The organism is Streptomyces sp. NPDC005566, assembly GCF_040605575.1.
In the GTDB taxonomy this organism is placed as follows: domain Bacteria; phylum Actinomycetota; class Actinomycetes; order Streptomycetales; family Streptomycetaceae; genus Streptomyces.
Window position 1 is genome coordinate 113,738 of record NZ_JBEXDB010000006.1, and the last position, 56,599, is coordinate 170,336.

At 68.1% G+C, this 56,599-nt stretch carries 53 protein-coding genes, 3 pseudogenes and 1 riboswitch (2 of these 57 cut by a window edge); of the genes and pseudogenes, 19 read left to right on the top strand and 37 right to left on the bottom strand.

The window, feature by feature from the left end; genetic code table 11:
- Positions 1-872 carry the 5' portion of an ATP-grasp domain-containing protein gene (locus tag ABZS61_RS11380; protein ID WP_356417983.1) on the bottom strand. It extends 226 nt beyond the left edge of the window, so 872 of the gene's 1,098 nt are visible here — the first part of the coding sequence; it begins with the start codon at positions 870-872; its stop codon lies off the left edge, out of view.
- 379 nt (positions 873-1,251) lie between these two features.
- On the opposite strand from ABZS61_RS11380, the gene ABZS61_RS11385 reads away from it, so the two are divergent.
- Complete coding sequence (locus ABZS61_RS11385) at positions 1,252-2,328, top strand: alpha/beta hydrolase (protein ID WP_356417985.1); 1,077 nt, start codon at positions 1,252-1,254, stop codon at positions 2,326-2,328.
- 49 nt (positions 2,329-2,377) lie between these two features.
- On the opposite strand, the gene ABZS61_RS11390 is transcribed toward ABZS61_RS11385, so the two are convergent.
- From ABZS61_RS11390 to ABZS61_RS11410, 5 genes are read right to left on the bottom strand one after another with little or no spacing between them, the layout of a single operon-like run.
- A complete protein-coding gene (locus tag ABZS61_RS11390) occupies positions 2,378-3,805 on the bottom strand; it encodes an NAD(P)/FAD-dependent oxidoreductase (protein WP_356417987.1) in 1,428 nt (475 codons plus the stop codon).
- Positions 3,805-4,095, bottom strand: a complete 291-nt coding sequence (locus tag ABZS61_RS11395; protein WP_356417989.1) for a (2Fe-2S)-binding protein — start codon at positions 4,093-4,095, stop codon at positions 3,805-3,807. The genes ABZS61_RS11390 and ABZS61_RS11395 overlap by 1 nt, the downstream gene beginning before the upstream one ends.
- Positions 4,092-5,294, bottom strand: a complete 1,203-nt coding sequence (locus ABZS61_RS11400) for an FAD-binding oxidoreductase (RefSeq protein ID WP_356417991.1) — start codon at positions 5,292-5,294, stop codon at positions 4,092-4,094. Before ABZS61_RS11400 ends, ABZS61_RS11395 begins: the two co-directional genes overlap by 4 nt.
- Positions 5,287-6,225 (bottom strand): dihydrodipicolinate synthase family protein, encoded by a 939-nt coding sequence (locus ABZS61_RS11405; RefSeq protein WP_356417993.1) that lies wholly within the window; start codon positions 6,223-6,225, stop codon positions 5,287-5,289. Before ABZS61_RS11405 ends, ABZS61_RS11400 begins: the two co-directional genes overlap by 8 nt.
- Before the next feature lie 52 nt (positions 6,226-6,277).
- The gene (locus tag ABZS61_RS11410) at positions 6,278-7,735 is read right to left on the bottom strand and encodes a Na+/H+ antiporter NhaC family protein (RefSeq protein ID WP_356417995.1); all 1,458 of its coding nucleotides are present in this window, start codon (positions 7,733-7,735) and stop codon (positions 6,278-6,280) included.
- Between the two features lie 198 nt (positions 7,736-7,933).
- Between ABZS61_RS11410 and ABZS61_RS11415 the strand changes: the two genes are divergently transcribed.
- Positions 7,934-8,467: an XRE family transcriptional regulator gene (locus ABZS61_RS11415; RefSeq protein ID WP_356417997.1), complete on the top strand. Its 534-nt coding sequence runs from the start codon at positions 7,934-7,936 to the stop codon at positions 8,465-8,467.
- A 201-nt stretch (positions 8,468-8,668) separates the two neighbouring features.
- Here the strand turns inward: ABZS61_RS11415 and ABZS61_RS11420 are convergent.
- Positions 8,669-8,782 (bottom strand): annotated as a pseudogene (locus ABZS61_RS11420) (IS630 family transposase); the annotation flags it as partial.
- Positions 8,783-8,849: 67 nt separating this feature from the next.
- On the opposite strand from ABZS61_RS11420, the gene ABZS61_RS11425 reads away from it, so the two are divergent.
- Positions 8,850-8,972 (top strand): hypothetical protein, encoded by a 123-nt coding sequence (locus tag ABZS61_RS11425; protein WP_356418000.1) that lies wholly within the window; start codon positions 8,850-8,852, stop codon positions 8,970-8,972.
- A 2-nt stretch (positions 8,973-8,974) separates the two neighbouring features.
- On the top strand, positions 8,975-9,142 hold the full coding sequence (locus ABZS61_RS11430) for a hypothetical protein (protein ID WP_356418002.1): 168 nt from the start codon (positions 8,975-8,977) through the stop codon (positions 9,140-9,142).
- A 176-nt stretch (positions 9,143-9,318) separates the two neighbouring features.
- Here the strand turns inward: ABZS61_RS11430 and ABZS61_RS11435 are convergent, their stop codons facing one another.
- On the bottom strand, positions 9,319-10,194 hold the full coding sequence (locus ABZS61_RS11435; protein ID WP_356418004.1) for a septum formation family protein: 876 nt from the start codon (positions 10,192-10,194) through the stop codon (positions 9,319-9,321).
- Positions 10,195-10,358: 164 nt separating this feature from the next.
- Here ABZS61_RS11435 and ABZS61_RS11440 point away from each other — a divergent pair, with 164 nt between their 5' ends.
- From ABZS61_RS11440 to ABZS61_RS11450, 3 genes are all read left to right on the top strand, one after another.
- Positions 10,359-10,988, top strand: a complete 630-nt coding sequence (locus ABZS61_RS11440) for an ankyrin repeat domain-containing protein (protein WP_356418006.1) — start codon at positions 10,359-10,361, stop codon at positions 10,986-10,988.
- Between the two features lie 87 nt (positions 10,989-11,075).
- Positions 11,076-12,449, top strand: a complete 1,374-nt coding sequence (locus ABZS61_RS11445; protein ID WP_356418008.1) for an FAD-dependent oxidoreductase — start codon at positions 11,076-11,078, stop codon at positions 12,447-12,449.
- Between the two features lie 900 nt (positions 12,450-13,349).
- Complete coding sequence (locus ABZS61_RS11450) at positions 13,350-14,231, top strand: TIGR04222 domain-containing membrane protein (RefSeq protein WP_356418010.1); 882 nt, start codon at positions 13,350-13,352, stop codon at positions 14,229-14,231.
- A 67-nt stretch (positions 14,232-14,298) separates the two neighbouring features.
- On the opposite strand, the gene ABZS61_RS11455 is transcribed toward ABZS61_RS11450, so the two are convergent.
- The 6 genes from ABZS61_RS11455 to ABZS61_RS11480 all read right to left on the bottom strand — a co-directional run bounded on the left by ABZS61_RS11455 (position 14,299) and on the right by ABZS61_RS11480 (position 19,974).
- Entirely contained in the window at positions 14,299-16,713 is a 2,415-nt protein-coding gene (locus ABZS61_RS11455; RefSeq protein WP_356418012.1) for a HEAT repeat domain-containing protein, read from the bottom strand.
- A gap of 21 nt (positions 16,714-16,734) precedes the next feature.
- A complete protein-coding gene (locus ABZS61_RS11460) occupies positions 16,735-17,178 on the bottom strand; it encodes a hypothetical protein (protein ID WP_356418014.1) in 444 nt (147 codons plus the stop codon).
- Positions 17,175-17,681, bottom strand: a complete 507-nt coding sequence (locus ABZS61_RS11465) for a DUF6301 family protein (protein WP_356418016.1) — start codon at positions 17,679-17,681, stop codon at positions 17,175-17,177. The genes ABZS61_RS11460 and ABZS61_RS11465 overlap by 4 nt, the downstream gene beginning before the upstream one ends.
- 399 nt (positions 17,682-18,080) lie before the next feature.
- A complete protein-coding gene (locus ABZS61_RS11470; RefSeq protein ID WP_356418019.1) occupies positions 18,081-18,386 on the bottom strand; it encodes a hypothetical protein in 306 nt (101 codons plus the stop codon).
- Positions 18,387-18,861: 475 nt separating this feature from the next.
- A complete protein-coding gene (locus ABZS61_RS11475) occupies positions 18,862-19,413 on the bottom strand; it encodes a DinB family protein (protein WP_356418021.1) in 552 nt (183 codons plus the stop codon).
- A gap of 66 nt (positions 19,414-19,479) precedes the next feature.
- Entirely contained in the window at positions 19,480-19,974 is a 495-nt protein-coding gene (locus tag ABZS61_RS11480; RefSeq protein WP_356418023.1) for a cupin domain-containing protein, read from the bottom strand.
- Between the two features lie 534 nt (positions 19,975-20,508).
- Between ABZS61_RS11480 and ABZS61_RS11485 the strand changes: the two genes are divergently transcribed.
- Positions 20,509-20,955: a DUF6234 family protein gene (locus tag ABZS61_RS11485; RefSeq protein ID WP_356418442.1), complete on the top strand. Its 447-nt coding sequence runs from the start codon at positions 20,509-20,511 to the stop codon at positions 20,953-20,955.
- Between the two features lie 20 nt (positions 20,956-20,975).
- On the opposite strand, the gene ABZS61_RS11490 is transcribed toward ABZS61_RS11485, so the two are convergent.
- From ABZS61_RS11490 to ABZS61_RS11505, 4 genes are all read right to left on the bottom strand, one after another.
- Positions 20,976-21,647, bottom strand: coding sequence for a hypothetical protein (locus ABZS61_RS11490; RefSeq protein ID WP_356418025.1), 672 nt, complete (start codon positions 21,645-21,647; stop codon positions 20,976-20,978).
- Positions 21,648-21,838: 191 nt separating this feature from the next.
- A complete protein-coding gene (locus ABZS61_RS11495) occupies positions 21,839-22,654 on the bottom strand; it encodes an SAM-dependent methyltransferase (protein WP_356418027.1) in 816 nt (271 codons plus the stop codon).
- Between the two features lie 176 nt (positions 22,655-22,830).
- Positions 22,831-25,359: an FtsX-like permease family protein gene (locus tag ABZS61_RS11500; protein ID WP_356418029.1), complete on the bottom strand. Its 2,529-nt coding sequence runs from the start codon at positions 25,357-25,359 to the stop codon at positions 22,831-22,833.
- Entirely contained in the window at positions 25,356-26,063 is a 708-nt protein-coding gene (locus ABZS61_RS11505; RefSeq protein WP_356418031.1) for a helix-turn-helix domain-containing protein, read from the bottom strand. Before ABZS61_RS11505 ends, ABZS61_RS11500 begins: the two co-directional genes overlap by 4 nt.
- 173 nt (positions 26,064-26,236) lie before the next feature.
- Here ABZS61_RS11505 and ABZS61_RS11510 point away from each other — a divergent pair, with 173 nt between their 5' ends.
- The gene (locus ABZS61_RS11510; RefSeq protein WP_356418033.1) at positions 26,237-26,881 is read left to right on the top strand and encodes an NAD(P)-binding domain-containing protein; all 645 of its coding nucleotides are present in this window, start codon (positions 26,237-26,239) and stop codon (positions 26,879-26,881) included.
- A gap of 104 nt (positions 26,882-26,985) precedes the next feature.
- Here ABZS61_RS11510 and ABZS61_RS11515 read toward each other — a convergent pair whose 3' ends face one another.
- Entirely contained in the window at positions 26,986-27,738 is a 753-nt protein-coding gene (locus ABZS61_RS11515) for a methyltransferase domain-containing protein (RefSeq protein ID WP_356418035.1), read from the bottom strand.
- A 27-nt stretch (positions 27,739-27,765) separates the two neighbouring features.
- Between ABZS61_RS11515 and ABZS61_RS11520 the strand changes: the two genes are divergently transcribed.
- The gene (locus ABZS61_RS11520; RefSeq protein ID WP_356418037.1) at positions 27,766-28,170 is read left to right on the top strand and encodes a MerR family transcriptional regulator; all 405 of its coding nucleotides are present in this window, start codon (positions 27,766-27,768) and stop codon (positions 28,168-28,170) included.
- Between the two features lie 118 nt (positions 28,171-28,288).
- On the opposite strand, the gene ABZS61_RS11525 is transcribed toward ABZS61_RS11520, so the two are convergent.
- Together ABZS61_RS11525 and ABZS61_RS11530 are read right to left on the bottom strand one after the other, a co-directional pair.
- Positions 28,289-28,699 carry a VOC family protein gene (locus tag ABZS61_RS11525; protein ID WP_356418039.1) on the bottom strand — a complete coding sequence of 137 codons (411 nt, stop codon included), beginning with the start codon at positions 28,697-28,699 and terminating at the stop codon, positions 28,289-28,291.
- 84 nt (positions 28,700-28,783) lie between these two features.
- Positions 28,784-29,176, bottom strand: a complete 393-nt coding sequence (locus tag ABZS61_RS11530) for an AraC family transcriptional regulator (protein ID WP_356418041.1) — start codon at positions 29,174-29,176, stop codon at positions 28,784-28,786.
- A 148-nt stretch (positions 29,177-29,324) separates the two neighbouring features.
- On the opposite strand from ABZS61_RS11530, the gene ABZS61_RS11535 reads away from it, so the two are divergent.
- Entirely contained in the window at positions 29,325-29,705 is a 381-nt protein-coding gene (locus ABZS61_RS11535; protein WP_356418043.1) for a hypothetical protein, read from the top strand.
- 190 nt (positions 29,706-29,895) lie between these two features.
- On the opposite strand, the pseudogene ABZS61_RS11540 reads toward ABZS61_RS11535, so the two are convergent.
- The 12 genes and pseudogenes from ABZS61_RS11540 to ABZS61_RS11595 all read right to left on the bottom strand — a co-directional run.
- Positions 29,896-30,840 (bottom strand): annotated as a pseudogene (locus ABZS61_RS11540) (3'-5' exonuclease); the annotation flags it as partial.
- Positions 30,753-31,010, bottom strand: coding sequence for a hypothetical protein (locus tag ABZS61_RS11545; protein ID WP_356418478.1), 258 nt, complete (start codon positions 31,008-31,010; stop codon positions 30,753-30,755). The gene ABZS61_RS11545 and the pseudogene ABZS61_RS11540, both read right to left, overlap by 88 nt.
- Before the next feature lie 45 nt (positions 31,011-31,055).
- A complete protein-coding gene (locus ABZS61_RS11550; protein WP_356418045.1) occupies positions 31,056-32,645 on the bottom strand; it encodes a serine/threonine-protein kinase in 1,590 nt (529 codons plus the stop codon).
- Between the two features lie 217 nt (positions 32,646-32,862).
- Positions 32,863-33,489 (bottom strand): hypothetical protein, encoded by a 627-nt coding sequence (locus ABZS61_RS11555; RefSeq protein WP_356418047.1) that lies wholly within the window; start codon positions 33,487-33,489, stop codon positions 32,863-32,865.
- A gap of 49 nt (positions 33,490-33,538) precedes the next feature.
- Complete coding sequence (locus tag ABZS61_RS11560; RefSeq protein WP_356418049.1) at positions 33,539-34,000, bottom strand: hypothetical protein; 462 nt, start codon at positions 33,998-34,000, stop codon at positions 33,539-33,541.
- A 150-nt stretch (positions 34,001-34,150) separates the two neighbouring features.
- Complete coding sequence (locus tag ABZS61_RS11565) at positions 34,151-34,645, bottom strand: hypothetical protein (protein ID WP_356418051.1); 495 nt, start codon at positions 34,643-34,645, stop codon at positions 34,151-34,153.
- Positions 34,646-34,649: 4 nt separating this feature from the next.
- The gene (locus ABZS61_RS11570) at positions 34,650-39,248 is read right to left on the bottom strand and encodes a putative T7SS-secreted protein (RefSeq protein ID WP_356418053.1); all 4,599 of its coding nucleotides are present in this window, start codon (positions 39,246-39,248) and stop codon (positions 34,650-34,652) included.
- Positions 39,248-39,895 carry a hypothetical protein gene (locus ABZS61_RS11575; RefSeq protein WP_356418055.1) on the bottom strand — a complete coding sequence of 216 codons (648 nt, stop codon included), beginning with the start codon at positions 39,893-39,895 and terminating at the stop codon, positions 39,248-39,250. The genes ABZS61_RS11570 and ABZS61_RS11575 overlap by 1 nt, the downstream gene beginning before the upstream one ends.
- Positions 39,892-40,398, bottom strand: coding sequence for an SseB family protein (locus ABZS61_RS11580; RefSeq protein WP_356418057.1), 507 nt, complete (start codon positions 40,396-40,398; stop codon positions 39,892-39,894). Before ABZS61_RS11580 ends, ABZS61_RS11575 begins: the two co-directional genes overlap by 4 nt.
- On the bottom strand, positions 40,395-40,847 hold the full coding sequence (locus ABZS61_RS11585) for an ATP-binding protein (protein WP_356418059.1): 453 nt from the start codon (positions 40,845-40,847) through the stop codon (positions 40,395-40,397). Before ABZS61_RS11585 ends, ABZS61_RS11580 begins: the two co-directional genes overlap by 4 nt.
- Before the next feature lie 211 nt (positions 40,848-41,058).
- Positions 41,059-42,828: a hypothetical protein gene (locus ABZS61_RS11590; protein WP_356418061.1), complete on the bottom strand. Its 1,770-nt coding sequence runs from the start codon at positions 42,826-42,828 to the stop codon at positions 41,059-41,061.
- 115 nt (positions 42,829-42,943) lie between these two features.
- Positions 42,944-43,978, bottom strand: coding sequence for a MarR family transcriptional regulator (locus ABZS61_RS11595; RefSeq protein WP_356418063.1), 1,035 nt, complete (start codon positions 43,976-43,978; stop codon positions 42,944-42,946).
- Between the two features lie 551 nt (positions 43,979-44,529).
- Between ABZS61_RS11595 and ABZS61_RS11600 the strand changes: the two are divergent.
- Positions 44,530-45,381: pseudogene (locus ABZS61_RS11600) on the top strand (helix-turn-helix transcriptional regulator); the annotation flags it as partial.
- 730 nt (positions 45,382-46,111) lie between these two features.
- On the opposite strand, the gene ABZS61_RS11605 reads toward ABZS61_RS11600, so the two are convergent.
- From ABZS61_RS11605 to ABZS61_RS11620, 4 genes are all read right to left on the bottom strand, one after another.
- Positions 46,112-47,782 carry a DUF262 domain-containing protein gene (locus ABZS61_RS11605; protein WP_356418065.1) on the bottom strand — a complete coding sequence of 557 codons (1,671 nt, stop codon included), beginning with the start codon at positions 47,780-47,782 and terminating at the stop codon, positions 46,112-46,114.
- Between the two features lie 440 nt (positions 47,783-48,222).
- Complete coding sequence (locus ABZS61_RS11610) at positions 48,223-48,492, bottom strand: hypothetical protein (RefSeq protein WP_356418067.1); 270 nt, start codon at positions 48,490-48,492, stop codon at positions 48,223-48,225.
- Between the two features lie 6 nt (positions 48,493-48,498).
- Positions 48,499-48,636 carry a hypothetical protein gene (locus ABZS61_RS11615; RefSeq protein WP_356418069.1) on the bottom strand — a complete coding sequence of 46 codons (138 nt, stop codon included), beginning with the start codon at positions 48,634-48,636 and terminating at the stop codon, positions 48,499-48,501.
- Positions 48,637-48,836: 200 nt separating this feature from the next.
- A complete protein-coding gene (locus ABZS61_RS11620) occupies positions 48,837-49,481 on the bottom strand; it encodes a YceI family protein (RefSeq protein ID WP_356418071.1) in 645 nt (214 codons plus the stop codon).
- Positions 49,482-49,965: 484 nt separating this feature from the next.
- Between ABZS61_RS11620 and ABZS61_RS11625 the strand changes: the two genes are divergently transcribed.
- The 7 genes from ABZS61_RS11625 to ABZS61_RS11655 form a co-directional block, all read left to right on the top strand.
- Positions 49,966-50,535 (top strand): hypothetical protein, encoded by a 570-nt coding sequence (locus tag ABZS61_RS11625; protein WP_356418073.1) that lies wholly within the window; start codon positions 49,966-49,968, stop codon positions 50,533-50,535.
- Between the two features lie 50 nt (positions 50,536-50,585).
- Positions 50,586-50,963 (top strand): hypothetical protein, encoded by a 378-nt coding sequence (locus tag ABZS61_RS11630; RefSeq protein ID WP_356418075.1) that lies wholly within the window; start codon positions 50,586-50,588, stop codon positions 50,961-50,963.
- Positions 50,964-51,465: 502 nt separating this feature from the next.
- Positions 51,466-52,755, top strand: coding sequence for a cytochrome P450 (locus ABZS61_RS11635; RefSeq protein WP_356418077.1), 1,290 nt, complete (start codon positions 51,466-51,468; stop codon positions 52,753-52,755).
- A 32-nt stretch (positions 52,756-52,787) separates the two neighbouring features.
- Positions 52,788-53,975 (top strand): cytochrome P450, encoded by a 1,188-nt coding sequence (locus ABZS61_RS11640; protein ID WP_356418444.1) that lies wholly within the window; start codon positions 52,788-52,790, stop codon positions 53,973-53,975.
- Between the two features lie 124 nt (positions 53,976-54,099).
- Positions 54,100-54,210, top strand: a riboswitch (SAM riboswitch).
- Between the two features lie 49 nt (positions 54,211-54,259).
- Positions 54,260-54,670 (top strand): hypothetical protein, encoded by a 411-nt coding sequence (locus tag ABZS61_RS11645; protein WP_356418079.1) that lies wholly within the window; start codon positions 54,260-54,262, stop codon positions 54,668-54,670.
- Between the two features lie 338 nt (positions 54,671-55,008).
- Positions 55,009-55,992: an arabinan endo-1,5-alpha-L-arabinosidase gene (locus tag ABZS61_RS11650; RefSeq protein WP_356418081.1), complete on the top strand. Its 984-nt coding sequence runs from the start codon at positions 55,009-55,011 to the stop codon at positions 55,990-55,992.
- Positions 55,974-56,599: the 5' portion of a family 43 glycosylhydrolase gene (locus ABZS61_RS11655; protein ID WP_356418083.1), read on the top strand. Its footprint extends 859 nt past the window's final position; 626 of the gene's 1,485 nt are visible here — the first part of the coding sequence; the start codon lies at positions 55,974-55,976; the stop codon falls past the right edge of the window. The genes ABZS61_RS11650 and ABZS61_RS11655 overlap by 19 nt, the downstream gene beginning before the upstream one ends.

The following is a 56,599-nucleotide window of genomic DNA, read 5'->3' on the forward strand; positions in this document are numbered from 1 at the left end:
GCCGGGCGCGTGTTCACGTCCATCAGGACGGGCCGGCCGTCGTACACACGGAACTGGATGTTCGTCAGCCAGTGCAGCCCGAACGTGTGGGCGATCAGCCGAGCGGGTTCGATCCACGAGGGGCGGAGCGTGAACCCGCGACGGCGCCCGTTCTTCGTACGCCCCACAGCCATTCGCACCCCGCCGTCCGGCCCGGTGAGACAGTCGACGGACACCTCCGGCTCGTCCAGGCGCGGCATCACGAGCCAGTCCACGGACCGTTCGCTGCGGCGCAGGGCCTCGACGATCAGGTCCAGCGGTACGTACGGGCTCGGGAAGCCACCCAGGTGGAGCAGGGAGAACGGGGCCCGGGTGACGATACGGAATCCGACCCCGCCGGCACCGGCAGCCGGCTTGAAGCAGGCCTTGCCGCCATCGGCCTCGATCGCCTCGACCGCTGCGAGCAGCTCGTCCTCGGTGCGTACCCGCCACCACGGAGGCACGGGTATTCCGGCCGCCGCGACCGTCTCGTACGCGGTCGCCTTGTCCTGGAAGAGTGCGGACGCTTCGGCGGGCGGGGCGATCAGCGTGGTACCGAGTGCGGCGAACTCCGCACGGTGCGCGGCGATCGCCGCCTGGTGAAGGACGGGAACGAAGACGTCGACGGCACGCCTGGCGCACTGGTCCAGTGCGAACTCGACATAGCCGGCGGGCGAGAGCCCCTCGGGTTCGGGCGCGGCGGTGTCGGCGGCCGCGAGAACGGGGGAGTCGGGATCCCCGTGGGTGGCATGAACCGTGACCGGCCGCTGCTCCGGATTATCTCGGAGCTGATCGATGAAGAAGACGTTCTCCGCGTACGTGCGGTTGAGCCAGATACGTACGGGAGAGACCATTCAGGCCGCCTTCCAGGGGTCGCGGACAGGGCGGCGCGTCCGGCCGTACCCGTTCGGGGAGAGGGAGACACACGGCACCACGGCCGACGAGGAGAAGTCGTCGGCGGAGGGCGTGCTGGGGCGATCATAGGGTGCACCGGCGCCCGCAACTGCTACGCGCGTGTTACGGCTTCCCGCCCCGGCCACCGACGCCGCTCCCGCACGCGCCCGCCACTTCGACCGCTGCCTGAAACGTCCCGGAAACCGCCTGGGATCCGGAGCTTTCTACGCTCGCTCAGGAATCGTCCGAGCAGAAGACCGTCTGATGAAGACCGGGACTTGTCAGAGAAGCGACCGCCCGATCCGGACACTGTCCGATCGGAGGAACCGGAGGCGATCCATGGCCGGCGCACCCCACCCCGAACCAAGAATGTCCCTGGCCCCGCCCCCCGTCCCCGTGAGCCGTCTGCACCCCGTCGCGGAACGGGGCGAACAGGACAGTCCGCTGCACCACCGCGTGATTCACGGGTACCGCCGCGCGTACCGGATGGCGGGTTCGGGCCCCGCGATCCTGCTCATCCACGGCATCGGCGACTCCTCGGCGACCTGGGCCGACCTGATCCCCGACCTGGCCCGCAACCACACGGTGATCGCCCCGGACCTCCTCGGCCACGGCGCCTCGGACAAGCCCAGGGCGGACTACTCGGTGGCCGCCTACGCGAACGGGATCAGGGACCTCCTGGGCGTCCTCGGCATCGAACGCGCCACCCTGGTCGGCCACTCCCTCGGCGGGGGTGTGGCCATGCAGTTCGCGTACCAGTACCCCGAGCGCACCGACCGCCTGATCCTCGTGAGTGCCGGCGGGGTGGGACGCGAGGTCAACCCGGCCTTGCGGGCGGTGTCCCTGCCGGGCGCCGACCTGCTCCTGTCCACGCTGCGCCTGCCCGGCATGCGCGGCCAGGTCGGCCTCTTCACCCGGCTGATCAGACTGCTCGACACCGACCTGGGCCAGGACGCCGAAGAGCTGCTCCACCTCGTGGACGCACTCCCCGACGCCACGTCCCGCAGCGCCTTCATCAGCACGCTGCGGGCGGTGGTCGACTGGCGGGGCCAGGCGGTCACCATGCTGGACCGCTGCTACCTGACCCAGGGCATGCCCACCCTGCTGCTGTGGGGATCCCGGGACAGCGTGGTCCCCGTCGAGCATGCCTACGGAGCCCACGCGGCCATGCCCGGCAGCCGCCTGGAGATCTTCGAGGGCGCGGGCCACTTCCCGTTCCACGCCGACCCGGTCCGCTTCCGCACCCTGGTCGAGGACTTCATGCGCACCACGGCCGCCGCGGACTGGAGCCAGGAACGCTGGCGTGAACTCCTGCGCAGCGGCCGCCCGGGCAGCCCGGACGGTCCACCGGACGCGGCGTACGACCGTGCGGTGGACCGTACCCTGCGCGAGGCGAGCGAGCGGAGCGCCACCTGAGGCGGGTGGGGTTCGTGTGACTACCGGGTCGGTCCCACACCGATGCGGACTACTCGGCGGCCGAGTCGAGGCCTCGGAGGTCCCCGACGGGCACAGGTTTGATCGGCAGGTGGGCGGAGAAGCGTCCGCCGAGCCCGATCGGCTGCTCGCGCGCCGATGCAAGGACCGTGCCGACGCTGCTTTCGCAGTAGCGTCCCTGGCAGGGGCCCATGCCTGTGCGGCAGGAGAGCTTGATCGCGTTGATGTTGCTGACGAACGGTGACGATTCGAGGAAGTCGTCGATGGTGCCGCGCGTGACCATTTCGCATCGGCAGATCGTGGTCTCCGGCTTCGCGAGGTCTCCGAGTGCCTCGCGGACCGGTTCGAAGACGCGTTGCACCACGGTGGAGAACCGTGTGGCTTTACGGACGGTGCGTTCCGCTTCGGCGAACGCCGCGGGGGGCACGGGGCGGCCGAGGTCGGCGGCGATCCCGAGACCCGCCAGCGCGCCCTCGGCGCAGGACCGGTCGGCGCCGGCGACGCCCGTGGGCTCGCCCGCGACGAACACTCCGGGGACGGATGTCTGCCGGCGTTCGTCGTGTGCGACCACCCAGCCGCCCCGTGGCGAGTCGAAAGCGAGCTCGCATCCGATCTGGCGGGCGAGCTCCGTCGACGCGGAGAAGCCGTACCCGAGCACGAGGTGCGATGCCGCGACCTCGCGGGGCGCGCCCGTCACCCTCCACTGCCGGTCGACCCGGGCGAGTTCGACGCCGGAGACGTGTTCCGTGCCGTGGGCGGCCGTCACGATGGTCCGGGGGGAGACCCGGACGCCCTTGCGCACCAGGCGCGCCAGGATCGCGCCCGTCTCCGCGAGCATCCGGAGATGGCCGGGTACGGCGCCGAGGGCGAGGAGCATCTCCGCCGGCGTCGGCAAGCTCTGCGCGAATGCGACCTCACGCACCGGAACGCCGTTGCGGACGAGCAGGTCGGCCACGAGCAGCAGCAGCGGATGTGCCCCGGCCAGCACGACGTCGCCGACGGGGGCGATCCTCTGCGACTTGACGAGGGTCTGGACACCGCCGGCGGTCATGACGCCCGGCAGCGTCCAGCCGGGGAAGGCGACGGGGAGGTCGTAGGCGCCGGTGGCGATCAGCAGCCGCCGCGCGCCGATCATGCGAGTGCCGTGTTCCGGGTGGTTGATCGCCACCCGCAGATCGCCCGGCCCTTCGTCGTCGTGCAGCACACCGATCGCCGACCAGCCGAACTCCGTCGTCAGTCGCGGGTCTTCCTCGAACCGCCGGATGAGCTCGGTGGCCCATCCGTAGCCGGCGGTGGGGTGCAGGACGCTTCCGGTGAAGGCCTCGGGCGGCTGACGGAAGATCTGCCCGCCCGCTCGCTGCTGCTCGTCGATGACGACGACCGTCAGACCATGATCGGCTGCGGTGAGAGCCGCCGACATGCCCGCCGGACCCGCTCCGATGATCGCGACATCGAACATCACAGCCTCCCTGACGTCTCGATGACCATGCCCTCGCGCACGGGGACCAGGCAGGTGCGGGTCAGTGGCCGGCCGTCGACGGTGGCGGCGCACTCGAAGCACGTCCCCATGTTGCACAGCGGCGCCCGGGGCGCTCCGCTGCGGTCCCGTTCGAACGGGACCCCTTCGGCGAGCATGGCGCCGGCCACCGTCTCGCCCGTACAGGCGCGAACCGGTTCGCCGTCCACACCGATCGTCACGATGTCGCCACGTTCCTTCGTGGTGCGACGCCAGGCGTCGTCCGTGGTCATGAGGTGCTCCCTTCCGCAAAGCGGGCCGGGTCGTACGGTGCGAGGTCGATATCGGGTGAGCGCCCGGCGATGAGGCCGGTCAGCACCCGCGCGAAGCTCGGCCCGAGAGTGAACGCCGATCCGCCGGTGGCGACGAACACCCCGGGCGCGCCCTTGACCGCGCCGACGAGCGGAAGCTGGTCGGGCGCCACAGTGGTCGTGCCCACCCAGCTGCGCACGGCGGGGACCCTCTCCAGCGCGGGAACAGTCTTCACGGCCGCACGCGCGTTGCCGGCGATCGACTGCGGGATCAGCTGGTGCTTGCGGTCGAACGCCGGGGCGCCGTGCGCGTCCCTCATCAGTCGTGCCGGCCACCCGCCGCCGATGAGGACCGTGTTGTCGAGCGACTGCTTGAGCGACAGGCGCGCGCCTGTGTGCTGAACGAGGTGGGGGATGAACTTGGGAATCTTCGAGGTGACGGTCATCGTGAGAGCGAGGGGGACGGTGGGGAGCTCGGAGTCGAAGACCCGGCCGAGCTCCGTCGTCCACACACCGGCGGCGAGCACGACCGCGGCAGTGCGGACGGTGCGGATTCGTTCGTCCCCCGCGTGGTCCGTCTCCCGGAGGGCGACTTCCCATCCGGTCGGAACGCGACGCACGCCGACCAGACGGGAGCGTGTGATCACCGTCGCCCCGGCCGCGACGGCCGCGCGGCCGACCGCGGGAGCGGCGATACGGGCGTCAGCCTTTCCTTCCAGAGGGCTGATGTTGGCCGCGACGATGTCCTGCGAGAGGTACGGTGCGACGTCGTCGAGCTCGGCGCGACCGAGCGTGCGCACATCGAGGCCCCAGGAGCGCTCCAGCTCCGCCTTGAACTCGAGCATCCTGACCTGGTCGGCGTTCTCGGCAACCATGAGCCCGCCTGTCTGGCGCACGCCGAGTGACTCCCCGATCTCGTCCTCCAGGCGCGCCCACATCGCGGCGGCGTCGAGGTGGAGCGGCATCGCCTCCGCGGCGACGCGTGCGGCCTCCTCGCCGGCCTCGATCATCCGGTACTCGAGCTGGAAGTGCAGACTCCCGGCGTTCTGGCCCGAAGCGTGCTGGTTCACCTGATCCTTGTCGATAAGGAGTACGTGCGCACCGTCGCGGGCGGCCATCCACGCCGTGAGGCAGCCGAGCAGCCCGCCGCCGACGACGACGACGTCGTACCGCTCAGTCATCGGTGAGGGGGAGCGTGTCGATGCCGAGCTCGTGCAGGGTCACCTCGACGCGGGCGACCTCGTCCGGTGTGAGCTCGAGGAGCGGCGCCCGCACGAATCCCGCGGGGATGCCACGCAGCCGCAGCGCGGTCTTGACGATCGCCTGCTGGTTGCCGAACTGCACGCCGTAGTCGGGACGGAACCACGCGTCCATGTACACGCGGTCCTTCTTGCCCAGCTGGATCGCGCGCTCGCGGTCCCCGGCGTCGACGGCGTTCCAGAAGTCGGCCTGGTCGCGGCCGAGGATGCCGCCCGTTCCCATCAGGCCGTCGCCGTGGCCGAGTATCGCGAGGTCGGCACCGAGCGCGTTGGTGGGAAGGCCGAAGTACCGCACCTCGCCCTCCAGGGCGTACATCCCGGCGAGGAAGCTCGCGAAGTCTCCCGTCGAGTTCTTGATCGCGACGACGTTCTCGATCTGCGCGAGCTCGGTCAGCAGTTCCACGCCCATGTCCACGACGCAGCCGCGCGGCCAGTTGTACACGGTCATCGGGATGTCGGTGGCATCGCTCACCGCCCGGTAGAACGCGACGATCTCCTTGCTGTTGGGCACGATGTAGGGCGGCGGGGTGAGGAGGATGCCGTCGAGGCCCGCCGCCTCCGCCGCGCGGGCGTGGGCGATCGCCTCCTGCGGAGTGAACGCGTTGCAGGCGCCGAGGACCGGGAAGGTGCCGCTGCGGTGCTCGGCGCCCGCCGCGAACAGGTCGGCGCGCTCCTTCGTGGACAGGGAGAACCACTCGCCGCTGGTGCCGGCCAGGATCGCGCCCTGGATGCCCTCGTCGACGAGCCAGGCGACCTGCACGTGCAGCGCGTCGATGTCGAGCGAGCCCTCGCGGGTGAACGGTGTGGTGATGGCGGGGATGTAGCCGCGCCACTCGACTGTGTTGCGATCCATGGGGTGCTCCAGTGGCCGGTCGGCCGGTGGTGTTCCTACGGGGGTGTGCTGGTCAGGCCGCGGCCGGCGTGCTCTCGGGCTGCTTCAGTTCGACGCCGTCCGGGCCTTCGAAACGGCGGCCCCAGCCCGTCGCGGCCGCCACGACCAGGACGACGGTGAGGACGAGCGGGTAGAGCATGGCGACGAAGATCTCCGTCGTGGCCAGGGCGGGAACGCCCTTGATCCCGGACGTGAGCTGCGCGCCGATGAACAGATAGGCGCTGAGGACGGGGACGACGGCGGCGATTCCCATCGCGAAGCAGTCCATGACGACCGCTCGGCGGTACGGGTGCAGGCCGACGCGTGCGCCGATCTTGTCGGCGACCGGGCCGAACGTGAGCATGGCGGCCGAGTTCACTCCGCCGAACAGCAGCGTGGTGACCGAGACCCCGATGCCGATCGCGAACTCCGCACCGCGCGGGGTGCGGGACAGGCGGCTGCCGGTGAGGGCGCTCACGAGCCAGTCGAGGATGCCCGCGTCGGTGAGTACACCCATGATGCCGAAGACGGCCACCACCAGAGCGATCACGCTGAGCATGTCGCCGACGCCCGAGATCAGGAATCCGGTCGGTGCCCCGTCGTGGACGCCGATGACGCCCTCAGGGGTCAGCAGACCCGAGGCGAGGCCGGTGATGATCCCGGTCGCCAGCCCGACCGTGACCGCCTTGAAGATGTCGCGGGTGAGCAGCGCCACGGTGAGCATGAGCGCGACGGGGATGAGCATCACGAGGGCGAGCGGGTTGGCGGCCTGCTCCAGCAGCTCCTGAGAGTGCGCGGAATCGCCCGAGCGGCCCGACGACCCCAGCACGAAGAACCCGACGGCTGCGAGGGCCGCAGCGGTGAAGGCGAAGCGAGCGCGATTCCGCACGACACCGGCGATATCGGCGGTGCCGGACTTTCGGCGGAACGTCTGCGTCGACGACGAGATGACGGTCGTGTCGGAGATCGGGGCGACGTTGTCCCCGAAGATCGCGCCGGAGATGACCGCGGCCGCGAGGAACGCCGGCTCGGCGCCGAGGAACACGCCGGCCGGGTAGAAGATCGGGAACGCCGTGAACATCGTCCCGATGGACGACGCCGTCGACATCGAGATGATGCACACCGCGACGAACGTGAACAGGGTGAAGGTACCGCCGTCGACGCCGAGGTTCTCGGCGAGCCACACGAACCCGCCGGAGACGTTGGTCTCCTTGATCAGGGCGGACATCAGACCCACACAGAACAGGATCATCACGATCGTGACCGCGGTGGACGATCCGATCCCCCTGGTCACGGCGGACCAGTACGCCGAATACGGCTTGGCGAACGGTGCGCCGACGAGCAGCGCGACGACACCTCCCGCGGCGAGGGCGGTCATGTCGAACGTCTTGAACACGACGAAGAAGACGACGCAGAACCCGAGGAACACGAGGACCGGCACAAATGCCAGTGCTCTTCCTCCGCGGAAGACCAGCTGTCTGTCAGCGCTCATGGCGGTGAACCACTTTCCACAACATTGAGAACAACGCGGGTGTGTACTTATTTACACGAGTACACAAAAGTGCACGATGCTTCGACTGTCAACCATTGATTCTTCTGCAGAAACGTGCCGACACCGCTCCAGGGCCCACGCGGCATGGGTGTACAAGAGTGCACAAGGGTGCACGGCTCGGCTAGGCTGACCGCCGTGATGGGAGACCAACTACACACGTTGCGGACGGAGGCGGGGCTCAGCCTGCGCGATCTTGCGGCGCAGACCGGCCTGTCGGCGACCCTGCTGAGTCAGGTGGAGCGGGGCATCCGCGAGCCCAGCCTCAAGACCCTCCGGGCCTTGGGTACGGTCTTCGGCTCGTCGGCCGCCTCGCTGTTCCATGAGCAAGCCCCGCTCACGGCTCACCACAGTCGCCCCGACGAGCGTTCCCGCCTGCTCATGCCGAAGGGCCTCGTCCAGTACGAACGCCTGACCCCGAGCAACGGTCAGCTCGAAGTTTTGCTCGGCACGCTCGAACCGGGCCATGCCTCCAGCCACGAGCCGTGGAGCCATGTAGCGGTCGAGTGTGCCTACGTCATCACCGGCACGGTCACGGTACACGTCGCCGATCAGCGTTTCGATGTGCAGCCGGGCGAGGCGCTGACCTTCGACGCCACACTGCCTCACCGCTACTCCAACAACGGAAGCCAGGTGGCGACCTACCTGGCGTCGGTGACACCACCCACGCCCTAGTGAGACACGCCACGGCCTCGGGGCCGCGACGCCCGCCGAACCGTGCATCCGGGCGTCAGGTCCGGGCGGGCAGGCCACCGGCCCGTGCCCGCTTCGTGACGGGCGACTCGGCGCGGGCTACGGGCGACGGCGGCCCCGAGCGGAGATCATCGGAGTCGTGGCCAGGTCGAGTCGGCCGGTGGCCAGGTTCGCCGGCTGCCCCAGCATCATCGCGCGCCGGTAGCGCACCGAACCGGTGCTGCCCCGCCGCACGATCTGCTGCAGCCGCTGCCCCTCCTGACCGGTCGGTCTTCGCACGCGCACCGGCTTGGCCATCGCGACTCCCAGGGCAAGTTGCACCATCTCCGGTCCGGTCCTGGACTTGCGGCTGACCTGGCATCTCGTGCCAGACGACGGCGACACGCCGGTCGCCGTCGTCGAGGTCACCTTGAGCGATCTGTTCACCGCCCCCGGGCGCCCGCTGATCGTCCGCCCTTTCATGTTCGGCAAGCTGCGGACCATGTGACGGTGTGGACCGACGGCTTCAACGACACATCCGAGTACGACCCGGCCGGCGAGGACAAGGAAGGCGAACAGGACTCCACCGCCTCCGTGTTCACCCGCGACGGCGACGGAACGGTCCGTCATTTCCGTTCCGCTCGCCCGCGTATGCCCGCAGGCCGCGACGACCGGTGACCGGGCCTGGACCACTGACCGTGCTGAAGGCGGAGCGGGTGCGGGTCCTGCTGCCGGTACTCGCGTGCGGCGACTCCGTACGGCCACCGGGCACCTGTGCCGCAAGGCGCGGCTGGACGCGGACCGGCCCTGGTGCGGGCGATGCACCAGGGCCGGTCGTTCTTACGGCGAGGAGGTCAGCCGGCCCAGACCTCGGCCTCGTCGGCAGGGACCGTCGTGGCGAGGTTCAGCTCCTTGCGGGCGGCAACCGTCTTGCTGGGGTCGATGCCGGTGAAGGCCATGTCGTAGGCGATGTAGAAGGCGTCCGTGTCGCCGGCCGACGCGGCCTTCTTCCACGCTCCGGCGGCCTCCTCCAGCTTCGCGCGAAGCTTGCCGGTCTCCGGCTGCTCGATGTTCCGCAGACCCTTGAGGTGGGCGTCGAGCGCGGCGGCGACCGCCTTGGCCTGCTTCTTGTATCCCGGGAGGTCGCTCTCGATCTGGTCGGCCTCGGGCTGGTTCATCCACAGGGCGTCGTAGACGCCGTTCGAACCCTTGAGGTACGCGAGCTGGTCGGCCTTGAGGGGGGCGCTCTTCAGCGAGCCGGAAAGCTTGCCCGACTCCTTGGTGTAGGCGCAGCTCACACCGCGGTCGCCGGTCGCCCAGCTCTCCTTGGTGGGGTGGTAGTAGAAGACGTCGACCCCTTCGGGCAGCGCCCAGTTGTCCGGGGCGAACTTCTGCGCCTCCACGGGGCAGCGTTCGTCGGCGATCACCGCGACCTCGTCGTCACCCGGGTAGGCGCCGTCTTCGTCGATCTTGAACTCGCCGACGACCTGGCCCTCGTGAGCCTCCTCGCACGGCACGATCTCGATCGCGAATTCCTCGGTCTCGGCCTTGCTGTTCGGGTTGTAGCAGTCGCCGGGGCTGAGCGAGAAGACCGAGCGCTGGCGGGCAACCTTCTTCGCGCCGTCCTTGGCGCTGTCGAGGGCGTCGCTGCATCCCGCCGCACCGACCGCGAGCAGGGCGACGACGACAGATATACCGCGCAGGGAACGGGACGTGGCACCGAAAGACATGACGTGTGCATCCTCAAACGGAGAACTTACGAGCTGGTGTGCGCATCGTATGGCACTTCTGTGACCACTCTGTGCAGGGCCCTGGCGCGGACACCGCGCTCCCGGCCGCCTCCCAGGGGGACGCATATCTCCCCCTGGGCGCAACAACCCGGGATGATCAAGGAATGGACGGCGAGAGTGCGGTGGACCGGCTGGTACGGGCAGCGGAGGACGGCGATGCGAGCCTGGTGGCGAGGCTCCTGGGCGAGGGGGTTCCGGTGGATGCCCCCGTGCAGGGCGGGCGCGGACTCACGGCCCTGGACATCGCAGTGCGGCGAGGACACGCGGAGGTGGTCCGCGTGCTCATCGGGGCCGGCGCGGATCCCCACCAGGCTGTGCACGAGTACGGCGAGTTCACGCCGCTGACCGCGGCCGCTTCGAGCGGCCGTACGGACGTGGTCGCCGCACTGCTCGATGCCGGCGTCCACCCCGACACGCCGTCCCGGGACGGCAACCCCCTGATGTTCGCCGTGACATCCACCGTGGAACGCCCGGAGATCGTGGACCTCCTGCTGGACCACGGCTCCGACATCCATCTGCTGACGAAGGGCAGGACGCCCCTCGAATGGGCATCCGCAGCAGGAAATCCGCAGATGGTGCAGCACCTGCTCGACCGCGGCGCCGTCCCCACGGCAAAAGCCGTGCGCGTCGCGCGAACATGGGGCAACAACAAATACCCCGACACATGGCCGAGGTTCGAGAAGGTCATCGACCTGCTGCGTGCAGCAGGCGTCGACACCGACACGGCCCCTTAGGGCCCCGAGCCCCTACGAGGCCGGCTCTCGAACGAAGATCGCCAAGCAGTAGGGTCATACCGCAACACGACGCGAAGGGGAGCTTCAGTGGCGCGGGTTGCGGTGATCGGTGGGGGCATCAGCGGGCTGGCGACGGCGCTCATACTGGGCCGGCGAGGCCATCCGGTCACGTTGTTCGAGCAGGACGCGCGGCAGGCCGGCGAGGATCTGGACCGGGACTTCTTCCACTGGGGCAGGCCCCGGATCCCGCAAGCCATCCAGCCCCACTCGCTCCTCGCACCCGTGCGCACCGTACTGCGCACCGAGGCACCTGATGTCTACGCGGACGTGCTGGCGCGCGGAGCCCGGGAGTACCACGAGTTCGACTGGTTCGGTGAGCATCCGCCTCATCGGGCCGGCGACGAGGACCTGGTGACCCTGCGCGCCCGCCGCATTGTGCTGGAGGCCGCCCTGACCGCGGCAGTCCAGCAGGAACCCACCGTCGAGGTGCGGCGAGGCCGCCGGGTGAGCGCGCTCATGCACCGTGAGGGGCGCCCCGCCCGGATCACCGGCGTGCGAGTGGACACGGAAGCACACCCGGCGGACCTCGTCGTCGATGCGTCCGGTCGTCGCTCACCGGTTCCCGCCTGGCTGAAGGCGGCCGGCTGCCGCCCGCCGGTCGTCGACAGCCACCGCACCGGGATCGCCTACCTGTGCCGCTGGTACCGCCTGCGTGCCGAAGGTCCGCGCCATCCCGGGCGGGTGAAGACGGGCTCGGCCGCACCGTTCGCGTTTGCCGGCGTCTTTCCTTCCGACAACGACACCTTCGCGGTGAGCATCGTCCTCTCCACGGGAGATCCGACCCGCGGCGCGCTCACCGACCCCGCCGTGTTCGAGGCCGCAGCCCGACGCTTCCCCGCCACCGCCGCCTGGCTCGACCTGGCCCCCGAACCACAGACAGCCGTCCTGGCGATGGCCGGCCTGGACAACCGCTGGACCGCCCTCGCCGACAACGAGGGACCTGTCGTCACCGGCCTGGTCAACGCCGGGGACAGCCTCATCCACACCAACCCCACCTTCGGTCATGGCGTGGCACTCGGTCTGCTCGCGGCCCAGCACCTTGCCCACCACGTCGACCGGATCGCTGCGGACCCCGTCGGTTACCACACCTGGACAGGGCAGGTCCTCCGACCGTGGTTCGACGAGCAGGTCAAGGCCGATAGCACCAACGGGCAACGCCTCGCTGCGAGTTCACCACCCACGGACCGGCGCTCTGCTGCCGTGGCCGCCTGCGCCTTCGAGGACCCGGTCGTCATGAGGGCCCGAGCCCAGGTACGCCATCTGCTGCGAACGGCCCACGACGCCTACGGCACCGACGAAGTGGACCGACACGTCACCGCCTGGCTGGCTGCCCGCCCGGACTTCTCGCCGGAGCACGACGGCCCGACCCGGGACGAGTGGGATGCACTCTTCCCAGGCTGAGTGCGTGCACGGGATCTGTGCCTACAGGGCCTTGGAGCGCCGGCTTCGGTGCCCGGGACAGTGTCGGGGAAAGGAACGGGCAGACCATCGGGAGCACTCCGTGCCGATCCTCAGTGCCAGAACCCCCGCGAGTACGGCGGCGACAAGTGCCTGAGCGACGGCGGTTGTCGGCAGCCCGGCCCGGACGGCCCCGTAACCGACCCCTGCCGATCCGGCGGGCCCGGCCGTCAGCACCAGCCGGAGCCGAACCCCGGAACCGGCGACCGGATTGCCACCGGCCCCCCAATGCTTGAGGTTTCCGAGAACCAGAACGCGAGCAGGGCGGCCCACCTCCAGTGCGGTCGGTAAAACCGCCAGGACTGCATCCGTCACCCGAGTGAGCATGCCTTCAATACTGCGCCGAGCCGCCCGCTCAAGCCTGAGTACGGCTTCGGAACCAGTCATCCTCAGGGAAGCCGCGCAGCTGCACTGCGTCGACCGAAAGGTAGAACTGGCCGGTCGGCACTACGCACGGGAGCCGGAATCCTCTGGGTACTCGGCCAGCATTTCCCCACCATCAGCAGCGGTGGCCTCCATCAGACAGGAGAACCGACTGACCTCATAGTTGTGTCCGTACGGGCAATTCCTTGCATGACGGGTCCACTGCCTACGCATCAGCCAGCAGGGGCTGTCGAGGGCGCCGGCCCCCGGCAGCCCCAAGCTCTCAACATGCCGGCAGATGAACCCGCCCACCTGTCGTCGGCAGCAAGCCTCCACAGACGCAGCCGACTGACGCGCTACTCACCCTGCGGGCCGGTCGTGCTGATCGAGGTACCGGACCAGGCTCTTGCTTGATGGGCGCAATGTCGTTCGGCCCTGGTTCCCGGGAACCGAACGAGCCATCCCCGCCTCTCAGTACATGTGATCTCCTGGCTTACCTTCGGTGGGTACTGCGTCGCGGTGGTGTGGGCGGGATTGACGGCGTGGCGTGTCCGGGCCGCAGTGGCGAACCCGCCCGTTCCCGAGCGTGAGCTCGACGTCTACGAGCTGGGCTATCTGCGAGGTCGTGAGACCGGAGCGGTGGCGGCCGGCGTGGGCTTGCTGCTCATGCGCGAGGAGCTCCTGGCCGGCGAGAGCGGCATCACCATCAACAACATCACCGTCAGAGACGGTGACATCGTTGATCGCGAGCCGATCCCCGACATGCTGCTGAGGCCGCTGGACCGTTCGATGATGGCCGAGGCGCGGGCGCACCAGCAGGCCAGTCGCGGGCGAGGGTACGTCCAGCCGGGGCAGTCGATGCGCTCACTGGCCGAGACGCGTGCTGTCCGGGCGGAGCTGGCACAGATCCGCGACGCACTGCACCGGGACGGCTTGCTCGACGGACCCCCGATGCGGGCGCGGTTCCGGAGGGGCCTGCTCCCGCTCAATATCCTGATCGGAGTAGGGGTCGTTGCGGCGGTCACGATCGGGCTGAGCGGCAATCCGATCCCGCTGGTCCTCGCCACGACGGTCGCCGCGATGACGCGCGTGTCGTTCACCCCGCCGTCAGTCAAGACCTCGGCGCGGCTGGTCAGGGAGGCGGCTGAGCAGCATCCGGCGTGGAACACCGACGACGCCGACGCGTTCGCACTGGACATCGCCCTGCACGGAACGTCCGTGCTCCACCGCCGCTATCCGCAGCTCGCCCCGCCCTCACGGACCCGGAAGGTGCGGCGGCGCACCACCTCGTCAGGGTCCGGCGGCGATCCGTGGGGCAGCGAGGGTGGCGGCGGCGGATGCGGTTCGGACGACGGTGGCTGACCGGCAACCGACGCCTCAACCATCGCTACGAACGACACCCCACGCGACTACCTGACCTTCCTCGGCCTCACCGCAGTCCTGTATCGACTACTGCTCGGGCGGCTGCACGCAGGGCGTCGTCCTCGCGGACGGCGCCCCAGTGATCGTGGTGAACGGGGCGTTCGTCGGCGTCGAGAAGAGCGTGCAGGATCGGCGTGGCCGGGGTGACGGACGCCGGGTCGGCGGCAGCGACTTCGGCGAGAAGGTGCAGGGGGTCGAGGATTGTGGGGCCGGCGCTGCCGGGGGGCGGGCAGATCCGGACGAGGTCGATCAGGGCCGGGGCGACCTGCTGGGGGTCAGAGGTGAGCTGCCACAGGCTCTGTACGGACGTCATCGCGTCGAAACGGTTGTCGTGCCTGATCCGTTCCCTGGCGGTGGCACCCAGCCGCTGTGCGACGAGTCCCGCGACGGGTGGATGGGTGGCGGCGACCTCGGAGAGCAGCACCAGGGCCTCGACCTCACCCGGAGTCTGGTAGACCTCGAGCGCGCTGCGCGCGGTCAACTCCATCAGCCCTGGCAGGACTTCATGTGGATCCCCGGTGACCCGCCACAGCGCCCGGGCCCGATCCACGGCGCCCTTCGGCGCATCGGACCAGCGTTCCGGCTTCCTGCTCAGCGCCTCCCGGAACATTCCGCGCAACCGGTCAGCTGCCGGAGCCCCGAGCGAGCCGCCGAGCGTGACGCAGGCGCGGAGCAGAGTGGGCTCGGAGAGCTGAGGGCTGGGTTTCGGGAAGCCGCTGTTGTCGGGTGAGTGCAGCAGGGCGCGTACGGGCGTGTCGTCTCCGGTGAGGGCGTGGTAGTCGAAAGGGCTGATCTGGGCGAGGTCGTTGTCGCGCGAGCTTGTCGGGGGGCTCAGTCGTGCGCGAAGCCGGTCGCGGTGAGCGGCAGCGACCCCACCGCTGTCCATCAGGAGCAGGGCGTGCGCGGCGACCATCAGCATCTGATCGTCATCGAGGAGTCCGATGAGTCTTGGGACAACAGATCCCCCGTCCTGGTGCCATTGACGCAGGATCGAGTAGTACGGATGTCGTCGGTGCGCCGTCTCCCTGATGCGGGCCAGCAGCGGGTCGAGGAGCACGTCGGAGTGTGCGGCGAAGGGGGCGAGCGCCTCGGTGAGACTGAGGTCGCTGACGTTCCACCTGCGGTCGATCGAACCGGCATGGCCGGAGGTGAATTCACCGCGAGTGGTGAGCAGTTCGATCAGGGGCGGTACGCAGCGGTCGTCGCCCATCCGACTCAGCGCCCAGATGGCGTGCTCCCGCACCGGTTCGTCGGCTTCGCCTGTCGCGGTGAGGTGGGCGGCGACGAGGTCGGCCCAGGGGCGCGCGGCGTCGCCGCACATGGCAAGAACCCGCAGAGCGAATAGCTGGTTCTCCCGATGTGTATCGCCTACGAGCTGGGCGACAGCCGGCAGCAGGTCAGGGACGGCGGAGCGCCAGCGGGACATCAAGCCGGCGGCGATCCGGAGGCCGCCTGTGCGCGCTGTGGCGCCATCGTGGCCCAGCAGCGCGTGGGCGAGGGCGAGCCGTCCGGGAAGGTCGGCCCCGAGCCGCTGGTCGGCTCCGGTGATGACGTCGACCAACGCAGCGGAATACTCTCCGGGTGGCTTGGTGGATGCGGTTGAGGAGGCGAGCAGCGCGTCGGTGGTGACGCGTGCGTAGCGAGGATCAGTGTGGTCGGGCAGGGCCCGGCGCAGCGCCTGCACGGCTTGCAGCCGGACGTCGTGGCGGACTTCGTCGTCCCACGCGATCCAGGCGTCGATGTCCTCGTCGAAGTCGGGCTCCTGCCCCTTGCCCTCTGCAGTCATGTGGAACCGCAGCCACGCGAGGGCCTCTTCGCGTCGCTGGATGGCGTAGCGGGAGAGCTCTCCGACGGCCAGCACGAGGCGCTCCGCAATCCAAAGGTCCGGCTCGTTCTCGAAGCACGTCCGCAATCGGGTGATCAAGGTGTCCGCGTGGGCGGCGGACTGCGCGAGCGCGTCGACCGCGCCGGCCCGGATGATGTCGTCCTCGTCGTCGAGTAGCGGCACCAGAGAGTCGGCAGCACGCTCCCAGGCGGGCGGCCACGCCGGGTCGACGGTGGGCCGCCACTTGCCTTCGAGGATCGGGGCGACCGTCGCGGTGGGGGCGGTGTTGCCCGTGTCGGCAATGTCGGCGATCGTCTGCAGGATCTCGAAGCGCACCGTCACCTCCGGATCCCGGGCAGCTTCGACGAGGAACGGCAGCATCTCGGCGGCCGCGGCCCGCACCGAACTGCCGTCACCGTTGGCCGCGTAGTGCAGGTTCGTACAGGTCCGGTCGGCTGTGATGCGACTCGCCGACCAGAGTCTTTCCAGCACCTCGGGGCCGTACTGACCGCCGCCGTAAGGATCGACCACCTTCGACCAGTCGACCTGAGCGGCGAGCCGCGCCAGTCTTTGCGCTCTCGCGTCCTGTGCGGACATACCGCCGCTCACCGCCCTTCGTCAGCTCTGCGCGGTGAGGCCCAGGAGAGGAAAGGTCAGGGGGCGATTACCTCTGCGCCCGTCCCATGCTTCGTAGACCAGGGCCTGCGGGCCGGTGATCCGCAGGCCGTCGCGCAGGCCGGTCACCGTCATTCCCGCCAGTTCGCGGTAGCTGACCGAAGGCGACGGCCAGGGCAGTTCGGTCCACCAGTTGTGCCCGTAGACGGTGTCCTCGGGAGGGCGCCAGCCCGCCTCGGTGATCAGCCGGCAGCCCGCCTCCCCGGCGCGCAGCGCAGGGTCGAGGTGGTGATCGCCGACCAGTTCGGCCTCCACCCTTTCGTCACTCTGCAGGAACTGCGCGTACCGGCCCGTCTGCCCGCCCTCTCTGATGATCAGCACGGAACCGGAGGCCAGCGAGGCCAACTGCTCGGCCAGACGCTCGCTGAACCCGTCCCACCCCGTCACGACAACCCCTCTTCGTCTTCGTCCATCTGCCGAAGCTCCTCGTCGCCAGCCAGTCGATTGTTGGTCGTCAGCTCCAGGTACACCGCGCTTCCTGAATGCCCGAGGATCAGGGTGGTGTCCGCACCGGCCCAGTGGATCGCAGCATCGGAACCCGGCCTGCGGTCCGTCGGTTCGCCCAGCGACGTGCCCAGCGCGGCGGCCATCCTCGCGAATGCGTCCAGGGGCTGCGCCCATTGCCTCGCGTAGTCGGTCAGGCGAAGCTGGACGCGCTCAACCATCTGCTCGTCCTGCACTCTCCCGCGGCGGGGGGCGGCACGGCCGACCCTCTCGAACCCCGTGTCGAGCAGGTCCCAACGCGGCCGGATCATCAGTGCCTGACGAGGGAACTGCGTCGACCGCCTCGCACTGTGCGTGGCCCCCGACTCCCACGTGCAGTCCAGCGACCGCAACCGTGCCGCAAGTTCGACGACCTCGGCATCACTCAACGCACGCCATTGCGTCATACGCTCCCAGAGGCGCGGCGCCCTTATCGGCTCGCCCGCCCGCCCCCTGCCCCCTCACCCTCCACGCGGACACCCCGTGCCCGACTGACTCTGTTCCGATCATGACACACGGTCGCTCAGCCCGGATCGGCACGAGATGAACCACTCGCGTGCAGGCGTCCGAGCCGTCCCCCTGATGACAAGGTCGCGCCGCGGCTCTGTCCTGCGAGGCAGGCAGTGTTCAGCTCAAGCAGGTTGACGCGCACGGTCACTTGGGAGGCTGGGTCGACACGCAGGACGTGGAGGGACTCGCGCCGGGACGATCCGCGACACCATCCGGAAGCACCGGCTGCCCGGCCCAGGGGGGCACGGAGCCGGCGTATCGGGGGCGTCTCGCGGGCAGGAGCAGAGCCGCACTCATCATTCAGCGGGCTTCACGGTGCGAGGGGTGTACCGGAACTCCTGACACCGGCACGTATCACCGTATTTCTGCTGGCTGTTGCCGTAGCTGTCATTGTTCCAGGTGTGATGCCCGTAGTCATGATGGCAGCGGGTGTTCTTCTCTTCCTGGGAGTGCTCAGGCCGTGTGTGCCCGCACGTGTCGCACACCGGGTATATGACTCGAGGGCGCAGTATGGATCCGCTGCGCAAAATCACCACACCGGTCACTACGCCCGCGATGATCACAATGAATCCGGCGAGGCCTACGACGTGCTCCGCGCTCATGCTCGTGCCCCCTTGTCAGTGCCGGTCAGCCCTGCGATCAGCCCGCCGGTTCGCACGCTACGCGACCGGACCGGCGAAGCCGAAGGGCTTGCCGACGCCCGACCCGGACTTGCCGGACCAGGGCCCCTGACCGGAGCGGCTACCCGGCCCAGAAACCGCCGGCAACGCCCGCCCGGCCGTCGTGAACATCACCTGAGCCGATTACGCATGCCCCATGCTCAGGGGACTTCGCCCGGCCCTCACGAACGATCCGTTCCCGAGTACGACGGCAACCCCGCGCACCTGTGGCCGCACTCGTCCCTGGAGCAGGGGAGCGGTACGTGAAAAGAGGTCCCGTGAGGTGCGGTCCTGTCGGTCATGGCCGGGGTGGCTGACCGAGATTCACCTGCCGGTCCGCGCCTGCGTCGCCGGGACAGAACCGGTGAGGTTCGGACGGATGCTGCCTGCCTACGCCCTCGCGTACCACCGGCTCGCGTCACAGGCCCCTGGCGCCGTCGATCCGCTCGCGAAGCAGGTCGGCGTGTCCGTTGTGCCGGGCGTACTCCTCGATCATGTGGATCAGCACCCAGCGCAGCGACACGGTCCCCCGCCACGCGTCGTCGCCCATGATGTCGAGGTGCGGCGCCTCCCTGGTGAAGCGTTCGGCGAACGCCGCCTCGGCCCGCCAGGCCTCCCACGCGGCGGCGACTGCTGCCGGGTCGGACACCGCGCCGTCGAAGTCCCGGTCAGGGGCTTCTTCCGACGAGAAGAGGGGTGGAGCGTCCTGCCCGGCCAACACCCGCCGGAACCAGCGGCGCTCCACATCGGCGAGGTGTCGGACCAGGCCGAGCAAGGAGAGCGTGGACGGTTCCACGGACCGCCGGGACAGTTCCGCTCCCAGCCCGGCGCATTTCAGCTCCAGAGTGGCGCGATGATCGCCGAGGAAGCCGAGGAGCATGCGTCGCTCGTCGCCGGTCGCAGGGCCACTGAACCGGCGGTCGGGTACGCCGCCGACAAACACTTCAGCTCTTCTGCTCGAGATGGTCATGCCCGCAATCATCGACCTTGCAGGTGTGATTCGAGGCTCGCAGGGGCTCCGGCCCGCGCCCGCAGGTCACTTGGCGGCCTTGAGGACTGCGTCCCAGGCGGGGCTGTCGACGTAGTGGTTGTCGTACTGCTCGGAAGAGTCCTTGATCTCCTGGAAGTCGGCTTCGCCGCGCATGACCCGGCCCAGAAGGCGGAGGTAGTCGAACCGGGGCATGCCGGGGGTGAAGACGAACAGGACATCGGCCTCGGCACCGGGGGCTGCGGCGAAAGCGTGCGGGGTGCGGGGCGGAACGAGGAGGAAGTCCCCCTTGTCCAGGACCTGGACCGTGTCGTCGACGAGGACCTGGAGTGAACCGTCGAGGACGAAGAACAGCTCCGAGGCTCTGGTGTGGAAGTGGGCGGGGGCGCCGACCGCGCCCTTGGTGAAGGACGAGCGGTAGCTGGTGAGCGAACTCCCGTTGGTCCCGTAATCGGCGAGCAGGGTCATCACGCTGCTCGGGTCACTGGTGGTCTCCGCAGTCGCGGAACGGGTCAGTACCGGCTTCAGGTCTGCGGTGTTCATGAGGAACTCCCTGCTAGGTGGTCCGGCTCGGGGCGTTCGCCCCGACCTCGTGATCACCACCCTAGGGAACCGAATGACATGCCGGGGGGTGCATTCAGGCGCGGAATCCATGGGTCAATTTGGTCCGGTCCGGTCCGGACAGGTCTCGGCCCACGGCAACCGCAAACGCGGCAGGGGAGCACGACGCGGAACGGTGCTTGCACCCGTCGGTTCGGTCGGCTGCGGAGCTTCTTCCCCTTGGGGGAGGCATACGGGCGACGGCGTGTCCCCCCGCCGAGATCGTCGGGGCGGTGGTCATGCCGGCCGCCCGGTGGCGACATCCGCCAGATGGAGCGGCAACCGGGCACCCCGGCCCCTGGGCAACAACTCGGTCTCGCCTCGACGGACGGAGGCGTGGAGTGCGTGGTTCCGTACGAAGGTTCGTTCATGACCCCGGAACCGGGCTCCGGCGCCCCGCTTCTGCCGGGAGTTGCGCACCGTCTGCCGCATGTCCCGGAAGTTGGCCGGACCACTCTCGGGGGCGGCTGCTTGACCGTGCTGGCCCTGATCGTCGAGATCCCTGCCGCCCTCCTGATAGCCCTGTCGCTGGGAATGCGAGGCTGGGCCCGGTCGACGAATCATGAGGTGGAATCGCCGGGCCACGTCGGGCCGCCCCCCATGGACTGGGTGCCGGTTCTCTGGCTCGGCGGGTTCACGCTGGCGGTCCTCGTTGTTGCCGGGCTGTTCCTGCGCTCGGGGCATCCGTTCGCGGGGTCGTTCCAGTTGCTGGTCGGTGCCGCCGTACTGGCAGCCACGATTGGCGTCGGGACGACCGAGTACGAGCGGGCCCATCCGGCGCCGCTGCCGCAGTGCCCGACGCAGGCCGGAGTGCCGTGCACTCCGCAGGATCCCGGTGCCCCGCCTGCGAACGACCGAGGCCCCACGGGGCACCAGTGCCGCAGCGGCGGCGACAGTGACGAGTGCGCGGACAGCGGCCGCTGACCGCCCCGACAAGTGCCGTATCAGCCCATGTCCGCAGAAGGGGGAGGCGCGTTGCGCGGCCACCGCATGCCGGTGTGTTCCGACGCGGCCGTCCGGAACGCTTCCAGAAGGGCGCACCCCGGATACGTCCCGAACGAGGGGTACTTCCATCGGTAATGGCACGCCCAGTAGTTGACAGCCCGGCGCTCCGTGCGCACGAAGAACGCAGGGTTCCGGGCGATGAACTCACCGTAGAGCTTGCGCTGGGCCGAGCCGGGGACGGCGAGCCCAGGAAGCCCGTGTCCGATCGCCTCAAGGATCTCCAGAACGTACTCGCCGGCCAATTGCACGACGAACGGAGCGACCCAGGGCTCGCTCGATTCCAGGACCTGTTCGATGTGGTGCTGCCGGACGAAGCCGTCACTGTGGCGGGAGTACAGGCAGTGCGCGATCACCTGTTGGGGCGAGGCCAGGGAACTCTCCCAGCCGACAGACGGCTCGTCCTGATGGAGCCGCGAGGGGACGGTTACCGTTTCCCCCTGCACGTCGACCTGGAAGGCACGCAACTGCTCGAACGTGGCGTTCGGGAGTATGACCGCCTCGACGCTCTGTACGTCACCGGCCAACCGGGATGGAAACGCTGCTGACAGGTCACTGGCCGGGATGGTCGGTTCCTCGAGCTGCTGCACAGCACGAGGATAGGCGGCGGCCAAACTCCCGGCCTGGCCTGTCCGAACGGTGGGCCGACTGGAACGAGGCGTCCTTCGCCGCGTCCAGCAGGTCGCACGTCTCCACGTGGCGTAAGCCGAAAGACCGTTCGTCATCGATCTGATCAACGATTGGTCGGCGGGAGGCGTCGGAGCGAGCGTTCGACCATGTCTCCATGCCCCAGATCGACGGGCTGTCAGGGCTTACGGGCCAGGCCGCCGTGCTCGCCGATGGGCACCGGGGTGGGGGCGTCGGGTTCCGGGCGCCAGAAGGGGACCGAGACGACTCCGGGGTCAAGGAGTTCGAGGCCGTCGAAGAACGCCTCGATCCTGTCGACGGGGCGCAGGAAGTAGGGGACCGCGCCGGTGTCGTTGTAGGCGTCCTGGGCCTGCTCGTAGTCGGCGTCGGTGCCGCGTGAACCGTCGTTGATGGAGAGGTAGCTGCCGGACGGCAGTCCGTCCATCAGACGGGTGACGATGGCGCGTGCCTGGTCGTAGTCGGCGACGTGGCCCAGGATGTTGCTGAGGATCAGGGCAGTGGGGCGGGTGAGGTCCAGCGTCTCGGCGGCGATCGCGAGGATGCGGTCGGGGTCGGTCAGTTCGGCGTTGATGTATGCGGTCGCTCCCTCGGGTGTGGAGGTGAGCAGGGCGCGGGCGTGTGTGAGCACCATCGGGTCGTGGTCGACGTAGACGATCCTGGCCTCGGGGGCGAGCCGCTGGGCGACCTCGTGGGTGTTGTCCTCGGTCGGCAGGCCCGTACCGACGTCCAGGAACTGCCGGATGCCCGCCTCCGTGACCAGGTGGGTGATGTTGCGGCTCAGAAAGGCGCGGCTGCTGCAGGCGATCGTGACGATGCCGGGGAAGACGGCGCTGTACGCGTCGCCGGCCGCCTCGTCGACGGGGTAGTGGTCCTTCCCGCCCAGCCAGTAGTTCCAGATCCGGGCGGAGTGCGGGACCGACGTGTCGATCTTCTGCTGCGCCGCCGAGCCGGGCGTTGTCGCGTGGTCCGTCATGGGTACCGTCCGTCTTCCAACCAAGCCGTGAACACCGAGCACTTCGGTCAACCTGTGCCTCAACCATACCGATGCGTACACCAGTTCACCGCCTCGGCGCACCTGCAGGCCCACGGGAACCGGTACCCGGCCCGGCCCCAGGCGGAACCGGTACCCGGCCCGGCCCCCGGCGGACGTCATTCCCTGGCCGTCGCCACCGTCACTGCCGGAACCCGCAGGGCGACGCGTCCGGGCACAGTGGTCGCGATGACCGTGAGCAGTCCGGCTCCTGCGACGACCGCGACGTGGACGAGGGGGATGACGGTCGGCGCCGCCCGGCCCGTCATGCCGACGCTGAACGCGGTGAGGATGGCCAGGGCGATGCAGCTGCCGAGTGCGCTGGCCAGGAGAAGGACGGACACGGCCTCAGTACGCAGCATGCGCAGCACCTGGCGGCGTGTCGCTCCCGCGAGGCGTAGCAGTGCGAACTCCCGGACACGTTCCGACACGGACATGGCGAGTGTGTTGACGACAGCGATGGCGGTGAAGGCCAGGACGAGTCCCATGGCGATGAGGTCGACCTCGGCGGCGGACTGTCGGCGTTGCTCCCGCATCGAGTCCGCGGCAGCCGGTGAGAGAGTCGTGAGGTCCGGGAACTGCCGCAGCGTGGACATGACGTCTGCCCGCGTGCGGTCCGTGCCGACGAGGAGGGAGGCCGAGAGCGGGTTGTCCACGTGACGTGCGACCAGGTCGTGCGCGAGGGTGAGGTCTCCGAAGCCGAGGCCTCTGGCGTAGACCGCGGCCACGGTGAGCGTGGCGGGTGTGCCGTCTCCGAGCGTCAGTTCCACCGTGCTTCCCGGCTTCAAGTGGAGCTGTTCCGCAGCCAGTTCGCTGACGGCGACGGTGCTCTGCGTGAGCTTGTCGAGAGATCCGGCGGTGACGTCCGGGTCCCAGGTGCGGGTGAGGCCGGCCGGAGTGACTCCCTGGGCCGCGTACGTGTCCAGACCGACCCGGACGGCCGTACCGACCACTTCGGTGACGACTTCATCGTGCGCACGCAGCTGTTGTGCCACCTCGGCAGGGACTCCCGGACCCCGGGACGTGACGACCCAGTCGGCGCGGACGCCCTCGCGGGCCTCGGTGCGGGCGGCGTTGCCGAGCGTGGGCTGCACGAAGAGCACCGTGCAGGTCATGCCGACGAGCAGAGTGAGCGGTGTGACGACGGAGGCCATACGGACGGCGTTTCCACGGAGGTTGGCGGTGGCGAGCCTGCCGGCGTGGCCGGTCAGCCGCAGCGGCCCGGCGAGGAGGAAGGCCGCTCCCCTGACGAGAAGAGGCCCCAGCAGGGCGACGGAGGCGGACAGCACGACGACCGCGAGGAACGTCACCGGCGTCGAGGCGGGCTCGGTGTGCAGGATGCCGAGCAGGGCGACGAGGACGCCACCGCCGGTGAGCAGCAGCAGGCCCGCGACAATGCGGCCCCAGGCGGGCCGGGCGGGCGCGACCTGGGCCTCGACGAGTGCCTCGGCCGGCCGGATCCGGGAAACCCGACGGGACGCGATCCGTGCGGAGGCCCAGGCGCCGAACACGGTTGCGGCGACGGCGGCGAGTGACGGGAACACGCTGATGGTGTGCTGGAGTGTGGCGGGCACGGCGCCCAGGCCTACGAACCTGCTGTGCAGCCACCCGCCGAGTGGAAGTCCCACCACGGCTCCGGCCGTACCCGCGGCCGCTCCCACGATCAGGGCCTCGCGCCCGAGCAGCCTGCGGATCTGCCCGGAGGTGGCGGCGACGGCGCGAAGCAGGGCGAGTTCGCGGTGGCGTTGGTGGACGGTGAGGGCGAAGGTCCCGACGACCACGAGGACTGCCACGAGCAGGGAGGTGCCGGCCATCGCCCCACCCATGCTGACCAGCTTGATGCGCCCGGCGGCGGCATCCAGGAACTCCACCGGCCCTCGCGCGTCGCCCGTGCTGACCTGCGCACCGGTGCCGCGCACAGCCTCGGCAGTCGTCCGCCCCAGGGGTCCCGTACCCGTACCGGCGTCCGGGATGACACCGAAGGCGGTGACCTGCCCGGGGCGGTCGGCGAGACGGCGGGCCTCTTCGGCGGAGAAGAAGAGGGACGTCTGGTGGCGAACAGCCGTGGCGGGGGCGGCCACACCCGAGACGCGATAGGAGCGCGGGGCCTGTGTCGACTGGACGGTGAGGCGGTCCCCGGGTTCCAGGCGGGCGCGCTCCGCGAGGTAGCGGTCGATGACCACATCGGTGGCCGCCTCGGGGGCGGTGCCTGCGACCAGCCGGTACGGGGTCAGCTCGGCGGACGCCCAGTCGTGCCCGTATGCGGTCCGGCCGCCGGTACCGCCCGGCGTCAGTGGCTCGGCCAGGAAGGTGAGTTCGGGGATCACGCGGGCGACACCGGGAGCGGCGGCGAGGGTACGCCCGATGCCGGCCGGGAGCCAGGCGCGTTCGGCGACGGGCTTGGCCTTGTGCTTGACCTTGGTCTTGCCCTTCTTCTGCTTGACGGTGGTCCGGTGGACGTTCTGGTCGGCGGAGACCAGGACCGGAGCGGCGGCATAACGTTCCGTGCGGATGGTGCCGTGCAGTCCCGTCTCCAGGAGCGTTCCGCACGCGGTGATCATGGCTGCCGCGCACAGGAGAGCCACGAAGGCACCGGCGAAGCTTGCCTTGCGGGCGCGGACGGTCTTCAGGGCATAGCGCAGCATCATGGGAGTTCCGTCCCGCCGCTGTGGGGTACGTGGGCGTCATCCAGGTCGACCCCGGGGGTGCCGCCGTCATCCGTGGGCTGGGGAACGGGAACGGGGAAGGCGAGGAAACGGGTCAGCAGGGTGCGCGCGCCGGGCGGTGCCTCGGACACGGGCCGCTTGTACCGGTTGAGGAGAGCGATGTACTCCTCGAAGAACGCGTGGAGTTCGGGCAGCGTGAGTCGGAGGCTGCCGCGCGAGTACGGGAACGCGTCCGCCCAGGGGCCGTCCTCCGCCTCTCGCTGGAGACGCTCGAAGAGGTCCAGGTCGGCGGCGTACGCATGGTGGTTCAGCTCGTCCATGACGTGCCGCGTCTCGGGGCTCTGACGGCTCCGCGGCGGAAAGCGGCGATCGCCGGGAATCGCCCGCCACCAGCGCTCCCGGCGCCCGGGTGCCGTCGCCCCCGTCCCGTCCGCGGAGTCCGTCTCCTCGGCGAAGCCGTACCTGGCCAGCTCGCGCAGGTGGTAACTGGTCGACCCCGTGTTCAGCCCGAGGGCCCGGGCGAGCGTTGCCGACGTGGCGGGGCCGTGCAGGGTCAGGTGCTCGAGCACCCGCTGACGGCGCGGTTGAGCGAGGGCCTTGAGTGCGGCGAGATCGCCGAGCTCGACGGGCGCTGAGGACGGACGTTCCGGCTCTGCGGTCCGGGGTGCACCGGGTTGCTGTGGCATGTCTACACAGTCGTCTGTGCACAGGTGGTTGTGCACTGCGGCGACCCGGCGTCCTGGGTGGGGGGTTTTCCCTACCGGGCGGGCCGGTGCCGGAGACGTAGGACTGATGGAGGACAGCGGACCGGTCTTCGGGACGAGGCGACTGAGGGTCGGTCCGTCATAGCGTCAGGCGCATGAAAATCGCCATCTTAGGAACGGGCAATGTAGGACGGGCGCTGGCCAGGGGCTGGGCCCGAGCGGGACACGACGTCGTTCTCGGGTCGCGGCGGCCCGAGGACGTGCACCTACGGGCGGAGCCAGGGTCGGAGGCGGGAGACGACATCCCGGTCACGGACCTGAAAGGGGCCGCGGCGGGTGCGGAAGTGGTGGTCAACGCGACACCTGGAACGGCGTCCGTAGCGCTACTCGCGGGAGTCGGGCAACTTCCCCTGGCGGGCAAGGTGCTGATCGACGTCGCGGTCGGCTTCGGGGAGGACAGCTCGCTCTCCCACCCCGAGGAGAGCCTGGGCGAGGAGATCCAGCGGACGTTCCCGGACCTACGGGTCGTCAAGACACTCTGCACCATCGACGCCCGGCTCATGGTGGCACCCGACTCACTTGAGGGCCCGAGCACTCTCTTCCTGTCGGGCGACGATGCAGAGGCCAAGGCCACGGCCGCCGCACTGCTGCACGACCTGGGCTGGCCCCCGGAGTCGCTCCTCGACCTCGGCGGCATCACCACCGCGCGGGGCCAGGAGCACTACAGCCTGCTCTTCATGGGGATCGCCAAGGCGCTCGGCTCCTACGGCTTCGGGGTGCGGGTGGTGCCGCCGGCCTGATCCGGGTGGGCTCCCCACCTCCCGCCCTTGCCTCCACCAGGCGGCGCACGCCTCGGCGGCGCACGCAGCCACGCTGACGGCCGCGGCCGAGGCGGTGCTCCTGCTCAGTCGCGCGGAACGGTGGCGGACGCCAGGAAGAACGGCACCGCCATGAAGAACCTGTCGCGCGCCGCCCGGTCCCGCTGCTCGGCGATCCACGCCGCGGCCTCCCGCGCCGGGACGCCGCCCGCCGCGGCGGCTGCTTCGGCCAGCCCCGTCGCCATGGGCAGCAGCTCCAGTCCGGTGAAGACGGCGGTGCGGACCTCCACACGCACCTCGTGGAACCCCGCGTCCAGCAGCAGGTTCCGGTGGGCGCGCGCGGCGCGGGGACTGGCGATCAGAGCGGCCCTCGCCCAAACGATGGTTTGGGTCAGCGCAGCGTCGTCGGAGTCGATCACCGCGGTTTCCCAGTCCTGCCCCGCCAGCACCGCCCGTCCTCCCGGCTTGAGCACGCGCCGCGCCTCGGCCAGCGCCCGTGCCGGGTCGGGGAGGGTGTGGAGCAGCTTGTCGGCCCGGTACCCGGCCAGGGAGGCGTCACCGTACGGCAGGTCACAGGCGTCCGCGACGCGGAACGTCCCGCCCGGCAGCCGGTCGCGGGCCGTCTCGATCATGCCCTCGTCGAGGTCGGCGCCCTCGGCCGCCACTCCCAGGGCCGTCAGTTCGGCGACCGCGCGCCCGGCCCCGCAGCCGGCGTCGAGTACGGCCCCGTTCACGGGCCCGCGGAGCAACGCATAGGTGAGCGAGCGCAGTTCGGCGGCGCCGGGCGAGTGGTCGACGGCGTCGAGCACACGCAGAAGGTTCTTGGTGTCCTTGTCCATGACGCCAGGCTGCGACTTAATGCCGACATGAAGTCAAGCGATTCCCTCCCGGCTGTCCTGAGTATCGGAGTCCTGGCCGAACGGTTCGGCCTCGCCACGCACGTGCTGCGCCACTGGGAGGCGGAGGGACTGCTCGCCCCGGCCCGCGACGCGGCCGGCCGCCGCCGCTACGGCGAACAGGACGCGGTCCGCGTCGCCGTGATCCTGCGCGGCAAGCAGGCGGGGCTCGGCCTCGACGCCATCCGCACGTTGGTCTCGGCGTCCGCTCCCGGCGCGCGCCGGTCGGTCCTGCGGGGGGAGGCGGAGGCGCTGCGCTCCCGGATCGCCGCCGCGCAGGCATCCTTGGACCTGATCGAGTGCGCGCTCGCCTGCGAGCACGAGGACTTCATGGAATGCCCGCACTTCCGTGGGACCGTCGGGCTCGTGCCCTGACGGCCGGGACGCGGCAGGCAGGCGGCTTCTTCCCCGTCGCCGACGGGCGGGTCGGCGGCCCGCCGGTGGCGCCGGCGTGACCGCCGCTGCGATACCGGCGCGCCCGCTGCCGCGCTCTTCAGGCCTTCAACTGGGTGAAGCGAAGGTGGTTTCCGAAGGGGTCGCGCAGGCCGCAGTCGATCCCGTACGGGCGCTCCGTCGGCTCATCGGTGAACTCCACGCCCCGGGCCAGCAGCGTCTCGTATGTCTTGCGGCAATCGTCGGTGGTGAGGATGAGCGCGCTGCCCAGCGCACCCTTGGCCAGCAGTTCGCGGACCTGCTCGGCCGTTCCCTCTGACATCGCCGGAGGGCCCGGCTTCTCCAGCAGGACCTGGCGGTCGGGATGGCCCGGGACGCTGACGGTGAGCCAGCGCATGAAGCCCATGTCGACGTCGGCGTTCACCTCCAGGCCGAGCTTGCCGACGTAGAAGTCGAGGGCCTCGTCCTGGTCGAGGACGAAGATCTGTGAGTGCGTGATTGCGTTGAACATGTGCATCACGCTAGTCGGCAGGGCCGTCGAAAACTTATCCAAAACTGCTCAGCCATCGGCCCGGTCGAAGGGCCGCACCGGCGTTCAGCCACTCGGCCGCGTCCATGCCTTCGTGAAGCATGTGGGCACGTTCATGGCAGCCGTTTCCTTGCGGTACGTCCGTGGCGAACGGCCGACGATGTCGCGGAACGTGCGGCTGAAGGTGCCGGTGCTGCCGAAGCCGACCTCGTAACAGATGTCAGTGACGCTGCGGTCGCTCTCCCGCAGCAGGAACATGGCCCGCTCGACACGGCGGCGCTGCAGATAGCGGTGCGGCGTCTCGCCGAAGGTGTCCCGGAAGGTGCGGGCGAAGTGCGCCGGTGACACATGGGCGATCCTGGCCAGTGTCGGCACGTCCAGTGGCTGCGCGTACGCGCGGTCCATCGCATCCCGTGCCCGGAGCATGCGGCGGTTGGTCTCTTCGGCGGTGCGGCTCACGGCACCATCCCACCACAAGGGTTCCGCGCTCCCGTCGACGACAGCCTCGCCGCTGAAGAGGCACGGCAGGCGCGCCGGCCCAGCGACCGGGTGCCGGCGGGGAGCGCTGCCCCGGGGCTCTGTCATACCTGCTCACTACGCTCGGGCCATGAGTGTCTCTCTCTACTACAGCGCGATCCGGGCTATGCCATGGACGGGTGCGGAGACGGCCGCTGTCGAGCGCATTGTCGCCGCCCATATGTCGTCCTTCCCGTATCAGGACCAGGAAAGCCTGTACCTGTACGACAGATACGACGGCCGACCCGACGAGATCCTTGCCGGGGCCACCAAGCTGCCGCTCGATCCCGGTCGGGTGCTGCCGGTGCTCGACCATGTGCTGGGCTCGGTGACCGAGTTGCGCCGGGCCCTGCCAGGCGCGGTGTGGTGCGTGCACATGGACGACCTCGACGTTCCGTGGGACGAGACCGAGGGCTACGCCTTCCCCGGCATGCGCGATCCCGACCTCGCAGCCGAGCTGGGCGGCCTCTGAGGCTCGGCCCTCGTGGGCTTTGCCGGTGGTGCGGTGGTGCGGTGGTCAGGGCAGACGTGTCAGGTCGCGGAGCCGGCTGACCTGTCGGATGCCGTAGTCGTCTGCGCTGATGCGATCCGGCGTCGGGTGGGGTCGACGTCGACACCGAAGCGGGTGGTGCCGCCGGCCTTATCCGGTACGGCCGTGAACCTCACACCCCGGCTTCCACGAGGAACTCGCTCGGCTCGCCGGCCCAGGAGACGTACAGCCCGTCCCTGGCCCGGGTGCAGGCGACGAACAACAGGCAGCGTTCCGCCAGAAGGTCCGCGTCGTGCTGGAGCCGGTCGACCTCGGCCGCGGTGACGGCCCTCGGGTAGGGCAGGGCGCCGTCGTTCACCCCGATGACCGCGACGCATCGGAACTCCAGCCCTTTGAAGGAGTGCATGGTGCCGATCTGCACGGCGGCGGGGTCACTGATCGCATCGCCCCGCAGCCGTGCGGCAGGGATCCCCGCCGCCGCGAGTCGCTCCACCGCTTTGTCGCAGTTCTTGTTGAACCGGGCGCTGACTCCGATCTCAGCCGGCGCGATCCCGCCGTCGAGCCAGCCCTGTATCCGCGAGACGAGCGCATCGAGTTCGGTAGTCTCCGATTCGCCGCCGAACACCTCTGGTCCGCTGCCGTGCAGGGCCGATCGGTAGCCGAGCAGCGTCTCGTTGCGGGCGTCGTCCGCAAGCTGCTCGAAGGGCCGGCCGACAAGGAGGGCGGTCGACCAACTGAGGATTTCGTGCGTGGAACGGTAGTTCTTGCGCATCTTCGTGGACCGACCGGTGACCCGGACGCCGACCGCCTTGAGTGACACCTTCGTGTCGTAGATCCGCTGGTGCGGGTCGCCCGCGATGAACAGATCGTCGGGCCGCGCCGGGGCCGCCGCGCGCAGCAGCCGCCACTGAGTGGGGTGCAGGTCCTGGGCCTCGTCGACCACCACGTGCCGGTAGCGGGGGCCACCGTTCTCTAGCAGATCGGCTGCCTCCGCACACGTACCCAGGTAGGTGCGCAGTCCGTCGGCGGTCAGGCGAGCGGTGAACTCCTCGATCGTGCGCCACACCAGGGCGCGGGCGGCAGCCGCCAGAGCACTGCCACGGCCTCGCCGCTCGCAGTTTCGCGGGCACGCTTCAGGGTTTCCAGCTTCAACCCCTGGTCCTTGAACAACTGGTCGAGGGTGAGGCGTTCGAACTTCTCCCAGGCGTCGAAAACCCCCTGCTTGACCGAGCCCTGGAGCTTGCTGAGCTGGGCGCAGAAATCGATGTCGAACGCGAGATGGGGCATGGGAGGACTCTCCGGGCAGCAGAGGACGTCGTGAGGGACGGTGATCTAGGAGGCAGGGCCGTCGAGGTCGAGTTTGATCAGAGTGAGCGCCTCGGCGACCTCTTCGGTCATTTCGTCCGCAGAGCCGAAAACCAAGCACAGATCGTCGTGGAGTGGTGCGAGTATCAGCTGCGCATCGGTCGCCAGCCCCTGGGCGAGCAGCAGCATGCCGATGTCCCGGCGCAGCTCGACCGCCTCCTCACTCACGTCGCCGTCCACCGCTCGGACAACGTCCAGAACACCCTGTAGCGCGGCCAGCGCGTTGGTGACCTGGCCGAGTTCGGCACGGCACCGGGCGGCCTGGGCGCGGCACGCACGGGCCTGCGTGCTGCTGTGGCCGCCGGTGCGCGCGTACGCGTCGGCCAGTGCGTCGAACTCGGGCAACGCCGCCCGGTGCTCCCCGCCGAGCAGCCGGATGGCGGCGCGCTGCGTCCGGAGCTCCAGGACCTTCTTGTTCTCGGCACCGAGGGCGCGAGCGGCCGGCTCGATGATCTCGCTCAGCACCTCGGCGGCCTGAGCGAACCGCTCCTCGTCCAGCAGTGCGTCGGAGTGCGCGTACGCCTCCGCGATCTCTTCGCGGAGCTGTTCCGGCACGGCTACGGGGACCGGGGGTGCGGCGTGCGGATCGACCGTCGTGGGTACGGGCCGTCCCGCACCGGCTCGGGCGCGCGGCGCGTACGGCTGACGGAAGACGCCCGTAGGATCGGGTGCTCCCTGCGGCCCCGCCTCACCGGGCACAGGCCTCTCGCCGGGCGACGGCAGGAAGGGCCGAAGCCGCTCGTACACGTCCTGTACGTCGGCGGGCCGTGCCTCAGGCGCCTTGAGCAGCAGGTGGAGGACCAGCTCCTCCAGAGCCGCCGGCACGTCCGGCCGCAGCAGTCGCAACGGGGTTGGCGCGGCGTTCACGTGCTGGTACATCACCAGGTACTCACTGTCGGCGGTGAACAGGCTTCGCCCGCTGAGTAGTTCGTGCAATATGCAGCCGAGCGCGTACAGGTCGGTCTGCGGGCTGGTACGCCCGCCTCGGACCTGCTCCGGGGCCATGTACTGGTACGTGCCGATGGGGCTGCCGGTTGCGGTCAGCTTGGTGACGTCCGTGCGCAGAATGGCTGCGATCCCGAAGTCGAGGACCTTCACCGTCCCGTCCCGTGCGACCAGGATGTTGCTCGGCTTCAGGTCGCGGTGGATGACGGGCACGTCGTGTGCGTACGACAACACGGTGGCGACCTGGGCCGCGACAGCCACGGCCCAACTGACGGGCAGCGTGCGATCGGGGTGGATGTACGCGGACAGCGGGATCCCGTCGACCAGCTCCATGACGAGAAAGAGCCGTTCATAGGCATCATCAAGCACCGCGTCGAACACCTGCGGCACGCCGGGGTGCTGGATGCGCGCGGTGATGCGGGCCTCGCGCTTGAACCGCTTGGCGAATTCCTCGGCCAGCTGCGGGGAGCCGGCAACGGCCTGTCGCCGGACCACCTTCACGGCGACCGGCCGGTCCAGCACGGCGTCGTAACCACGCCACACGTCACCCATGCCGCCGCTGTTGAGCTCCTCCAGGAGCTCGTACCGCCCGGCGATCGGCTGGTCTGGCACCTTGCCCCCGTGTGTGCGTGTGCTGGTCGAGGCGTTTGAAACGGCCCGCGCCGACATCGTGGGGACAAGTCTCTCCGGGTGGCGATCTCCAGTCCAGCGAAGCCGTGGGGAGCGAGGGAGGGGACGTCACTTTCCGGTCACCGGAGCAGAGGCGGGGCTGGTCGTGCGCAGCTTGGTCCTTGTGCGCGGCCGCGGAACGGGGGTGCTGTGTTCGCCGTCAGTGCGACGACACGATGCGCTCGATGGCATGCGCGAATGACCTGTAGCCAGTTTTGACAGTTTCTGAAGAGCCGGAGCTTGGCATCAGAACAGCCGGGAGATGCGCGACGCGCCACATGCGAAATGTTGTGCGATCCGCGCCGGATTCATGAATACCGGCCACAGCGTAGGCCTTCTGAATTGCTTCAACAATCAGTTCGGACGTTGGCACTGCGGGCTGGTTCCTGGCTACGGCTACGCCGACCAAAGCATGCATGAACCGAACCAATTGTAGGTCGCCGCCCGCGCCCAGCATTCGATGCACAGCGTCAGGCGCCTCAATGTCAGGAGAGTATTTCTCAATTCCTCCGGACCGCAGGAGCAGGGATGGTGCAGTCACTTCATGGTCGGTATGCCAGCCCAAATCATCCACCACTGCCATCGTTGATTCGTGGAACTTGCCGACCGTCTGTACAATTTGTAGGATCCGGTGCAAGTCGCCGTGCTTTCGTGCGGTGTAGTTTTCGACGGAGACGCGATTGAGCGGAACATTTTCATCGGAGTCACCTACTGCACCGAGTTCAATGATTCCCCCTAGAGGCCCGAAGGTTTCACGAGCCAGCCACGTTTCCGATACTTCTGGCACCTTTTTCACTTTCTTGGGAGCTTAATGGGGGCAGGAAGGCATTCGATCGTTAATCACGCCTCTGGTGCTTTCGCGTCGTGGTCGTATGGAGGTCTCGTAGAGCGGAGAGATAGTCGTTTTGTACCGCATCCCCTGCGGGAAGGTCAGAAAGGCTACCTTCAGCAAAGCTTTGGGCTGAGCGGAGGACTGCATATGAAAGATCCTCAAGGCTTGACCTCCCGAGCAATTTTCCGTTCTTGGACACCGACACGAGTCCCTTCCTGTCAAGTTTGAAATCGACTCGGAACGACGTTTCGGTGCCTGTGAAGGAAGTCCGCTCCTTCTCGCCAGTGAAAAGCGTCCTGAGGGAGTCGAGGAGGAGGGTCACTGAAGGGTAGATCATCATTCCTTGATCGGGAACAAGGCCGCCCGACCCCGCTGCGCCATATTCTCCCTCGATGAAGATGTCTCCGAGGTCGAAACCGCTGGGCTCGCCCTGTCCCGCGCGAACCGAAAACTTTACCTCGATCACGGGCTGAACTCCTTCCTGCGGGGAAGAGGGTGATGACGGCCTGTGCGGTATCACCGGGAAATGCGGTATTCACAAGGGGGCGGAACAAAGAGCCGTCAGTCTCTACGACTCCACGAGTTCAACCCCCTCGCCGGCGGGCGGGGCGGCGGCCTACCAGGGGTGCCGATGAGGCTTGCGCAGCCAGAATCCGTGCGGCTCTTCACCTGAGGACGGTTTCAGCCAGGGCCGGAGCTCGCCCGATTCGTCAGGCACCGACTCGTGCACGAAGCGATTGTCCAACTCTGCCAGCAAAGGGGACAGTTCTGCCTGAGCCTCGTCGTTCAGTGTGGCCATGGCACTCTGCAACCGGCTACGTGAATCCAGATCATTGATGTAGGCGCTGATCGGATACTGTCCCGGCAGTTTCCAGTCGGACTCCATCCTGCGCACGAGATGCTCCCAGGACGAGAACAGCATTCTCATGGAATACAATGGTTCCGTGATTTTCTCACGGATTTTGGGGGCAAGTCCTTCTAGCTCGATTTCCAGTCGATAGGCGTCGTACTTAGCGATGCAGTTGATTGTCGGCTCGGCGAGTCGGGACCAAGTTTCGTCTGTGTGGGGTGCATCTGATGATCCGTCTTGAGGTCTCAAAATTTCATTCATGGTGTTACTCCTGGAGTTGGCGCATGAAATAGTTGTAGCCGTCACTTGGTTGCATGAAGGTGCCATTGGATCCCTCGCGGATGAGCATCGTCTTGCTCGCTTCGTCCCACCATGCCCAACGATGGTTTCCCGACGGAGAGTCTCTCATTTTAATACCAGGTTTTGCAGTCATCATATCTTCGAGGTACTCCGGCACGTCCAAGTCGTCGATGCCTGGAATTCCTCGCTTGTTGATGTCGCCGTGCGCGGCGATCTTGTCGGCAAGCATACTGAGATTGCCCGCCTGGCTTGCGGGGTCGGCCTCCCCGATGCAAGCCTTGAGTCCGAGCGGGTCAATCCACAGGAGGGGATTTCGAACGTATGTGACAGGATTGGGTGCCGGAATGAGACCGAGTGGATCCGGTGAAATGTATCGAGCAGTTTCCGGATCATAATGACGATGAAAGTTGAAGTGCAATCCGGTTTCAGGATCGAAGTACTGGCCCGGGAATCGAAGTGGTGTGTACGTCGAACTGTTGGTTGCCCACGCAGTTGCCCCCCAGAGGGTGCGGCGACTTCGCCATGCGAGTGTGCCCGACTCATCGATGAGCTCGCTGGGGGTTCCCACCAGGTCGGTGACTATGGCGAAGAATCGTTCATCAATTACTTCTTGTGATGCGTCTGCAGTGATTATGCGTTCTGTCTGGGATATCGGGCGAAGGCCATCGTGATCCCATGTGAGGCTGACAGGATGCGGCAATCCCTCGCCTTCGTGGATCTGTTCGCAGAGGATGGCGCCGTCCCATGTGAACCGAATCTGCTCCAGGACGGTGTGTCCGTCTTCCGCGACACGGCGCTTCGCGATGCGCCTCCCGAGCACGTCGTAGTTGTACCGCCACTTCTGACCGTCGGGGGTGGTGACCGAGATGAGGCGATCCTCGGCATCCCACTCGTAGTGCCAGGTGTCGGGTTTACGTGAGAGGCGCGCCTTCTGGCGAAGGATCATTCGCCCCATGTCGTCGTGCATGTAGCGAATGCGCCCAGCACGCTCGACGCTGGTACCTCGGTAAGAACGTGCCCCTGTCGCTTCGTGGCCCCAAGTACTTGATGACCAGGTTGCTGACGTCTGGTTTCCAGCCGCGTCGTATGCGTACTGCTCCGTCCAGTTGGCAGCGTGCACCTCTGTAACGCGCCCGACGGCATCCAGGTCGTATGTTCTTGCGCCGGCGAGTTGATCAACGGTTCGTGCGACGCTGCCATCAGCGTGGTAGCTGTAGTCGCGGCGTTGAAGGCGTTTACCCCGAGCTGTGACGTCCTGGACGGCAAGGCGCCCGGAGGCATCCAAGGTGTGCGTCAGCGTGATGGTCTCACTGATGTGGCGGACCAGTTCCCGCCCGGCAAGGTCTCGCTCGAATGACAATTCCCGTCCGGACGTCGTGAGATGGTTCCGGCGCCCTGCCGCATCGAAGGTCCACTCACTCACAGCGCCGCAGGCAGTCGTCCTCCCGACGCGCCGACCCAGTCTGTCGTATTGGTAGGTGGTCGTTCGTCCGTTCACCGTCTCCGAGTGCAGACGGCCGTGCCGGTCTCGCAGCCGGGACAAGGTCACATCGGTTCCGACTGCCATGGCAAGCTCACCAAAGGCGTCGTATGCGAGGGTAGTCGTGTCACCGTCAGCATCCTTGAGAACTACCTTGCCGAGGCTGTTGTGCTCGAACCGGATCGTCTGGTTGAGGCTGTTAGTCCTCGAGACCATCTGGTTGGACGAGTCGTAGGCGTATGTGACGATGCGATCGTCGAAGTCGGACTCGGACATGAGACGTCCAGCAGGGTCGTACGCGTAGTGCCACTGCAGGCCTTGAGGATTGATGACTTCGGTCAAGCGCAAGTTGACATCGTGAGTGAACTCGAAACGCGCCCCGTCAGGCTCCGTCCGGGCTATGAGGAGATCGAAGTCGCCGTACTGGGACCTGGTAATTCTTCCCATCGCGTCGACGTGCGCCAGACAGTTGCCTTCACCGTCGAACATCCAGCTTTGCTCGCTGCCGTCCGACTCAACCTGGCGTTCCAGCTGGCCTTCCACCGTCCATTCGAAACGCGTGGTCGCGCCGACAGCGTCAGTAATGCTCGTCGTGCGGCCGAAAGCGTCACGTTCGAGCCGGTCGACGGCACCCAGTGGGTCGGTGAGTCCGATGGTGAGCCCTGCTCTGTCACAGGCCACGAGCGAGGTTTGCCCCAAGGCGTCAGTAACCGAGGCGAGATGCCCCAGCGCGTCGTACGAGAAGGACGTCACACCCCCGGAGGGGCCGGTGACCGATGTGCGGTTGCCTTGCTGATCGAACGTCTGACGCGTTACCAATCCCGCCGCGTCGGTGATCCGCACGGGAAGCCCGAGGTCGTTGTACCGCGCCTTCGACAAGCCCCCGTCCGGTCGCTCCACTACAGTCGGCCGACCGTATTCGTCATATGTGCAGCGGGTGGCATGTCCCAGAGGGTCTATAACGGAGAGAAGACGGTGGAACCGGTCGTGTTCGAAGCGAGTGACTGCTCCCAAGGCGTTGATCTCCGCTACGACCTGCGATCGTTCGTTGATCACATATCGCCTGGTGTGGCCGAGGCCGTCAGTCGTGGAGGTCATACGCAGGCCGGTGGCAGGGTCGGTGTCGTCCCAGGTGAAGTGAGCTTCGAGATGTCCGTTGGTGCCCGACTGATACGTGCAGCGGTCCTGGTCGTCGTAGACGTACTCGTACCGGCTGCCGTTGGTGTCCGTCCACGCTGTGATGCGGCCCAGTTCGTCGCAGTCGAAGCGCAGGGGTTTGCCCGATGAGTTGGTGACTGCGGTGAGGTGGCCGTCGGTGTAGCCGTAGCGGAGGATCTCCTGGTCGGTGCCGTCGGGGGCGGCGCCTGCCAGGTGCAGGGCGGTGACCCTGCCTTCGCGCGTGGTGAGTTTCAGGTGGTAGCCGCCGTGGTGCACGATCGATGTCGGAGCACCCGCCTCGTCGTACTCGAAGGCGATCCAGCGGCCGTTGCGGTCGTCGATCTGGGCCAGGAGCGCCAGCTCCCCGGTGGGCTGGTCGACGAAGTGACGGACCTGGCCGGTCTCCGGATCCGTGATCGTGTAGCCGTCCTGCACCCTGTCCAAGGGCCAGCGCCGGCCGTGCGTGGGCATGACGGGGACGCCGGGTGCCGGGTGCGGGTAGGCGAGCAGGCTGCCCTCGTTGCAGCTGAAGACGACGCCTTCCGCGTCGATTTCCAGACGCTGGTCGACCGTGCTCGACCAGCCGGTGCCGAACCAGCGGCCGGCGCGGTGCGAGGAGTCGAAGACGCGCTCGAAGACGAGGGGTAGTGATCCCGGCAGCACGATGTCCGTCTGCGGGAGCAGCATGCGCCCGGTCGCAACGTCGACGGGGTCTCCGGCACATTTGACCTTGCTGCACTGATTGGCATTCGAGTCGGGCGCCTTCTCGTGCCCTTGCCGGTTACTGCCCTTGGGGCGTTCGAGGCCGTCCTTCAGCCCATGGCGAGCGAGACCCCTGACGAAGCCCCCGCCCTTGGTGCCGACCAGCTCAGGCAGGAGCCGGCCGATGAATTCGGAGGGGTCGCCCTTGGCCGCGTCCCAGGCGTTCTTCAGTGCGCGATCGGGGTTGGCAGCGGTGGAGACGAGGCCGGCGAGCGTCATGTTGACGCCCTTGTAGTACTCGGCCGGGTGCGTCAGATTGTACGGGTCGGTCGGGTTGACCGAGCGGACGAAGTTCACCAGGCCCGCGGTGCCCTTGATGGCTCCGCCGACGACGTGGGTCAGCTCCATGGACTGGCCGACGCCGTAGTCGATCAGCTCCTGCTTGGCCCGGTCCAGCCCGGTGGGCTCCTTCGGCGCGTGCGCCATCGCAGCGGTGACCGCGCTCTTGGCTGCCTCGGCCGCGTCGTTACGTGCCTGCCGGGCGCGCTGAAGAATCTCCTGCGCGTGCCGGCGCTTGGCCGCACCCGGGTCGGAGAACGTTCCCGGATGCGGGAGGGGATGATCGGTGTTGCGGACCGCGTTGTACGCCTCCGCCTTCTCCTTGAAAGCAGCCGCCGCTGTCTCGTAGTCCTGCTTGCCCTCCCTGTACAGGGCTATTGCCTCGCCTGCTTTGGCCTGGGCACTGGTGACCGTCCCGGAGAACGTCTCCAGCGCCGTGGCAGCGTCCTCGAACGCATCTGCCGCGCGCAGCCAGTCGGTGGGCAGCGTCTGGAACTTGGCGCGGAAGGCGTCGGCAGCCTCTCCCTTCCAGTGACCGGAGTCGAGCTTCTTCATCCCCCCGCCGACGAGATCGAAGGCCTTCTGGAAGTCGCGGAGGTTCTTCACCGCCGCGCTGATCTTCTCCGGTCGGCCGTGGATCAGCTCGTTCGCTTCCTCACTCTGACCGAGCTGCTGCTCCCCGACCTCCGCGCCCAGCGAGGACGCGGTCTCATCCCCCCAGTCCTCGACCGCATCCGCCCACTGGTCCGCACCGACCTTCTCCAGGCCGGAGCCGACAATGTCGGTGCCCGTGTCGATCGCCTCGCCGGCGAACTCCTTGCCCTTGTCGACCAGCTTGCCCGCGCCGTCGTAGAGATCCCCGCCGAGCTTCCCCCAGTCCACCATCAGCGACTCTCCCCCCACCGCGGCTGCTCAGCCTGATCGATCGTCTCCTGCGACGGATCCAACTGCTCCCGCAGCCGCTCATCCGCCGCATCCCGCACCTGCGGGTCCATCAGCCCGTTGCGTTCCATGGAGTCGAGCGCGGCGTCCTCCACGTCATAGGTGGTGTCCTTCCAGGTCTGCTTCACCTCGGCCTGGGCCGCGTCCCATGACTCGCGGCTGTAGTCCGGGTTGTCGTACGCCGACTGCGTGCTGATCGTGTCCCAGCTCATCGCCTTGACCTCGTCCTCGGACGCATGAGGGTTCCCGTTCAAGGAGTTCACACCGATCTTGATCGAATCCTTGACGTACTGCTCCTGCTCCGCATAAGAGCCCGCGGACAGGCCGACCCCGAGGGCGAAACCGTTCCCCTTCTGCGTCAGAGCCCGCACACCCCACTCCCAGCGGTTGCAGAACGTCTCGAACTCCGACGTCAGTCCGCCATGCCCCAACTCCAGCCCCGACAACGCCAGATCCGAGAAACCCCGGCCCGTCGACGCTTCCCCGATCATGCCGAGTTCCTTCAACTCCGCGTGCGCCAGATTGATCCCCTTCGCGATCGCGGCCAGCGCCTCCGGCGGAACCTGAAGATCAGCGTTTTCCCCGCTCACTGCGTCCCCCCGAGATCCACCGCGACTGCGTCCGGCACGATGCCCGCCACCGGCGGGAACAACATGCCGTCCGTGCTTCCCGCGTCCAGCGCCACTCCTGCCGGCCCCGGCAGCAAAGGCACCATCACATCCAGCAACCGCGCACCCAGAACGGCTTGGTACCTCCACTCACGCGCGGCATCCCCACGGGCCAGCGCAAACCTGGCCAATGCCCCCTCGTCCGAGAAGGCGCAGATCCAGCGCACACCGTTCTGCTCCGCCGACCACAGGTCACCGGCCTCGTCCAGAGGCACCAGCACCGCCGTCCGCCGGAACTCGCCCAACAGAACTGCAAACTCTCGCCGGGCCGTACGCACCTGGTCCTGTTCGGCCTCCACCGACGTCACAAGGGGCGCTCGATCGAGGGGTGGCCCTGATAGGTCATCAAGGTCCGCCAGCCGTGACCGCCTGCGCTCCTGCTCCGGTATCCCGTCCTCACCCGTGGTCATGCGCACGATCATCATACGCACGGATTTTCGATTGCAACGTGACATCGCCTACTGTCTGGATCCTGCTGCTCCGAGCACGGGGAGACTTCCAGGACCGCCCACACCGTCTTGCCCGGCCCGTCCGCGCAGGGATACCAGCCCCAGCGATCGGTGAGGGCTGTGACCAACAGGAGGCCGCGGCCGCCCTCCTGATCGGGCGGGGCCGGGTCGGTGAGGGTGGGGAGGCGTTCGCCCCGTGTGTCGGTGACCTCGATGCGGATGGCTGTGCCCTCGGCGAAGAGGCGGAGCCGGAAGTCCCGGCCGGACACGTGACCGTGGCGCACAGCGTTGCTGCTGAGCTCGGCGACGGCCAGCAGCAACGCATCGTGCGCGTCACTCCCGTACGGGACGCCCCAGGCGTCGAGGCGTTCACCGGTCAGGCGCCGGGCGAGCCTGGCGCCGCGCGGGGTGGAGCTGAAACGCATCGTGAAGTGGTGCCAGGAAAATCGAGTACGAGGTGCCCGCGTCTGTCGTACGGGGAGAGGCGGCTGCTTGTCGGTCATTCCTCCACACTGATGCGCCATGACCGAACGTCGCCAGAGGTCACGCACTGTCACAGCCCCGATGTACGTGATGTGCGCAGGCCTGTACGCGGGAGGGGCACGTGGAAATGCCCGAGGTCAGTTGACTCGGCGCCTATCCTGCGTCCGAGGTCGCGGCCTCGGATCCGGTCGGTTCCGTGGGGCTCGCGTCGGTGCTCTCGTTCTTGCTGTCCGCCTCGATGGCCGTGTGGCGCCTCTGTCGCAGTGCGTGGCGTTCCGCGTCCGGGATCGCCATCGACTCGGCGAGTACGGCGGCGAACGCGTCCACGTGCGTGCTGTCCGTGTCGGCGTGGAAGAGCCAACGGATGTTCTCGTCGCGCGTGATGAGGTCGACGGCCGGACGGGCGCCTTTGTCCTGGGTGGCCGCTGCGCGGACGTACCGCACCTGGTCGATCGGGATGGCCTCGCGGATCTCGGCTTGCTCCAGGAATGCGCCGGCCTTGGCCGTGATGATGCGGCGGTCCGTGATGGCGACCAGGGTGTTCGCCGCGACCTTGTCCCTCCCTCCTGCGAACATCTCCTTCGCCCCGCTGAAGATCGCAGAAACCGGATCGAGAGCGTCGAGCTGATCGGGGAAGCCGAGGACGCGCAGGGTCTCACCGTCCTCGAGGAGCCATCGCAGGATGACGAGGTACGGCTTGATATCCGGCGAGCCAGGCGCGCAGACGACGTCCGGAGCCTCGAGCGGAGCAGCCGGCGGACGGAGGGCATCTGCAAGAGGCACGATCGCCTCCAGGAGGCGGGCAGAGGTCTCGCGGGCTGCCTTCGAGTCCTTCCGCTTTCCGGGCAGTGGCAGTGTGTCGCGTCCGGGGAGCTCGGCCATGATGCGCAGTTCCCGGGTCAGCGAGTCGATGAGGCTCGTCGCCTCGGCGAGGGAGGAGTCGAACTCCGCGCGGGTGTCGCGCGCGATGACCTCGGCGTACTGCGCCTCGGCCGCGTCGTCTCGTCCAGCGGCCCGCGCCCTCGCGGCGCGCAACGCGTGGTAACCGGTCCATGCCTTGAGTGAGGACAGGAGAGCGTACGCATCGAAGGCGATCGCCTCGGCGTTCGTCTGCAGGTACTCCTGGCGATTGCGTGCGGCCGACCGATCGATCTGCCTGACGTGGTCGTGGACGTTCTCCCGGTACCGCTCCAGCTGCTTCTGCAGCAGCGCTCCACTGCCCGCGACGTCCTCCCACAACGAGGTGGGGACCGATTCGATCTCTCGCGCCTGGTCGACCGCTCGGTCAATGGCGGTGACGAGCCCGGTCAGTTCGGCCCAGTGGTCCTTGCGGATGGCAGTGAGGACCTGGGTTGTCGCCGCGAGGTTGCTCCTGACGAGGCCCGAAACCTCGCTCAGCATCATCTGAAGACCGATCATGGCCAGCGCCGGCCCGATCGAGGCAGCGGTCTGTGCCTTGCTCACCGCATTCACGGAGTAGAAGCGGGCCTGGTGCAGGAAGCGGCCAGGAACCATCACCGTTCCGAGGTTCCCGCCGTCCTTGACGGCGAGCGTTGCACCGCTCTTCAGTAGGGCCTGTGCCGTGTCGCCGATCCTGTACAGCCCCTGCACGCTCGCGAAGGCGTTTCCGAGGTTGCCGGCCACGATTGCCGCGTTGCCCAGCGAGGCGAGGACTGCGGAGATCTGCCTGCGGTCGGCAGCCGGCACGATCCCGAAGTCGATCAGGTCGGGCCTGAGTTCCGCCGGGACCTCACCACAGACGACGGCTATCCCCGGGAGGACCTCCGCGATGACCGTCGACGTGGGCGTCGAGTCGACGTCCGGGCCGGATGTCGGATCGTCCACCGCGGGTGAGCCGGTGGTATCGCTCCGGCCGCTCTCCTCAGGCTCGGATATCTCCATCGAGTCCGAAGGGTCCTGCATGCGATCTCCTCCTGCGGGGACGCCCAACGGCCAGACGTTGTCGGCGTTCACGGTCGGATTCTATGGCTCGACGCCTTGCGGATCGGCACGAATGCACCGAGTTGATCGCGGCGGGTCAGGGCAGGTGGGTCAGGTCGCGTAGTTGGCTGACCAGGGCGTGGACGTCGCGTACGGCAATTGGAGCGGCGGGCGCCTCCGGCGGGGTGGTGCGGCAGGGGCGGCACAGGCCGTCGGGGAGCGCTTCGGGCGAGCCGGGGCGGCCGCATTCGGTGCACTCCGCGAGGAGGCGGCGCTTCGGGGCGACGGTCGTGGAGGGGGCCGGGCCGGGCGCCGCGTGCGGCGGCAGTTTGTCGGTGAGGCGGCGGCGTACGAGGCCGACGGGGGAGTCGACCTGGGCGGGGAGGCCCGCCGTGAGGGCCTGGGTGAGGTAGTCGGCATCCACACCGCGTGCGAACCACTCGGCGGCCAGGGGTTCCAGGGCGCGGCAGTCTGCTGCGGAGAGAGCCAGGCGCGTGTCCTTGCGGCCGAGTTGGGCCAGGGCCAGGTACGCGGGGGAGGTGGCGACCACTGGTGCCACCGAGGTGCGCTGCTCGGGCAGGGCGGGTGAGGCGGGCACGGGAGCAGGTGGCGTCGGAGGCGCGGTGGGCGCGGGTGTGGTGGTTGGTGCTGGGGTCGCCCGCAGGGAGGAGGTCGGGGCGGTGTCGCTGGGCGGCGGGACAGCGGGCGTCGCTTGCGGCGCGGAGTGGCTTCCCTCGGTGCCCAGGAACGCGCCCCACCACTCGTTGTCGCGAGCCGTACGGGACCAGTAGGTGCGCGAGACCCAGCGGACCTGGTCCCCGTCGCCGGCCAGGCAACGTACGCGCCGCAGATGTCCGGCCACTCCGAGGGCCTTCAACGCGCTGGAGACGGCCATCTGGCCGTACAGCGGGAGGCTCTTGGCCAGTGACTTGATGTCCATGGCCGCACCGTCGGGGAGCCGGTCGACGTATCCGGCGATGTACCGCTCGCGCTCCGGCATCAGGGCGAAGTCGGCTGCGTGGGGCGTGCGTTGTCCTGGCGCGGTTCGTTTGCCGTAGCCGGGGCGGGCTTTCGCGTACGGGCGCGAGGATGCGGGGGCATGGAGGGCAGGGCTAGGGTGCTCGGTAGCCACGAGATCGGGTCCTGTCGATCTTGGGGTGAGACCCCGGCCTGGTGTTAGCGCACCGCGTCGGGGTCGATTCGTTGAGGGCACCGTAAGCAGGTGTGACGGCGCGCCGCAAGCTGATCACATTTAGTCATATCAGCTGGCCGTGACGGGGTTGGGAGGGTGGGGAGGTTTTCCCAAAACCCTTCTTTTACCTACCGGGTGAACAACATCGCTCGGATCCCGGACCTCGCATCCCGACCCCCGAATCCCGAAGCTCAAGCGTCGGGCCAGCGCCCTTGATCGCCTCCTCCTAACGAGTGAACGAGCCGTTTCCGACGCTCGACGCTCGGCTCTCGGGTGTCGAGCGTCGGGCCACTCCTTCGATGGAATGCGGCCGGAATGGTGTGCGTGCGGGAGGGCGGGTCGTTACGGTGCCCGAGTGGGACGAGCCGGGGCGGGCGCTGCCTTCCGGGGGCTGGAGCCGTCGGTCGGACGGGACCTTGAAGAGCCGTCCTACGCAAGCTGGTTGTACGCGATGGGCCGAGGCGTGTACGCACGTGGGACAGGCGGTGGCGATGACGCAGGACGAGGCGGCCATGGACGCGGGGGCGGTGACCTCGTCGGGGACGCAGCCGGAGGGCAAGTCGGAGAACGGCGTGGCGGTCGCGTTCGGACGGCAGTTGAAACTGCTGCGGGTGCGGGCGGGGCTCGATCGGGTGGAGTTCGGGAAGCGGCTGGGGTACGCGGCGCAGTCGGTGGCCTCGTTCGAGCAGGGGCGGCGCATCCCGCAGCCGGAGTTCGTCGACAAGGCGGATCGGTTACTGGAGGCCGGTGGGCTGTTGCTGGCGTTGAAGGAGGAGCTGGCTCGGTCGCAGTATCCGGCGTTCTTCCGGGATATGGCGCGCTTGGAGGCTGAGGCGGTCGAGTTGTGTGCGTACGACACGCACATGGTCAAGGGTCTGTTGCAGACCGAGGAGTACACGCGGGCCGTCCTTGCCATGCGACGACCGCTGCTCGACGAGGACACCATCGAGCAACGCGTATCTGCGCGCCTGGCGCGGCAGGAGATTTTTAGCCGGTGGCCCGCGCCACTCATGAGCTTTGTTGTGGAGGAGCCCGTTCTGCGACGCCCGTTGGGCGGTCGAGCTGTTCTGCGTCAGCAGTTGGCGCAGCTGCTGAAGTTCGGCCGGTTCCGCAACGTTGAAATCCAAGTGATGCCGCTCGATCGCGACGACAATGCCGGGGTGGACGGCGCCTTCACAGTGGTAACGCGCAGGGGCGGGGAACAGCTCGTGTATACCGAGGCGCAAGGGCGCAGTAACTGGCTGAGCGATCGGGACGAGACGAGGCTCGCCGCAGCCCGCTATGGGATCATCCGGAGCCAGGCTCTCACTCCGCGAGAGACCTTGGGGTTCATCGAGAAGTTGCCGACTTGTTGCACACGAACCCGACTCCGGCGGCGCCCATGGCGTCATCTGCGCGTACCCGTCCGGTGCCCACACCTCCGAGCGGGAAGCCGTCCGCAGAGGAGAGCCCGCACACTCTTGTCGTCGACGGGTCCAACCTCGCGTGGATCGGTCGTTCGCCGCGCCGGTCCGGGGTGTACGAGGAGGATGACAGGCCAAGTTTCGGTCAGCTCGAGGCCGCGTGCGCAGCGCTGGCCAAGAAATACCCCGCAGCGGAGATCCTCGTCGTGGTCGACGCCAGTTTGCGGCACAAGGTTGCGGAGAGCGAGCGGGAGAGAGTGACTGCCGCGATCAGTAAGGGCGACGTGATCCAGCCGCCCGGGGGAACAGAGGGCAAAGGAGACGCCCTTGTGGCAGCCATCGCAGACGAATCGGGCGCGATGATCGTGACCAACGACAATTTCGTCGAACTGCAAGGACGATACTCCTGGCTCCGCGAAAAAGGACGCGTGCTGGGTGCGACGTGCGCGAAGGGCGTGTGGATCTTCACTGACCGCACGTGCGTGGCGCCTCGTACGAGGGTTTAGAGCGGGTCGGGCACCCCCTCGCCGTGGGCGGACGCCGAGGGGGCGCTCTCCGAGTACCCGGGTCTGATCTGGAGACCACAGGTCTCACCGCGGTCCCTGGCCCCGGCCGACTCCCTACTGAGAATCCGGACCTGGTCGCTGCGGTACAGGGCGTCGCCGATCCGTCAAAGGCGCCACTCCTCGGCCAGCAGACCGAGCAGCTCGGTCTGCCGCTTCTCCAGGTGTTCAGGCGTCCAGGTGTCCTGTCCCAGTACCTGTGTGGTCAGCGGGAAGGCGACGACACCTCGCCTGAGGTACCGGTCCTTCTTGTCCGTGAAGTCGAGGTTCTGGACCTGGGAGTTCTTCGTGCGGCTCAGCAGCACCAGATTGGCGAGCCTGTGTGTCCATTCCTTGCGCTGGTCAACGGTGAAGTCCGCGCGCCACTGCGACTGGGGCCCCGGGTTCTGGGGGAGCACGTGCTCGACCGTGATACGCGGCGCGTCGTACGTGGCCACGATGTCGTCCTCTGCCACCAACTCGTCCAGCCGGAGAAGGATGAAGCGGCGCGTCCTCAGCTCGTAGTACACATCGCCGTCGAGACGGGCCAGAGTCTCGGTCCGCTCGGCCTCCGTGAGCTGGAAGGCCGGGGCCTCCAGGCCGAGGCCCGCGTTGAGCTCGGTCAGCAGCTCGGCGAAACGGAGCACTCGCGGAGTGGTGTAGATGCGCCGGACGAACATGCTGGCAGCGAGGCGTTCCAGCGAACGGAGGAACGAACCCAGCCATACGGGATCGTCCCCGTGGGACCGAAGCGCCCACAACGCGGCCGGCCACCAGTCGTTGTTGTCCAGTTGCAGCAGCCGGCGGAACCACGCATTGACTTGAGGCGATCCGTCCCCGGCCGCATACGTCTTGTCGCGGATCATCGCGGATGCCTCGGCGTAGGGAACGAGCACCTCGTCGACGAACTCCTTGGCCCGTCCTCCCTTGTAGTGGGAGAGGACCTGTGTCTGGAACTCCTTGAGCAGTTCCAGCCTTGCCCGCTCGCCGGAGAAGATCATGCGGATATGCATGAAGAGGTCGGAGAATTCCTCGCGGCCGAGGCTCTCCTCCGCATCTTCCCACCGCCTGGCGTAGGTCTCCGAGACCTGTTCGTCGATCTCGCCGATGATCTGCGCCTTGAAGATGTCGGCAGGCGAAAGATCAAGGCCTCGGGAGTTCATGACGCTGAAGATCCGATGGGCGCTGTCCAGATCCGGGGTGCTGACGGCGACGAGGAAGGTCTGGACGCCCATCAACGTGCACAGGGCGAGACGCTGATCGTCGGTCCAGGCGGACAGGGCAGCGTGCAGAACCCGGGCGTTGGCCTGTACGGCCCTCTGCGCGTCGGTTCTCAGGTTATGGGGGTTCAGTTCCAGGAGCGTCTTGATGGAACCGGAAGTCTGGATGTGCTGGTGGAAGAAGTCGGCGTCCCGGGGGCGCAATGTGAGCCGGGGTTTGGCCTTCAGCCCGAGAACCGTGTTCCCGGGCTCGGAGATCATTGCTACCAGGTTGGTCACCACATCAGGCTGCTGAGCCAGATCGCGCATGACCGCCAGCAGGATGGTCAGGGTCGTCAGTCTCTGCTGACCGTCGATGACGTCGGCTTCGGCGGCGCGACTGTCCTTGACGAGGACCAAGGAGCCTAGGAAGTAGGGCTCCCCGTCGCCTCGTAGAAGCGCTTCCTCAAGGTCGGCGAGGAGTTGCTGTGCCTGTTCGGTCTGCCACGCGTAAGGGCGCTGGTAGTCCGGGATTCGGAAGTCGTAGTCACTGCAGAAGACCTTGTGCAGGGGCAATTCGCGCGCTTCGAGCTGAGCCATGAGGTGAATGATTCCTCACCGGAGACCGACTGCGCAGCGAAGTACGGGAAGGCTTGGCTGCGAATGCTGCGTAAAGCACCGCGCATGGCACTGATGTGCGGGTGGTGGATCCGAGTGGACCTCAGGGCACGACCTGCAATTCCTAGCGGGCCTTACGCCGATCGCCCAGTTCTAAGTCCGAGCCGGCAGGGAAGCGGCCACCGAGTGACCATCAGAGGTTGTGTGGCTGACGGTCCTTGGCGTGACGGGCCGGACAGGCCCGCCCTGGCGCGATGTGGGCACCCGGCTGCCGTCGGTCCTGCGAACCTTCGTGTTCAGGGCGCTACGGGGGCGTTCGCGCGTGGTCGTAAGGATCGGGCCAGTCGGCATCGCCCCAGACCGGCGCTCGGGGGTGCGGACGGCGAACCGCGCGCGGGTGGAGTCCTGCCCGCCGGCTGCACTCAGATGCTGAGCCGGGTGAGCTTCTTCGCCGTACTGCAATGCTTGGTCCGCCCGTGCCGCCACAGCTGCACCGCGGTCAGTGCGAGGAGCCCGGCGAACACCACGAGGAAGACGCCCGCGACCACCGCCTGCCGGCCGCCTGCATCCGCATCGTTGTAGGAGAGCAGGGTGAGGGCCGACAGCAGTATTCCCGCCGCGTATACCGAGCGGACGCGCCGAAGCTGCCGCACCGCACGAGGAGCAAGAGCGAGACGCTTCACGATTGCCATGCCTACCTACGTACCCCCTCCTGGGGCGATGAGACCCGACTCGGCAAACAACTGCCCGGTGGTCGCCGCCAGCCGGGCGGTGCGTACGCCGTTGGCGCCGGAGGTGAATTCGGAGTCCGTCGTGCTGATCCTCGGCTCGGTCATGTCGTCGACGTAGCTCTTGATCGACGATCCGGTCGCCTTGCTGAGAGAACCATGCCGTTCGGGGCGCTCGCTGAGTATCGTAAAACCTAGGGGCACAAAGGGTGTTGGCCGTCAGGACTGCTGACACCGACGGGCGACGTCGCGCGGGCATTCTGCATGGTTGTGGCTCATGCCTTGGGCCCCGGAGCGACGTTCCGGGGTCAGTCAGTGGTCCGGATCGCGGCGATGTCGAACTGGAGGCGGAGCCTCTCGCTCACCATGGCCCCGCCCTCGGCCAGCCTCGCGTTGTAGGTCAGGCCCCAGTCGGAGCGGTTGATGGTGGTGGTGCCGTCGAAGCCGACCCGCTCGTACCCGAAGGGGTCGGTCACGTGACCGATGTAGGTGAGGTCCAGGACCACGGGGCGGGCGATTCCCCTGATGGCGAGGTCGCCGGTCATGCGGTAGACCTCCTTGCTCGCCATCTGCACAGCGGTGCTGGTGAACGTGATCCGCGGGTGCCTCGCGGCGTCCAGGAAGTCGCGGCCGATCAGATGGGCGTCGCGTTGCTCCACGCCCGTGTCGACGCTCGCGGTGGCCAGTGCGATCTGTGCCCTGGAACGAGCCGGGTTCCGGCCGTCGAAGTAGAGGCGGCTCTCGTACTCCGCGAAGGAGCCCCGGACCGTCGTCACCATGGCGTGCCGCACGGAGAACCCGATCCTGCTGTGCGCGGGGTCGATCATCCATTCTCCGGTGAGTGCCGCCAGGGCCGGATCCGGCACCACCGCGGCTGTGGGGGCCGTTGGGGCCGCTTGGGCGGTCGGTGCGGCTGGGCGGCGGAGGGTGGAACTGCGGCTGAAGAGGTTCATGATCATCTTGTTACTCGGAGGTAAGCAGCACCCGCAAGGCCGGATGGGGAAACCCGACCATCCATGAACAGACCTTCACACGGTGGAGTCTCGGTCATCGGCGCGATCACACTGTGTAACCCGCGTGCCGGTACCGGTGCCGGTGACGGGCATGGGTCGTCGTCGTCGGCTCCTCTCGGAGCGCGTCGATCACCGCACCTTCCAGGGCGGCGGAGATGCGGTGGGTGTGGCCGCCCCGCCCCGTTCGAGCGCCCCGTGCGGTGGCCTGTGCTTGCCCAGGACGTGCGAGTGCGATACGCGTCGGTGCCGCCCGCGTCGGCTGTGATCAGCAGGCGGCCGGCCGTCGACTGGGCGACCTGAGGGTTGTCCCGTAAATGATCTGTGAGTCGTCTCGGACACGGTTGACCGCTGTGAGGCCCCGCCGAGTCCATCCCACAGTTACGCTGCTCGGGGCAGGTGACAGTGAGCAAACCTGGGGGAATCCGTGAACCGACCACTGCTGTTCCTCGACGTGGACGGGCCGCTCAACCCCTATGCAGCCAAGCCGGAGAAGCGTCCCGACGGCTACACCACGCTCAGAGTTCCCCGGAACGACGCCCCTGAGGAAGACGGGGGTCTCTCGTCCCGACGGCGCCCCCTGCGTGTCTGGCTCAACCCGGAGCACGGACGAATCCTGCTCCAGCTCGGCTTCGAACTGTGCTGGGCCACCACATGGATGGACGACGCCAACCGGTGGATCGCACCGGTCCTCGACCTTCCGGAACTCCCCTTCGTCGACTTCGGTGACGCTCTGCTCCAAGAACGCCCTGACGGAGTCCACTGGAAGACCGGACCGCTGGTGGATTACGCAGGCGGCCGTCCTTTCGCCTGGGTGGACGACGAGCAGAGCGAGCTGGATCAGGCATACGTGACAGCCCACCACCGAGGGCTCGGACTCCTGCACCACGTCAACCCGCGGATCGGCCTACGGGAGAACGACTTCCGCACGCTCGCCGACTTCGCCGGTTCCCTGGACACCTCCCGAACCACGGCTGAGACCGAACTCGCGGTATGACGGTGCCACTCAAGTTGCTCGTTACTCTCGTAGGGGAGGAATCAACAGGCATGACTTTCACGACAGTTGATTCGTTCATCGGTCATGAAGTGACGTGTGCGGCCGAGGTGATCGACGGAGATGGTGATGCTGTCGGTCTTCAGCTGAATCTGGTTGGCGGGGAAAGCTGCGTGCTGACCGACTGGACGGACTGGACCCTTCGCGTCGAGCGCCGCTCGGACCAGGAGCTTCCTGACTATTTCTGGCCCCCCGACAAGCACGCCCTACGGGTTCTCGAGGAATACCGCCAGGGAGTAGAGATCACGAGTGTCGAGTCGCGACGCGATGAAATGGGAGAAACGATCGGCGTCGTGATCCGCATGGGCGCCTTCGGCGGCTACGCCGCGAGCGCACACGCTGATGGCTTCACCTTGAAAAAGGTGAGCTGAGTCGAGCGGGACTTCAGCTCCGCCTTGCTCCACCACAAGAGGCTCCTGCTGACGGCACACAGCAACGAGCCGTCTTGGGCTTCGGCGCGGCTGTATCGCTCGACACCTCCGCCTGCGGCCAGTCCGACCGCTCCAGGTCGCGTCGAGTGTGGCCCTGCTTGTCGAGCTCGAGCTTCGAGTTGGGCAGTGCTGCCGTCTCCCGCGCGTCGGCGACGGCGCACCGAACGTCAGGGCCGAACCCCAGGGGCGCAAGTCCGGACGACTGCAGGGTCTCAGTGAGCCGTGAGCCGTGAGCCGTGAGCCGGAAGTCCTGTCCCACCTGCTACCCCGAGCGCGATCTGTCCGGTTTCGATCATTCGTGTACGGATCCGGGATTTACGTGATCGTTAAAGGTCGAAAATCGGCGCGATTGGCGCCCGATGCTTCACTCAACCTCCTTATAGTGGTCCCGCGTTGATCGTATGGCCGCAACGCGCGAAGCCGTCTCCCAGGAGTCCGTACGATGACGACCCCTCCTCCGTCCGCCGCGCCCGCATACGGCGGTGGCTGCCCCGCGCACGCCGCCACCGCCTCCGTACCGCTCAGCGGCCCGGAGTTCCACACCGCTCCGCAGGCCCTCTACCGGACCATGCGGCACGAGTACGGGCCCGTGGTGCCGGTCGAGCTCCCCGGCGGCTTCCCGGCGTGGCTGGTCGTCGGATACCGCGAGCTCCACCAGGTCACCAGCGACGGCGAGCTGTTCCCGAGGGACGTCGGGCTGTGGAACCAGTGGCCGCACATTCCCGAGGACTGGCCGCTGCTCCCCATGGTCGGCAGCCCCATGCCGTCCATCTACTTCACCGCGGGCGCCGAACACCGGCGGCATGCCGAGATGGTGGTGCCTGCGCTCGAGGGTGCCGATCCGTTCGAGATCCGGGGGCACTGCGAGCAGCTCGCCGACCGGCTCATCGACGACATGTGCAGCCGCGGCACGGCCGACCTGGTCGCCGAGTTCGCCGAACCGCTGCCCGTGCTCGTCCTCGCCCGGCTCGTCGGCTTCCCCGACGCCGAGGGAGCGGACATCGCCCGGGTCCTGAAGGACCTGGCCGACGGGGGCCCCGGCGCGCAGGAGGCGTACGGGCGGTTCGCCGAGCACATGCAGCGACTCGTGGCGGTCAAGCGGGACACCCCCGGGGACGACGTCACCTCCCGGATGCTCGCGAACCCGGAGCCGTTCACCGATCAGGAGTACGCGCTCGACCTCATGGCCATCACCGCCGCCGGCCATCTGACCACCGCCGACTGGATCGGCAACTCCCTGCGGCTGATGCTCACCGAGGACCAGTTCGCCGAATCGCTCTCCGGCGGCCGGCGCAGCGTCGGCGACGCCATGAACGAGGTCCTGTGGGAGGAGAGCCCGACGCAGATCCTCGCCGGCCGCTGGGCGGTCCGCGACACCCAGCTCGGCGGACGGACCATCCGCGCCGGTGACATGCTGCTGCTCGGCCTGGGGGCGGCCAACACCGACCCCCTCGTACGCCAGGTTCTGGGGTCCGACGGTGCCACGAGGCACGGCAGCAACAGCGCCCACCTGGCCTTCAGCCACGGCGAGTACCGCTGCCCCTTCCCCGCGCAGGAGATTGCCGAGACCATCGCCCGTACCGGGATCGAGGTCCTCCTCGACCGGCTGCCCGATCTCGAACTCACCGTCGCCGAAAAGGACCTCGTCCGGCGGCCGTCCGCCTTCCTGCGCGGGATGAACGCGCTCCCCGTCCGCTTCGCTCCCGTACGTACGACAGGAGATCTGCTGTGAACTGTCCTCACGCGACCGTGGTCATCGACCCCATGGTCCAGAACCTCGACGGTGAGACCGAGCAGCTGCGCCAGGCGGGCCCCCTCGCGCGCATCGAGCTGCTGGGGGTCCCGGCGTGGACCGTCACTCGGCACGCCGAAGCACGTCAACTGCTCGTCGACCCGCGGCTGGTGAAGGACCTGGACGCCTGGGGGCTGTGGCAGAGCGGGGAGGTCACCCACGCCTGGCCGCTGATCGGCATGATCGATGCCGGACGCTCCATGTTCACGGTCGACGGCGGGGAGCACCGGAGGCTGCGGACCAAGACCTCCCAGGCGCTCACCCCGCGCCGTCTCGAGGCGGTCCGCCCTGCCATCGAGAAGTTCACCGAGGAGCTGCTGGACGCGCTCGCCGAGCAGGGCAAGGACGGGGTCGTCGACCTCAAGGCCGTCTTCGCCCAGCCGCTGCCGATGCGGGTCGTCGGGCTGCTGATGGGGGTGGACGAGGACCAGTTCCCGATGCTGACGAAGCAGTACAAGGCCTTCTTCTCGATGCTCACCCCGCAGGAGGAGCGTCTGGCACTGCTGCGGGATCTGGACGTCTTCTACACCGACCTCGTACGTGAGAAGACGGCGCGGCCCACCGACGACCTCACCAGTGCCCTGATCCTGGCCGACGAGGGCGGCGAGCCCCTCACCGAGGAGGAGGTCGTCGGCAACCTCAAGGCCATGGTGGCTGCCGGGCACGAGACCACGATCGGGCTCATCCTCAACGCCGTACGCGCACTGCTCGCCCACCCCGACCAGCTGCGGAAGGTGTTGGACGGGGAGATCCCGTGGGAGACGGTGGTCGAGGAGACGCTGCGCTGGGACACGCCCACCACACACCTGCTGATGCGTTTCGCCACCGAGGACATCCAGGTCGGCGACCAGGTGATCGCCGCGGGAGAGGGCGTCGTCATCTCCTACCGGGTCATCGGACGCGATGCCGAGCATCATGGCGAGGACGCCGACTCCTTCGACATCACCCGTCCGACCCCGATCCGGCACATGACCTTCGGTCACGGCCCCCACATCTGCCCCGGTGCCGCGCTGTCACGGGTAGAGGCCGGCATCGCGCTCCCCGCCCTCTTCGCGCGCTTCCCCGCGCTCGAGCTCGCGATACCGGACGACGAGATCCGCAAGCTGCCGGTGATGACGCAGAACGACATGGAGGCCTTCCCCGTCCTCCTGCACGGCTGAGGCGGGTTGGACGAGGAGAGCGCGCGCGAAGCGTGGACGCGTACGGGCGGGAGGTGTCGCGCCCGTACGCGCGGGGTGGTGTGCGAGCCCCTGCGTCCTCCCGGCTCCTGTTACGCTTTTGACGGGTCATGAGTTCCAGTGGAAAGCCCCGGCTCGCTGGACGGCACCCCGCTCCGCTGCGGGTGCTCCGGGTGACGACCCGCCCCGCGCGGCACCGTGCGGGGAACAGCGGACCACCGGGGACGGGCCCCCGGGGTCCAGGACCCCGGAAGGCGACAACAGCCTTGCTCACTCACCTCATTCACCACGACGCCTGCGCGCGGTACGCGCCCGGCCACCACGTGCACTGGATCCACGCCAAGAAGTGCGTACAGGAACCCGGTCAGGCCGTGGAGCTCCTGCTGACCGCGGGCGATGTCCGCGACGACGGGTGGCTGGTTCTGCGCGCGGCCTTCGAACACCCCGGCAGCCTGCCCGAGGTGTGGATGCACGCCCCCGCCGATCTGCGGGAGTTGCTCACCGGCCACCGCGGGCGCGTGTACTGGCTGCCCCGCTGGCATGCGCTGCGGTTCGTCGGCCTCGGCGGTGAGGCGACCGGCCTCGTGAACGTAGGGACCGAGGGCGGACCGCTGTGCGGGACGACCGCACCCGATCCCCAGCACACGGACCGTGGGGATTTCACCTACGGGCTGTAGCCGACCAGCCCCAGGGACGGTCGAGTTCGGCCGGTGCCGCCCGGATCCGGGCGGGCCGGTCCGTTCGTGATGCTGGCCGGTTCGTTCGGATACCGGCCGGCCCGTTCGTGATACGAGCGGTCTGTTCGTGATACCGGACAGGGTTCGGGTTCTCGACGAATACGCGCCCGATCCGTTGACGCAAGGCGTGTTCGATTCTACGGTCCCGTCCTGGCCGCCCGTCCGCAGTTACGGGCACCGTTCGATCCGTCGAACATACGCATGTCATGCGCATGGCAACCTCTTGGCCCTCGGTGACGACTGCCGGGTACCCCGACACGACCGAAGAAGGTCTCCTGATGAGCCGCATCCCGAGAAGACTTCCGCGAAGGACCCTCGCCGCCCTGCCCGCCGCACTCCTGCTCGCGCTCGTGCCGACGAGCGCGTCCGCATACCCCAACCCCGGGGTCGTCAACGGCGACATCGTGGTCCACGACCCCACCATGATCCGGAGCACGTCCGGCCAGTACCTGCTCTACTCCACCGGCGAAGGCCTCCAGCTCCGCACCTCCACCGACCGCACCGCCTTCGGCCGGTCCGGCAACGCCTTCACGACGAAGCCGAGCTGGTGGAAGAACTACTCCTCCGCATCGGACCCCTGGGCCCCGGACATCTCCTACCGCAGCGGTAAGTACCTGATGTACTACGCCGTTTCGTCCTTCGGCTCAAACACGTCGGCGATCGGCCTCGCGACCTCCACCACCGGCCAGGCGGGCAGCTGGAGCGACTACGGGATCGTCTACACCTCGAACTCGTCGAGCGACTACAACGCCATCGACCCCAACCTCTTCGTGGACGACGACGGCAAGTGGTGGCTGTCCTTCGGCTCCTGGTGGACCGGGATCAAGATGATCCGCGTCGACCCGACGACCGGAAAGCAGTACGCCGGAGACACCGCACGCCGCTCGCTCGCCTCCCGTCCCACCGGAACCAAGGCGGTCGAGGCGCCCTCCATCGTGAAGCGCAACGGCTACTACTACCTCTTCGCCTCCTACGACACCTGCTGCGCAGGCACCAGCTCCACGTACAAGATCAAGGTGGGCCGGGCGACGAGCGTCACCGGGCCCTACTACGACCGCAACGGCGTGAACATGCGCAGCAACGGCGGTACCCCCGTCATGGAGTCCCACGGCCGGTACATCGGCCCCGGTGGCCAGTCGATCCTCGCCGACTCCGACGGTGACCTGCTCGTCTACCACTACTACGACGGCCAGGCCAACGGCACCCCGAAGCTCGGCGTCAACCTACTGAACTGGAGCAGCGGATGGCCCGTCGCCTACTGACCCTGCTGAGCGCCCTCCTGCTGGCCCTCGCACTGGGGCAGCCGGCCGCCACGCAGGCCGCGCCGTCCGGGACCTCCTCCGTGCAGGCCGCCGAGGGGCGTCCGTACACCAATCCCGTGAAGGCGCAGAAGGGAGCCGACCCCTGGATCTCCTACCACGACGGCAACTACTACCTGGTGTCGACGAGTTGGACCGACGTCATCACCATGCGCAAGTCGCCGACCCTCGCCGGGCTCGCGACCGCGCCGAGCGTGCAGGTCTGGCAGGGCGACTCCGCCTCGCGCTGCTGCAACATCTGGGCACCCGAACTGCACTACTCGGGTGGCCGCTGGTACCTCTACTTCGTCGCCGGGCAGAACATCGCCGACTACAACCCCACCCAGCGGGTGCACGTGCTGCAGAGCGCCGGTACGGACCCGATGGGCCCCTACACGTACAGGAACCAGCTCGGCAGCACCTGGATGCTGGACCCGAGCGTGCTCACCCTCAACGGCTCGATGTACCTGCTGGGCAGTGCGAGCGGCGGCGGAACGCAGAACCTGGTGATCGCGCCGATGTCGAACCCGTACACGCTCAGCGGCTCGTTCTCGACGATCTCCACGCCGAC

Bases quoted from the DNA above. Each gene is read 5' to 3' on its own strand.
- ABZS61_RS11385 (WP_356417985.1), top strand. From the start codon at position 1,252: ATGGCCGGCGCACCCCACCCCGAACCAAGAATGTCCCTGGCCCCGCCC.
- ABZS61_RS11390 (WP_356417987.1), bottom strand. From the start codon at position 3,805: ATGTTCGATGTCGCGATCATCGGAGCGGGTCCGGCGGGCATGTCGGCG.
- ABZS61_RS11395 (WP_356417989.1), bottom strand. From the start codon at position 4,095: ATGACCACGGACGACGCCTGGCGTCGCACCACGAAGGAACGTGGCGAC.
- ABZS61_RS11400 (WP_356417991.1), bottom strand. From the start codon at position 5,294: ATGACTGAGCGGTACGACGTCGTCGTCGTCGGCGGCGGGCTGCTCGGC.
- ABZS61_RS11405 (WP_356417993.1), bottom strand. From the start codon at position 6,225: ATGGATCGCAACACAGTCGAGTGGCGCGGCTACATCCCCGCCATCACC.
- ABZS61_RS11410 (WP_356417995.1), bottom strand. From the start codon at position 7,735: ATGAGCGCTGACAGACAGCTGGTCTTCCGCGGAGGAAGAGCACTGGCA.
- ABZS61_RS11415 (WP_356417997.1), top strand. From the start codon at position 7,934: ATGGGAGACCAACTACACACGTTGCGGACGGAGGCGGGGCTCAGCCTG.
- ABZS61_RS11435 (WP_356418004.1), bottom strand. From the start codon at position 10,194: ATGTCTTTCGGTGCCACGTCCCGTTCCCTGCGCGGTATATCTGTCGTC.
- ABZS61_RS11440 (WP_356418006.1), top strand. From the start codon at position 10,359: ATGGACGGCGAGAGTGCGGTGGACCGGCTGGTACGGGCAGCGGAGGAC.
- ABZS61_RS11455 (WP_356418012.1), bottom strand. From the start codon at position 16,713: ATGTCCGCACAGGACGCGAGAGCGCAAAGACTGGCGCGGCTCGCCGCT.
- ABZS61_RS11465 (WP_356418016.1), bottom strand. From the start codon at position 17,681: ATGACGCAATGGCGTGCGTTGAGTGATGCCGAGGTCGTCGAACTTGCG.
- ABZS61_RS11470 (WP_356418019.1), bottom strand. From the start codon at position 18,386: ATGAGCGCGGAGCACGTCGTAGGCCTCGCCGGATTCATTGTGATCATC.
- ABZS61_RS11475 (WP_356418021.1), bottom strand. From the start codon at position 19,413: ATGACCATCTCGAGCAGAAGAGCTGAAGTGTTTGTCGGCGGCGTACCC.
- ABZS61_RS11480 (WP_356418023.1), bottom strand. From the start codon at position 19,974: ATGAACACCGCAGACCTGAAGCCGGTACTGACCCGTTCCGCGACTGCG.
- ABZS61_RS11495 (WP_356418027.1), bottom strand. From the start codon at position 22,654: ATGACGGACCACGCGACAACGCCCGGCTCGGCGGCGCAGCAGAAGATC.
- ABZS61_RS11500 (WP_356418029.1), bottom strand. From the start codon at position 25,359: ATGATGCTGCGCTATGCCCTGAAGACCGTCCGCGCCCGCAAGGCAAGC.
- ABZS61_RS11505 (WP_356418031.1), bottom strand. From the start codon at position 26,063: ATGCCACAGCAACCCGGTGCACCCCGGACCGCAGAGCCGGAACGTCCG.
- ABZS61_RS11510 (WP_356418033.1), top strand. From the start codon at position 26,237: ATGAAAATCGCCATCTTAGGAACGGGCAATGTAGGACGGGCGCTGGCC.
- ABZS61_RS11515 (WP_356418035.1), bottom strand. From the start codon at position 27,738: ATGGACAAGGACACCAAGAACCTTCTGCGTGTGCTCGACGCCGTCGAC.
- ABZS61_RS11520 (WP_356418037.1), top strand. From the start codon at position 27,766: ATGAAGTCAAGCGATTCCCTCCCGGCTGTCCTGAGTATCGGAGTCCTG.
- ABZS61_RS11525 (WP_356418039.1), bottom strand. From the start codon at position 28,699: ATGTTCAACGCAATCACGCACTCACAGATCTTCGTCCTCGACCAGGAC.
- ABZS61_RS11535 (WP_356418043.1), top strand. From the start codon at position 29,325: ATGAGTGTCTCTCTCTACTACAGCGCGATCCGGGCTATGCCATGGACG.
- ABZS61_RS11545 (WP_356418478.1), bottom strand. From the start codon at position 31,010: ATGCCCCATCTCGCGTTCGACATCGATTTCTGCGCCCAGCTCAGCAAG.
- ABZS61_RS11565 (WP_356418051.1), bottom strand. From the start codon at position 34,645: ATGAATGAAATTTTGAGACCTCAAGACGGATCATCAGATGCACCCCAC.
- ABZS61_RS11570 (WP_356418053.1), bottom strand. From the start codon at position 39,248: ATGGTGGACTGGGGGAAGCTCGGCGGGGATCTCTACGACGGCGCGGGC.
- ABZS61_RS11580 (WP_356418057.1), bottom strand. From the start codon at position 40,398: ATGATGATCGTGCGCATGACCACGGGTGAGGACGGGATACCGGAGCAG.
- ABZS61_RS11585 (WP_356418059.1), bottom strand. From the start codon at position 40,847: ATGCGTTTCAGCTCCACCCCGCGCGGCGCCAGGCTCGCCCGGCGCCTG.
- ABZS61_RS11590 (WP_356418061.1), bottom strand. From the start codon at position 42,828: ATGCAGGACCCTTCGGACTCGATGGAGATATCCGAGCCTGAGGAGAGC.
- ABZS61_RS11605 (WP_356418065.1), bottom strand. From the start codon at position 47,782: ATGGCTCAGCTCGAAGCGCGCGAATTGCCCCTGCACAAGGTCTTCTGC.
- ABZS61_RS11610 (WP_356418067.1), bottom strand. From the start codon at position 48,492: ATGGCAATCGTGAAGCGTCTCGCTCTTGCTCCTCGTGCGGTGCGGCAG.
- ABZS61_RS11615 (WP_356418069.1), bottom strand. From the start codon at position 48,636: ATGACCGAGCCGAGGATCAGCACGACGGACTCCGAATTCACCTCCGGC.
- ABZS61_RS11620 (WP_356418071.1), bottom strand. From the start codon at position 49,481: ATGAACCTCTTCAGCCGCAGTTCCACCCTCCGCCGCCCAGCCGCACCG.
- ABZS61_RS11630 (WP_356418075.1), top strand. From the start codon at position 50,586: ATGACTTTCACGACAGTTGATTCGTTCATCGGTCATGAAGTGACGTGT.
- ABZS61_RS11635 (WP_356418077.1), top strand. From the start codon at position 51,466: ATGACGACCCCTCCTCCGTCCGCCGCGCCCGCATACGGCGGTGGCTGC.
- ABZS61_RS11640 (WP_356418444.1), top strand. From the start codon at position 52,788: ATGGTCCAGAACCTCGACGGTGAGACCGAGCAGCTGCGCCAGGCGGGC.
- ABZS61_RS11650 (WP_356418081.1), top strand. From the start codon at position 55,009: ATGAGCCGCATCCCGAGAAGACTTCCGCGAAGGACCCTCGCCGCCCTG.